Below are 56,856 nucleotides of genomic sequence, written 5' to 3'. Positions count from 1 at the left end.
CTTCACATTCGCCGATCCCGACGTACACGCCGCTGTCCAGGGCGGGTTCCATCTCACCGACAGCATCGGTGCGCAGATGGGCCTCTACGGGCTGCGCGGCGGCCGTGTCGCCGTCTTCGCGGTGCACCGCACGTCCGACCCCACGCTTCCGGTGGACGCGCGTACCGCCGTCCGCGACGCCTACGCCGGGCTGGGGTGGCTGGTGCCTCGCGCCCTACAGCTGTGCCCGCCCTCCGACGAGATCTTCTACGACCAGGTCGCCCAGAGCGTGCTGCCGTGCTGGCGCCGGGGCCGCACCGTCCTCCTCGGCGATGCCGCCAATGCCGTGTCGCTGCTGGCCGGGCAGGGCGCGTCGCTGGCCATGGGTGGTGCATTCGTGCTGGCCGAACACCTGGCCTCGGCGGCGGACGTCGAGGAGGCGCTCCAGCGCTACGAACAGGAGTGGCGCCCGGTGGCCGAGGAGCGCCAGCAGGCCGCCCGACGCTCGGCCCACTGGTTCCTCCCCGAGAACCGGGCAATGCTCCACGTCCGCCGCGCTGCCCTGCGGCTATCGGCCCTGCCCGGCGTGGACCGGCTCATCGGCAGCACGATCTCCGGCAAGCCCACTCCCGTCGTGCGGCGGCACACCGGCTTGACCCGCGACTGCCGGCCGCTGTAAAGCTGAGCCGTGGTTGCGCCCTTCCCACCCATCGAACCGTACGCTCGCGGCCTCCTGGATGTCGGTGATGGCAACCGGATCTACTGGGAGACCAGCGAGAACCCCGACGGAAAGCCGGCCCTGTTCGTCCACGGCGGCCCCGGCAGCGGCGGGCGCCGAACCAGCCGCCAGGCCTTCGACCCCGACGTGTACCGGATCGTCCTGTTCGACCAGCGCGGGTGCGGAGACAGCCGCCCCCACGCCTCCGACCCGGCCGCCAGCCTGGAACACAACACCACTGATCACCTGATCGCCGACATGGAACTGCTCCGCGAGCACCTGGGCATCGAGCGCTGGCTCCTCCTTGGCGGTTCCTGGGGGTCGACGCTGACCCTCGCCTATGCCGAGCGCTACCCGGAGCGGGTCTCCGAAATCGTCCTCGTCGGCGTCACCATGACCCGGCGCGAGGAGATCGACTGGCTCTACCACGGTGCCGGACGCTTCCTCCCCGGCCCCTGGGAGGCATTCCGCGACGCGCTTCCGGAGGACTATCGGAACGGTGACCTCGTGGCCGGGTACAACCGGCTGCTGAACGGCCCGGGTGTGAACGACGGGGTCCGGCTCGCAGCGGCGCGGGCGTGGTGTGTCTGGGAAGACGCCGTCATCGCTCACGAGGTGCTGGGGAGGCCGGGGCACTACAGTGATCGGCCCGACGCAGAGCTGCTGGCGTTCGCGCGCATCTGTGCCCACTACTTCGCCAACGGTGCCTGGCTCGATGAGGGATGTCTTCTGCGGGACGCCCACACGCTGGCCGGGATTCCGGCAGTGCTGATCCACGGCCGCCTCGACCTGGGCGGCCCGTTGGCGACGGCGTGGGAGTTGTCCAAGGCCTGGCCCGGCGCCGAACTGATCGTCATCGACGACTCCGGCCACACCGGCAGCCCCGCGATGCGCGACGCGGCCCTGGACGCCATCGCGAGTTTCGGCGCGCGCGGCCGGTGACGCGTGCCCGGGCGTCCGCCGCCCGCACAGCATGCCGCGGCCCGCACAGCATCCCGCGGGATCACGCGTCGGTATCGAGCCGGGCGTGCAGGTGCATGTCGTGCCAGCCGTCGGTATGGCGGACCTCGTCGCGCTTCGTTCCCTCAGCGGCGAAACCGGCGCGTTGGGCGACCCGGCAGGAAGCCGGATTCTTGGTCGAGTGTTCGAGTTCGACGCGGTGAAGCCCGAGGACGGTGAACGACCACGAGGTGAGGGCGGACAGGGCGCGTGAGGCGACACGGCGGCCGCGCGCGGCCGGGAGCACCCAGTACGACACTTCGGTGCGGCCCTCGTGAAAGTCGAACCACCGCAGGTTGATCTGCCCGACGACCTCGGATCCGTCGACGATGGCCCACCCCGCCCCGGTCTCGTGGTGCCACCGGTCGTCCCAGGAATCGATCCACTCGCGCGCCTCGCCGTCGGTCATCGATCGGCAGTGCCAGCGTTGAATATCGGGCTCCGCGTATCCGGCGAGGACGGCCGATCGATCCGACTGCCGCCACGGTCGGAGCAGAACGCCGGACGTGGGGATGGTCGGCTGCACGCGCCCCGCCATCCGCCCGGACGGCACAGAAGATTCCACGAGTCTTGGCACGCCCCGATTATGGCCGGTTCGGGCCGGGCCCGATAGGCGTTGCTCATCCGTGCCGGAAACACGTCGCGTCGGGGGCAGCGGTCGTTGCGGAGGGCGTGGGTCGGTCACGCCATACCCGAATTTCCGTCATCCGCTACAGAGCCAACGGACAGGTTAGGGTCGGCCGAGAAACGCTGCCGACGTGAGAGGCAAGCCGCCGATGGACTCCCTGCAGGGGTACAGCGCCATGCTCGAATCCCGCGGCGCGCGGGACGTCCCCCATCCCGGCGGAAACCTGCTCGATCATCTCGCGCGTGTCGCGCGGCTCCTGGAGTCGTGGGGCGCGGACGAAGATCTGTGCGTCGCCGGCCTGTGCCACGCCTGCTACGGGACGGGCGGATTCGCTGTATCGCTGTTCGATCCGGGGCGCCGTGATGAACTCCGCCGCATCATCGGCGAGCGCGCGGAGAAGCTGGTCTACCTCTATGCCGCGTGCGACCGCGGCCATGTCCATGCCCAATTGGGCAGGCAGGATCCGGTGGAGTTCCGCGACCGGTTCGACGGGACGACGTGGAAGATGCCAGCGGCGGACCTGGACCGATTCATGGAACTCACCGCCGCCAATGAGCTGGACATTGCCCGGGAGAACTCCGACTTCAAGGAGCGGCACGGCCAGGAGCTGCTCGATCTGTTCACCCGCAACCGCAGGTTGCTGAGCTCGGCGGCATGGCGAGAGTGCGAGGAATTACTGGGCTCGTGAGGATGAGACCGGCCCAGGCAGGCAGAGCAGGTCGGAGAAGTGTCAGGCTTTGATGCCTTCGAGGCCGGGGGCGCTGACCGGCGGCGGGCCTGCCGCGGATCCCGCTACTATCCGGCCGGAATGATGTTCGGGCGAAAGGCCCCTTCGCCGACCTTCAGGTGAGCCGCTCGGCCAAAGCGACGGTGATGCCCTCGGGGCCGCGGACGTGACAGAGCCGGTGGCTGTCCTCGCACCGTTGCAGATCGCCAACGAGCTCGGCACCGTGGGTGCGCAGACGCTCAAGGACGTCCTCGACGTCGTCGACCGCGTACATGATGCGACGGATGCCCAGCGTGTTCGCCGGTGCGTTCTCCGGCTCAGCACTGATGGCCGTCGGCGTGTGGAACTTCGTCAGCTCAATCCGACCGTGGCCGTCCGGGGTCCGCATCATGGCGATGTCGACCCGGACGCCGTTGAGCCCGACGACGCGGTCCACCCAACGTCTCTCGACCGGGGCCTCGCCCTCCGGTTCCCTACCGAGTTCGACAAAGAACGCGGTAGCGGCCACAAGGCCGTCGACCACCACACCGACGTGGTCCATCCGCTGAATCGTCATGTCCCGGAACCAGAGGTCGGGTGCGGCACCGGCGTCGTCGCCCAGCAGGCCTGACCGATGCCCCGTGACCGTTGATCGAGCTTCTGGTGCCAGAGCCGAGCTCTGGCGGGCGGCGCGAGAAGCATCCGCTGCCTCGGCATCCACCACCCGGCGAACCTCGTCGGACAGGCCCACGACCACCACAAGCACGGTCATCCTTGCAGGTCGCTCCGGAAGGCCCGCCGGTAGGCGCCCGGGGTGGTGCCCAAGGCGCGAAGAAATCGCCTGCGCAGGTTGGTGGCCGAGGAGAGACCGACGCGACGGGCGACCGCGTCCAGCGGGAGGTCGGAGGATTCCAGCAGTTGCCGGGCCGCGGCTATCCGCTGGGCGAGCAGCCACTGTCCCGGACCGACGCCGAGCTGGTCGGTGAAGCGGCGGGAGAGGGTGCGTGCTGAGACGCCCTCCTGCGCGGCCAAGTCTTCGACGCTCAATGGTTCGCCGAGCCGGCCGGTCGCCCACTCCAGCAGCGGTGCGAGCGAACCGTCGATGTGGGCGGGGTGCGGTGGCGCCGAGTACTGCAGCTGTCCACCCTCGCGATGGGGCGGCATGACCATGCTCCGTGCGACGCGCGCGGCGTATTCGGCGCCCTGGTCGGTGCGTATCAGGTGCAAGCAGAGGTCGATTCCGGCGCCTGCACCGGCGCTGGTGGCCACGTCGCCGTGGTCCACGTACAGCACGTCCGCGTCGACCTGGACGGCCGGAAAGCGGGCGGTTAACTCCTGCGCCCGAGCCCAGTGCGTGGTCGCCCGCCTCCCGTCCAGGAGACCGGTGTACGCCAGCGCGAAGGCGCCGGTGCAGATGCTCACCACCCGCGTTCCTCGGTCATGCGCGCGGCGCAGAGCCCGGTCGACCGCGGGTGAGGGTGCCTCGTCAACGGGCAGCCACCCGGGGACGACCACGGTGTCCGCCTCATCGAGCGCCTCCAGCCCGTCGGCCACCAGCATGGTGTACCCGGCGCGCGTCGTGACCTCTCCGGGGCGCTCGGCGCACACGCCGAACGTGTAGCGCGCCGGAAGTCCGTCCCGCTCGGTCCCGAAGACCTCGGCCGCGCAGCCGAGCTCAAAGGTCGACTGGGATGGGCGGGCGAGGGCCACCACTCGATGCATGGCAGAAAAGTACCGCATGATGTCATTCATGACACTCGGCGGAGATGCAGCGGTCGGGCAGGCTGACTTCCATGACGACAGAGGAACACCAATTGCCCGGCTATGTGTGGTCCAGCGTGCAGGACGCCCCGGTAAACGAGCTCTTCCCGGGGATCCGCCAGCGCCCGCTGTGGAACGGCGACAACGGCGCGCATGCACAGGTGCTGGAGATGGACCCGAACACGTGCTGGCAGGGCGTCGATGTCCACGAACCGGGTCCCGAGGAGGTCTTCGTGGTCTCCGGCGTCTTCAACGACGGCCACCGAGACTATCCCCCGGGCTCCTTCATCCACGCCCCCGCGGGTTCGTCCCATGTCCCGCAGACGACGACGGGCTGCACGCTATTCGTCTTCTACCCCGAAGGCTGACCCCCGTGATCAACGAAAGGAGCATTGCAACCGACTGTCCCCGGGAAATCCGCGCTGGCCTCTGCGCGCCATGATTTCCCGCCCGGATGACGGCAAAGGCCCCGGGCATTTCAGGGACGACCGTTGACGTCCTCCGAGGCCGGGGCGGCCCGGCCGCCGACGTCGTAAGTCCACGGCAGCCAGAACGCGAGGACGGGCGCCGGTGGTGTGGCGGTGATGTGGTCTGGGCCCAGCACACCATCGTGGCCGTCGGCGCCAATGCCTCTTCTCCCGGCGCCGCTCAAGCGGAGGCCGTGTCCGGGGTTTCTGGAAGGATGAGAGATCCATGGAGGGTCGCCCGAGCGGCGTCCCTCCTACCGTCTTCGCATATGGATCCCATGATTACGCACAGGTGATGTCGGAGTGGCAAAGTTCCAGGAACACCATGTCCGCCTCGGCGATTGGCGCTATGGCGCCCCGTCCGTGATCGTCAGGAGGGTGGACTTCAACTTCGGACAACTTTCTATTCGTGATCCTCGTGTATTGCCGTATCTCGACGTCGACCTGCCCGCCAAGGTGGATGGCGACCCGGCGGATATGATCCTGCACTGCGTGGACCACGATGTTCTCGCCAACGGAGTGAGTTGGAACAGCAGCGCATCGGCCGCTGAGAGACCCGACTCATGGTGCTCCGGATGTGCTCGCTTGAAGGCCGAGCATGCTCCGATAGACGCGGAACGGGCAGCGGCCGCGCAGGCCGCACAACGGGTCGGGACATCCTGGCCGCGATGATCGCCAGCCGGTACGGCCCTCAGGAACGCGAGACGATCGACGCGACTCTGGCGCGCCGCGAGCGCCTGGAGCGCAGGAGCCGGGCCGAGGAATGACTCTCGGCTGCTCGGTCTTCGCCCACGCGACCGGCGCCAGTCCGGACGTCTAGGTACGCGTACTCATGAGGGATGGGTAGCCCGGACGATGTCGGGCGCGGCCGGTTCACGGGACCGTTGCCATCATGAACGGTCTGTACTCCCTCAAGCCCTGGTTCGCCGCGCGGCTCGCGCTCGTGCGGCGCGGTCTGGTTGAACGAGGCGTCGGTCCCGCTGTGCTGACGTGGGCCGGTGTCGGGTTCGGTGCCGCCGCCGGCGCGGCGATCGCGCTGCTTCCGTCCGGAGCGGCCGCGGGAGTCGCGGTCGCGGCGCTTCTCGTCGCCCGGTTGGCGTGCGCGAATCTCGATGGTGGTGTCGCCAGGGAAAGCGGCCGGTCGACGCGGTTCGGTTTTGTGGTCAACGAGCTGGGTGACCGGCTCGCTGAGTTCGCGGTGCTGGCCGGGTGCCTGTTCGTGGCGCCCAGCGGTGTCGTGCTGGCGGCGGCGCTCGCGGCGACACTGCCCTCGTGGGTGGCCTTGGCGGGCGCGGCGGCCGGGGGAGAGCGTGTGCAGGGCGGTCCGGTCGGCAAGACCGAGCGGTGCGCGCTGTTCGTCGTCCTCGCCGCCACCGGAGCCGCCGTTCCGGTGCTTGTCCTCATGGCCGCTGGTTCGCTGATCACGGCGGTGGTGCGGCTGGTTCGCGTCGCTCGGGCACTCAGCGAGGCCGACGAGACGAGCGCTGAACCCGACTACGCCGTCGCGGGGGCAGTTTCATGATCGGGGCCGCTCAAGCCGCGCCGTACATCGTCGGCGTCCTCGGGGTCGGCGGGATCGCCGTCTGGGCGTCCGGGAAGCGGGAACTGGTTCGGCGCTGGCGCTCCTGGGTGATGATCGCACCTGTAGTCGGCTGCGCCCACTACCTCGGTGCGCCGGGGATCGCCGTGCTGGCGGCGGCGCTCGCGCTTGTGGCCATGGTGGAGTTCGGGCGCACGGCCCGCCTCGGGCGTCCCGAGACCATCGTCGCGGCGGTCGTCACGGCAGCGGCGCCGATCACCGCGTGGCTTGCCGCCGACTTCTTGTGGCGTCTTCTACTGCTGGGCGCGGTGGCGGTGGTGCTGGTCCCGGTCCTGGCGGGCGACGAACACGATGGTGCACGCCAGGCCGCGTTCTCCGTGTACGGTACGGCCTGGCTGGCGGGTCTGAGCGGGCTCGTACTGCTCGGCCCGGCCGCGTTCGCCCTGTGCGTGGCGGTGGCCGTGGCCGACGTGGGCGCGTGGTGCGGCGGCCGACTGCTGGGAGGCCCGCCGCTGTCGCCGCTCTCTCCGGCGAAGCGCTGGGGCGGTGTGCTGGGCGGTGCGGCCGCGGGACTGACCGTCCTGGCCCTGTTCGGAGCACTGACACCCGCCCTCGCGATCGCCGTCGTTGTCGCCGCTCCCCTCGGCGACCTACTCGAATCGATGATCAAGCGCGGCGCCGGTGCCAAAGACACCGGCGGGTGGCTGCCCGGCATGGGCGGGCTGCTCGACCGCATCGACTCCCTGTTGCTCGCTCTCCCCGTGGCGGTGGTGCTGTCATGATCGGATCTTTCCTGCGTGCCGGCCTGTGGCGGATGGCGCTCGCGAAGGCGGGCGGCTTCAGCGTGCACGGCGAGCGGCCGGACGGGCCGTGCGTCGTGGTCGCGAACCATTCCTCGCACGCCGACACTGCAGCTCTGCTCGCTGCGCTTCCCGCCCGACGTCGACCGGCGGTCGCGGCCGCCGACGACTACTGGTTCGGGAATCGGGGGCGGGCATGGACGGCCCGAGCCGTGGCCGGGGCGTTTCCCGTGCGGCGCAATGGCGGAGGCCGCGCCGACCTCCTCGCGGCCGAGCAGCTGCTGCGTCGTGGACACATCGTGGTCGTCTACCCAGAGGGCACGCGGTCGCGCGACGGTGCGCTGGCCCGATTCCGCTCCGGTGCCGCGCACCTCGCCGACCGGGCCGGAGTTCCACTTGTCCCGGTGGCCATCCACGGCACGCGGCAACTCCTCCCCCGCGACGGGCGGATCCGCCGCGCTCCTGTGACCGTACGGTTCGGAACGCCGGTGCACGACATCCACGCAGCCCAAGAGCAGGTCACAGGCATGCTCGACGACACGAGAACGCACGCTGGAGCCACCCATGTCTGACAACCCGCGCGACTCACGACTCCGCCGCCGCGCCGCTCGACTCGCCCGGTCGCGGTGGGGGACGGCGCTGGCGGCCGCGTGGGGCTTCGCCGAGGCGGTGTCCTGGCCCGTGCTCCCCGAGGTCGCCCTCGCCGGGTTCTGCGTGGCGGACCCCCGATCGGGACCGCGGCTGTCGCTAGCGGCAGCCGCGGGAAGCGTCGCCGGAGGGCTCATCACCTACACCCTGGCCGAACGCGGTGTGGTCCCGCCCAGCCCGCTGACGACGCGCCGGATGCACGACACCGTGGCGGCGCAGACGCGGGATGAAGGTGCGCGCGCCGTGCGGCACCAGCCCCTGGCCGGGATTCCCTACAAGGTGTACGCGGCCCGCGCAGGAAAGGAGCGTGTGGGGGCACTGAGCTTCGCCCAGTCGAGCGCCCGCGCCCGGGGAACTCGGATCGTGACAGCGGGCCTTGCTCTCACTGCCTTCGGCATCGCTGCTCGGTCCCAGCGACACCGGTATGCCCCGTACTTGGTGGCCACGGGGACCGGGTTCGGGGCCGCGCTCACGCTCATCGTGCGTGGATGGCGCTGACCTGCCGTCTTTCCCAGATGTGACCGTGCTACCGGCCCCTACTCGCGCCGCACGAACGACCCGAGGCCGGGCTCCGTGTATGTCAGTCCGCGATTCCGCAGCCCACTCAGCGCCTTCTGAGCTGTCGCGGACGCCACCTCGAACTCCTCTTGAATTTGCACCACAGAGGGCACCCGTGTGCCGGGCAGGTACTCGCCTTCGCGGATACGTCGTTCCAGCTCATCAGCGATTTGCCGCCATCTCGGCACGTCTTCTCTGAACTTCACCCGAGCACGCTAGAGCGGCGTCGCATGCCTGCCAATGCACAGTATACCTAGCATGCTATGTCTGTACTGGGATATTGTTTGGAAATTAAGGACCCCGGCGACGACTGGCACTCGTCCCGGGGCATGGCCCCACTCGTGCAAGGAGTGAGACATGTCCATCCTGCCATCACGGCGAAGCCGCCGTGTCCGGCCCTACATCGCTGCTCTGGAGGCCCAGCGCGCCAGCGAGGAGCGCCGTTTCCGCGAGTTCGCCGGTGTGTGCGTCCGGCGGGAGTCGGAGGTCGCCCGATGACCTCCCACATCACCCGGGTCGCATGGGGCGGCTACTCCGTCACCTACGACCCCGACCTCTCCCCCATGCTCCGCTTCACCGTGCGTGGACTTGGCGGGCGAATCGTTCGCCTGCGCGCTCCCTACGGCGAGGCCCACCGCGCGTTGGTCGACGAGTGCGGACTCACCACGGCCGAGGCGTCCCGGATCCTCGACCAGGCGAGCGGAGGCCGGTCGTGACCACCACCAACAACGACCCGCTGCTTCGCCTGTTGCGAGAGCACTACGGACACCGGTGGACCATCCGCCGCACCGAGCACCTGTGGGTCGCCACCGCCAACGACCCCGACGCCGACCACGCGCCCACGGTCATTCAGGCCGACATCAACGAATTCCTTTATGACCTCGACAACCCGCCCGGACGAGCGTGCAAGCCCCCCATGGGGTGAGTGACCGCTGACCGGTCCCCGCGGCACCATCTGCTGCGGGGACCGGAGCCTGACTGCCAGCCACACGCACATTCCAGCCACAGAACATCGATCCGAAACCCTCCGCCCACGTCCATCTCCGACGGATGCTGCGGCGTTCAACTCGGCCACCGTCAACGCGCCAAGTGATAGACACTCGTGATCCGCCTGCTTGAAAACCAACCCCCAGACCACCCCACATCGCCAACCTCCGTATGACGCTCCGACCTATCACGCGTCGCGCTTGACCCCACCCGGCCAACGCAAGGTGAAACCCCTCACGCCACAGCATTCATTACCATCTTTTCCGACTATGGGCGGTAATGTCCGCCGTGCACGCATTCCAGAGTCAGAGCGGGTGAGTAGTGAGCGAAGAGGTCGGCGTCAATGTCGTCAAGGGCAAGAGCAAAGGTGAGGCCGCCGAGATGTTGGCCGAGGCCATGGTCGGCCTGACGGATACCTTCGAGGCCATGCTTGAGGACATCCGCAGCCCTGCCGCCGAAGCCCCAGTTCGGTTGGGGTACGACAAGTTCCGAGAGGATGCCTCCGTCTTCCTAGGAGAACTGCAGAACCACGGGCTCCAACTCGCCGACAACATCCAGTCCGGCGCATCTGCTGCAGCGAAGAACGACTACGAAAGCTCCGAGGGTTTCGACGCCCCTTGGCCCGGCTTGAGCCGTGACGTCAACGGCTGACCAGTCTTCTTGTTCCCCCATATCACCCAGGAGAAGTCTGTGTCAAAGTTCGAGTTCAATGAGACGGGATGCACTTTCCTCCCGGACATGACGCTTGCAAAGGAGGGAAAACTCAGGGAGTTTGCCAGTGACTTCGAAAAATTCATGGAGCGAATCACGGGCCGATCTGGAAACTTGCACGATGGGTTCAATAGCTCCTCTCACGAATTTGATGATTTGATTGCATGGAAGATCAAAGACGAGGCCCAATACGATCAGTCCAAGTGGCAGGAATCCACTATGGCCATATCCTTCCTTATAGCAACGACGCTCGAATGGGCTGATGCAGTCGAGGAATACAAAAATAAACGCGAGATAAACATAGAAAGATGGAAAAATTCAGAGAAACAACACCTGGAGACAATCAGAAAGGCCCGCGAAAATGATCTTCCCGCAGGTTTGTACTCTGCCCCGTACACGACGAAATCGAATCCATGGATCCCCAGTCTTGACCAGGCACTCAAAGCCATGCGAAATGATTTCGACGAGCAAAGGGACGCAGCGAAGAAAGACTGGAGTAAGTTCCAGGAGAAGGCTGACGAAATCTCCGACAAACTGAAGAACGGCGCAACGGAAGAAAACGTTCGAAAGCTTCAGGAGTCGGGTTACCTGTCGTGGGCGCCATTTAACATCATGGGCGGGAAGTACGACAAACCTGAGTTGCCTACTCTGAAAGGAGGCGTGCCGAAACAAGGTAGTGACCCCAAACAGGTCAACGCTTGGTGGGGCAGCCTGACTCCGTCACAACGAAAATCAGCAATGGCGAAGCATGCCGATAAGCTGCGGATGATGGACGGCATTCCCGTCGGAGTACGTAACAAACTCAATCGTGATCATCTCGACCAAGTCCTTCCTTATGTCAAGGAAGAGTACGGCGAGGACAGCGACGAATATAGGGAGTTGAAGAAACTAAAGAATAAAACTCTAGACGCCGAGGGGACCGATAGGTATCTCCTGGGCCTGGACACCACCGATGGTCACGGGCGAGCGATCGTCGCCGACGGAAACCCGGACACTGCCGACAACGTCGCGACGCTGGTTCCCGGAACCGGGACTGAGTGGAGGGCTGTCAATGGCCAACTCGGTCGAGCAGAGGCCATTAAGAAAGAAGCGCAAACGGTGGATCCTAATTCTGAACATGCAGTAATTTCCTGGATTGGTTACGATGCGCCCGGCGTGGGAGGAGCACTACTAGAGGACGATGCAGTGACCGGCGCCACAGAGTTGCACAATTTTCAGTCGGGACTGCGAGCTACGCACCAAGGAGATCATTCGAACAATACGGTGATCGGTCATAGCTATGGATCGACAGTTATTGGCCACGCCCTACAAGGGCCTGGAATTGACGCTGACAATTATGTGTTCGTTGGCAGTCCGGGCGTCAACGCCGATCATGTGAGCGATCTGGGAGTCCCAGGAAGCAAAGTGCATGCTTCGACTGCTGAAAACGACGGAATCAGAGACTTCACCCCAGACGCCATCCACGGGCCTGAGCCAACAAGCAAGGAATTCGGCGCAACCGTGTTTGAGTCCGACACCGGAAGGGAAGGCGGAACATTTCCGTTTGGCGATGCACACAGCGACTACTTTAGAGAAGATAATGAATCGGTTGCATACATGGGGGAAGTCGTTGCCGGGAAGAGATGAAGCAAGGATGGGACATTTGGCGAGCTGGAAATCTAGGATCGCCCTCGCGTCCGCAATTTCTTCACTATCAGCATGCGGATTCGGAAATCCGGTCGCAGACCTCGATCAGGGCGAAGCTGACGAAAAAGTTGAAGAGTACATCACGGAATCACTCTCCACTCTACCGGAAGGGGCGAAGCTAGAAACAGTAGACGGCATGAGGGATTCTTCATGCGGTGACACCGAGAATGATAATTCTGGACACGTTGTGAGGTACAAGAAGTACCGAATTCTGGGGTTGCCCGCTGAAGACAAGGAGCAGAATGCTGAATCGGTACTCGAATATTGGAAACAGCGCGGGTACTCACTGATTACAGATTCCCGACCAGAGAGGTTGATGATCCGAGTGGAGACTCCTGACTCATTCGAGATTGCACTTCGGGGAGATCGGGGTGACGACTTAACCATTAGTGCGGTCTCCCCCTGCTTCTCTCCATACGAGGATGAGTAATTCCCACTACCACCTGGTTGCCGCAGTCTGCGTTCATCGGCACACCGAGCTCGTACCGGGGCCGTGGAGACTGGCCAGAACAGGGGCAAAGCGCGCATAGAGTTCCTGCGAAGTAGTTGGTGGATGGTCACAGACGCAGGGACGGCGATGGGGCAGGACGGTCAGGCGACTGCAGAGGCACTGCACAGCAACGAAGCCGCAGGGATCGACCCGGAGCGGTTGGAGATCTGTCTGAGCGTGCTCGCAGAGGCAGAGGAGCTTTCGTCCAAGCACCCCGACTCCCTCGTGCTCCAGCGGGCGACCGCGAAGCTCTTCAAGGCCCTGAAGGTGCGGCGTCGACGGGAGCGCCGAGTGGCGGAGCAAGCCGCCGATCGGGCTGTGATCGCCAAGACCGCGACCGGGGCGCCGAACCGTACGGACGATGAGACGCGCGGGATCCCGCTCGCCTCGTCCTCGGCTGACTGGACCGCGGGCGTTTTCCAGCGGGCGCGGCCCTGCTACATCTGCAAGGAGAAGTACCGCGTCGTCCACGCCCACTACCACCAGCTCTGCCCGACGTGCGCGGAGGAGAACTGGGCCCGCCGCGAAGCGCGCACGGACCTGACCGGGCGGCGGGCACTGCTCACCGGCGGCCGGGCGAAGATCGGCATGTACATCGCGCTGCGGCTACTGCGTGACGGCGCGCATACGACCATCACCACGCGCTTTCCCAAGGACGCCGTCCGCCGGTTCTCCGCCATGCCCGACAGCGCGGACTGGCTGCACCGGCTCCGGGTAGTGGGGCTGGACCTGCGCGACCCCGCGCAAGTGATCGCCCTGGCCGACTCGGTCGGTGAGCAGGGGCCGCTGGACATCCTCATCAACAACGCTGCGCAGACCGTGCGCCGCTCCCCCGGGTCCTACGCGCGCCTCATCGAGGCGGAGTCGGCCGAGCTTCCGTCGGGGCCGCTGCCCGAGATGGTCACCTTCGGGTCCGTTGGCGGGCGAGGCGCGGTCGACGCGATCGTGAGTGGTGCCGGCGAGCGTGAGCTGACCGAGGGGTCGCCGGATCACCGACAGGCCGCCGGTCCGGGCACTTCTGCCCCTCTCACGCCAGAGGCGCTTGCCGCGTTGGCGCTGACCAGCGGCTCGGCAGCGGCGGACCGCATCGCGGCGGGGAACGCGATCGACGCGGGCGGGCTCGTGCCGGACCTGGTGTCGGAGAACAGCTGGACCCAGCACGTGCACGAGGTCGATGCGCTGGAGATGCTCGAAGTCCAGCTGTGTAATGTGACCGCCCCGTTCCTGCTGGTCAGCAGGTTGCGTCCAGCGATGGCCACCTCCAGTTCCCGACGCAAGTACATCGTCAACGTGTCCGCGATGGAGGGCGTGTTCGGGCGCGGATACAAGGGCGCCGGACACCCGCATACCAACATGGCCAAGGCTTCGCTGAACATGCTGACCCGGACCAGCGCGCAGGAGATGCTGGAGTCCGACGGCATCCTGATGACGAGCGTGGACACCGGCTGGATCACCGACGAGCGCCCGCACCCGGACAAGGTCCGGCTCGCCGAGGCCGGGTTCCACGCACCCTTGGACCTGGTGGACGGGGCCGCGCGGGTGTACGACCCCATTGTCCGCGGGGAGCGGGGGGAGGATGTGTACGGCTGTTTCCTGAAGGACTATCGGCCTGCCGCGTGGTAGGCCCGCTTCCCTGGTCTGCTGGTGTCTGGCAGCGGACTGCCCGACGCTCGGCGGGCAGGCGCGCGCAGGGACACGAACCTCAGGACAATGGGTCCATGTCCAGAATCCGTACAGCGGGAGGCCGACCCTGATGAGGACTTTTGCGCGCCGCGGACTCTCGGCGCGTGGGATCGCCGCGGGTGCTCTGCTGGCCCTTTTGGCGACCGCGTGCGGCTTCGTCCAGCAGACGCGGGGAGATGCTGATGTCTCGCCCCCGCCGGTACCCGACGGATTCGCCGCACATACCAGTGACGGCCTCGGCTACGCACTGCCGGAGGACTTCGACGACGAACCGGCCGCAATCGCCATCCTCATCACGGAGGGCCCTGTCGAGCACGTGCGGGACGTTGCGCGGGACGCACTCACTGACTTCCAGCGGTCCACGCGGCTCACGTACACCGACCGCGCGTACGACTACACGGTTCCCGGCGCGGAGAACGCGCAGCGCTCTGATTACGAGTTCTTAGCGGAACGGGCACCGGAGTCGCTCCGGCGCCCCGAACCGAGTCCCTCAGGCGGGGGCACGGCGTCTCCGGGAGTCGACAGCGACGGCAGCGGGGGCTCCGGCACGATCCGCGGTGTCGACGTCGCGATGCTGCTGGATGACGGCACCGGCATTACGTTCCGTCTCCTTGCCTCCAGCGACTACCTTGACGACCGGCTGGCCGAGCGGATCCTCGGCACCTTGTATGTGATGGCGTGATCGCTTCCCCTTCCCGCTAAGGGACTGGGAGTCCCGTCCCATCCGCACGCCGAATGGTGGGTGGTTGGTGCCCGTCGGCCTGCCCGACGGCGGCGCTCCGCGCCCTGGCACCACCGATACCGGGCCCGCTTCGCTGGTGCGTGCGGGGCTGGTGTCCGTGCTTCCGCGTTGGCTTCGACGTGATGCCTCTCGGCTCGGGTAAGGCCGTCCGGGTGGTGGTCTCAGGTTTCCGTCAGCGAGCGCAGGGCCTCTTCCACGCAGTCGGCCCAGGCCCGCTCGCCGAGTTCCGTGACGCCCGTATCACCGGCGAACCCGCTGGAGATCACGATGTCCGGGGTGAGGTGGGCGAGGCCGGACAGGCTGGTGGCGAGCGCGCCGCGGTCGCTGTAGCCGGGGATATGGCCGGCGAACCACGTGCCGTCCGCATGGCGCAAGATCGTGTCACCGGTGAACAGGTAGGTCAGGCCGTGCACGGAGGGAACCAGGAAGCACGCGCTGCCCGGTGTGTGCCCCGGTGTCGGAAGTACCTCGAACCCGTCCAGTTCCACACGGCGTTCCTCGAACACGGCGTCGACGGGGCAGCTCTCCGCCACGACATCCTCCTCGGCCGCGCCGCAGTGCAGCGTCGAGCCGAACCGCTCCTTGATAGTGCGCAACGACGGCGCGATCTCATCCTGGTGGCTCAGGTACTGGCGAGCGACACCGCCGAGCTCCGCCATGGCATCGATCTCCTGCTCCAACGTCGTGTTGTAGAACAACACATTTCTGCTCGACGCGGTCCAGAGGTAGGCGTGGGTGCTCAGCCCCGGGGCCGGGAACTCCGGTTCGGTCTCCCAAAGGTCAGGCTGGATCTGTCTCATGTCGTTCCCTTCACGAGGACCAATCACCGTCGAGGCTAGAACCTCAAGTTAAGTTCAGTTCAAGTCCTCGCGCGGGGTGATATGGCGGTGCGGTGGCACCACCGCGGCCACCTCACCAGCGACCGCGTCGCGCGGCGACGGGCCGGTGGAAGCGGCCCCGCCCTGTCTAGTTCTGGAGCTTCCCCACACGGGCAGCGACCCGAGCGTGGCCTCCTTCCGGCCCCCGCGTAGCGCTGGGGATGCCGTGGCGGCGGGAACCGGTTACCTGTAGCGTGACCGCCCATGACGGTCCTTGTCGTTGGCGGTAGCGGGCTCCTTGGCGGCGAGGTCGTCCGACAGTCAGTGGCCCACGGCCACCAGGTGGCCGCGACATACTTGACCCGGCCTCCCGACATACCCATAAACGGGGTGTCGTGGTCTGCCTTGGATGTCCGCAACCGCCAGGATGTGGCTGCTCTCGTGGCCGCGGTGCGGCCGGTCGTGGTCATCAACGCCGCGTACCAGCAGTCCGACTGGGCGAGCACCGCCCATGGTGCCGCACACGTGGCCCTCGCCGCCGCTGCTGTTGGCGCGCGGTTGGTCCATGTCTCCAGCGACGCCGTGTTCTCCGGCGCCGCGGTCAGGTATGACGAGACAGCGGCCCCTGATCCGACCACCCCCTACGGCGCCGCCAAGGCCGCGGCTGAGACGGCGATCCAGGCCGTCAGTCCGGCCGCCGTGATCGCGCGCACCTCGTTGGTCATCGGCGATGGTGGCTCCCACCACGAACGCCGGGTGCACGCCCTGGTCACAGGCGAGATCACGGGAGTGTTGTTCACCGACGAGGTACGGTGTCCCGTCCACGTGTCCGACCTGGCCGCCGCGCTCCTGGAGTTCGCTTCGACCCGCCATGTCGGCATCCGCCACGTCGCCGGAGTTGACGCGGTGAGCCGGCACGAACTGGGGACCCTGATCGCCCGGCGGGACGGCCTCGACCCCGACGCACTGCCCGCCGGCCGACAAGCCGACGCCGTCCTGCCCCGCCCACTCGACGTACGCCTGGATTGCACGCGCACCCAGCGACGTCTAAGCACCACACTGCGCGGCGCCCGACAGTTTCTGCGGCGATGACGCTGAGGTCGCCCTGCTGCTACCTCGGCCGACGGCTGTTCGCGCATCGAGGCCGGTGTCGCCCACACCGGCGGCGGCCGACGAGCGGTCCACTTCGTCGCAGCGCACCCGCTCCAGGCGGCACGCGCTCAAGGTCCGGTGGCCGGGGCATACGGGGTCGCCCTGCGGAGGCGCCAGACTTCTTCGATCAGTGAGTGGTAGGCAGGGTCCACACCGATGCAGTCGAGGCTATCCAGGACCTCTCGGCCTCGATCGTCGAAGCGCTGCCACAGCCGAGCCGCGGCCTCGACCCGAACGCCTTCGTCCTTGTCGGCGAGGCATGCGGCCAGAGCGTCCGAGGACGTGGGGCTCCAGGGGTCGAGGGCGAGCGCCTCGCAGGCTGTCCGGCGGGTCACCGCGTCCTCGTCCTTGGTGCGCTCCACGACGGCGGTCCGCGCCGCGGAACTCCCTTCCCACAACGCGCTGTGCAATCCGTCAACCGCCGCCGACCGGACCCTGGCGTCGCGGTGGCGGGCGAGCCCGAGCAGCGACTGTTCAGCTCGTGGGTGGCAGGCATTGCCCAGTCCCATGGTCAGCACCCGCGTAACGCGTGGATCCGATTCTTGGGCCACCCAGGACACGAACAGGTCGACGAGCGCTTCGGTGAACGGCCGACCGTTGCCGTCATCGACGAGGTCCAAGAGGCGGAGCACTTCCGCACCGAAGCACCGCTCCAACGGGTCGGGCCGGTGCCGGAGTGAGGCGGCCGCGTCCCAGACGGCGTGACCTCCACGGTTCCAAAGGACGCCCGTCGTCTCCAACCACACCTGGTGTTCGGTATCCGGTTCGGCCACTGCACGGGACAGAAGCTCGTCGAAAGACAGCGTGATCCAGTACATCGGCTCCAGCCTCGTGAGGATCGCGGTGTGGCCGTCCCTGACCGTCAGGCCGGCCAGGGACAGTTCCCGGCAGGTCGCCCCGAACTCCCCGTGGACCGTCCGTCGCTTGACCAGCTCCGACCTCCCATTTCTGCGTCGAAGCTCGGCCACGGCGCCCATCTCGTGCCAGTACCGGGCTAGCGCCAGCGCATCGCGCCCCTCGGCATCCTTCAGCCGCGGATTCGCCCCTCGGGCGATGAGCTCGTCCGTGATATCGCACGCGCCGCGGTCGATCGCGCGCAGCAGAGCGGTGCGGCCGTCGGGGGTAACGCGGTCCAACGTGGCTGCCCCGGTCAGGGCCTCGACGACTGGCAGTGCAAAGGTGTCCACCGCTAGGCACAAGGCGGGCGTGCCGTGCTCATCGGCGGTGTCGGGGTCGGCACCCGCGTCGAGCAGTGCGGTCACCGCCTCCACGTCCCCGCTCCGAACCGCCGCGATAAATGGGGTTTCGCTCATGTCCCTCGTTCACGCCGCGCACATTGCAGTGCCGACTCCGCACAGAGCTGGAGATCAGCCGTGACAGCCTAGTCGAACGATCCTCGGCGATCTCCGCCAGCGGGGAGGCCATGGGCGGAACGTCGAGACGGGTGCTTCCTCGGAGTGCTTGTTCATGGTCGTCTCGGTTGCGTGATCGGAGGACGGGATGGCGCGCGGTGGTTGCTCGCGCCCGCGGCGGCACCCGCGAGACGACGCGTCGGTCCTCCGGCCACCACGCCCTGCACGGTGCGTCGTCCTCCGTGGGTTTCCAGACCGAGCAGGGCCCTCATCGCCTCGACGACCAACTCGATGATCTGGCGCTCCGATGTCAGCGGGCCCTCGCCGCGCCGGGTCTTCGGGTGCTTGCGCGAGGCCCGCGTCATCGCGGACCCCCACCCGCGAGGCGGGCCTCCAGCGCCCTGGACGCGCGTCCCTTGCGAAGACCAGCACGTGAGCCCTGGCGGTCGGCGAGCGGCTCGGCATGGTGCCCGATCATCTAGTGGTCGACGACGACCACGGTCTTGGCGGCCTTGTCGTTGAGCGACTGCCGGTTCGGCCGGTCCCACAGCGGCCATAGCCCGTTGATGATGGGGATCAGGTTGGCGATCGTCCCGATGAAGGGGATCCAGGCCAGGATGGCCGGTCCGTACCAGACCAGGCTGCGGATGAGCGCGGTGTTCGACGGCAGTCCGCCGCTCTGCTGTAGGGGATTGTCCAACGAGATCACGCGCAGCGAGAACGCCATCTTGCCGAGCGTGCGGCCGTAGCGCGTCAGCATGAAAACCTCGTAGGCGAGCCCGATCGCGAGCAGGACCAGCGAGAGGACGAGGGTCAGCGTCAGGTCCGCGCCGGTCCCGATCTGCAGCTCCGTTTCTCCCTCCCTGACCAGGGCGGCCGCGTAGAAGAGCCCGACGATGAAGGCGATGATGAAGAACGGCACCACGACGACGATGCCGTCGATAATGCGGGCCACCAGCCGCTGCCACCATTCGGCCAGCGGGCGGCCGTGGACGGACGGCCTTTCCGTGGGCTGGCCGTAGGGCTGCGGAGGCGGTGGCGCGCCGTATCCGCCAGGGGTCGCGTAGGGGTCCTGTGGAGTTCCGCCGTAGGGCGGCTGGCCGTAGGGCGGCTGCTGTCCTGGGTAGCCCTGCCCGCCCGGGGGTGGTTGACCATAGGGCTGCTGCGACCCGCCATAGGGCGGTTGACCCTGCGGTGGTTGGCCGTACGGCTGTTGGGGTTCGCGGTAGGGCTCGCGGGCTTCGCCGCTCTGCTCTTCTTCTCCGTCCGGCCGCTGAGGCGTTCCGCGCGACTCCCCGCCCTGCGGTGGCTGGCCGGAGGGCTGCTGTGGCTCCTGATCGCGCGGGGTGTCCCCGTTGTCGTTCGGTTGGTCAGGCGGCGGGTAGTTCATCGGAAGTCGCACCTCGTGGGTCTGGTTCACACCGGAAGGCGTCCACGGTCTATTCCATCACCGCGCCTCCCACTTCAGCTTTCGGGCGCGCCGGAACGCGCGGAATGGGTCGCCGAGAGTGAGGGAACCGTGGGTGTCGGCCTGGAACACGAACGCGCACTGCCCCCACCGGGTTTCCGGTGGGGGCAGTCGTCGCAGGTGAGGGCGGCCGCGTGGCTACTTCACGAAGCCGATGTCCTCGTAGTGGATGCTGCCGAGGCCGTTGGCGCCCCAGTTGGCGATCTCCTCCTTGACCGCGTAGGTGCCCGGACGCTGGAAGAGCGGCACCGCCATGCTCTGCTCCCAGAGGATCCGGTCGATCTTGTTGGCGAGCTCGGTGTACTTCTCCGGGTCGGTCTCCTGAGTCATTTTCTCGAAGGAGTCCCGGATCTCGTCGGTGGTGAAGAAGTGGAGGTTGTTACCCCAGTTCACGTTGCCCTCGTCGTCCTTCCCCACCGGTCCGGCGAAGTTCTCCTGGGAGTAGCCGGCGTACGGGTTGATGCTGGAGTAGACGAAGGTCGTGGCGTCGTAGTTGCCGGGAACGATGTAGTCCTCGAAGAACGCGTTGTTCGGGACGGTATCGACGTCGACCTTGATGCCGATCTCCTGGAGCTGGCCCTTCGCGATCTCGGCCTCGTCCGCGGTGTTCTGGAGGCCCGACGGGATGACCCAGTGGAGCTCCAGCTTCTTGCCGTCCTTGGTGCGGGTCTCGCCGTCGGCCTCCTGGGTCCACCCGGCCTCGTCGAGGAGCTCGGCGGCCTTCTCCGGGTCGTACTCGCCGTAGCCCTCGCTGTTGTCCTGGAAGCCGGTCTGCGTGGACCGGATCAGGCGGTTCGCCGTCGGGTCGGTGGTCCACTCGACCCCGTCCAGGGTCGCCTTAGCCATCTGGGCGCGGTCGATACCGTGCACGACGGCGTTGCGGACCTTGGTGTCCTCCAGGATCCGGCCCTTGCCGCCGTTCATGGTGAGGTGCCGGTACGCGTTGTCGATCGCGTGGGTGATCCGGATGCCGTCCTTATCCTTCAGCCGGTCGTAGGCGGCGGCGTCGTAGCCGAGGTAGAAGCCGTCGATCTCCCCGTTGTCCATAACGCCGCCAAGGGCGTCGTTGGCGTAGTGGTGGAAGACGATCGAGTCCAGCATCGCCGGCTCGCCCCACCAGTCCTCGTCCTTGTTGACGGTGACGGTCTCCTTCGTCTTGTCGAACTCGACGTCGCCGAAGGGACCCGCGGTGACCGGGAAGTCGTGCTCGTAGGCCTCGTTGAACTTTTTCGGGTCCTCCATGTACTCCTTGGGGTACAGGTTGTCGAAGAGGCGCGGCCATTCACCGAAGGGCGTGCTGAAGGTGAAAACGACCTCGAATTTGTCCTTGCCCTTCTCGGTCTTCTCGATGCGGTCGTAGCCGGTCGCGTCACCGATCTTGAACTTCGCGGCGTTCTTGCGGTGTCCCCCGATCGTCTCGGCCTGGGCCGCGTAGTCCTCCCAGGTGATCGGCTCGCCGTTGGACCATGTGGCGTCGGGGTTGAGCTCGAAGGTCAGCGTCTTACCGTCGTCGCTGATCTCGCTCTTCTTCACGTAGTTCTCGTCGGGGTGCGGGTCGCCGGCATCGTCGTAATAGTGTGCGCGGGGCAGCACGGCCGATGCGATCCGCTCGACGTTGCCCAGGTTCCCCTGGGTGTGGAAGCGCTGGTACTGGGTGGGGAACTCGTTGATCCCCCAGTGGAACGTGCCGCCCTCTTTCAGGTCGGCGCGGTCGGTCGCGTTGATGTCAGACGCGGGGATGTCGGCGAGCGTCTCGTCGTTTCCGCTGTCGCCACCACCGCCGCACGCCGCGGCCGCGAGGGCCAGGGCGAGGACGGGCGCGGCCAGCTTCGCCGCTCGTCTCACTGTCATGGGAAAAACTCCCTACTGATTCTCTGTGGGGGGCCTCGGGGTAGGCGCGAAGCGCCCGCCCGAAGGTGGTCACAGCAGCTCGCGTTCCTCCGCGTAGTGGCAGGCCGACAGCCGTGCGGCGGAGCCACCGTTGGGAGACGTGAGCGCTGGTTCCTGTGTCTTGCAGAGTTCGCGCTCGCTCTCGCCGAGGACGGCGAACTTCTGGCAGCGGGTGCGGAACCTGCATCCCGACGGCGGGGCGGCGGGGTTGGGCAGATCTCCCTGGAGCACGATGTGCGTTCGTGCCCGTTCCTTCTCCGGGTTCGGTACCGGGATCGCCGACAGCAGTGCCTGGGTGTAGGGGTGCGTGGGCGATCGGTAGATGGAGTCGACATCGCCGATCTCGACGATCTTGCCGAGATACATGACCGCCACCCGGTCTGCGATGTGGCGGACCACCGAGAGGTCGTGTGCGACGAAGAGGTAGGCCAGGCCGAGGCGGGCCTTGAGCTCGTCGAGCAGGTTGATCACGCCGGCCTGGATGGAGACGTCGAGCGCCGACACCGGCTCGTCCAGCACCAGCAGCCGCGGCTCCAGCGCCAGGGCGCGGGCGATGCCGATGCGCTGGCGCTGCCCGCCGGAGAACTCCTGCGGGTAGCGGGCTGCGTGGGCGGCGTCCAGGCCGACCAGGTCGAGCAGCTCGTGGACGCGCGCCGTCAGCCGGTCCTTGGGGTAGTTGTGGGTGCGCAGCGGCTCGGCGATGATCTCGAAGACGTGCATGCGCGGGTCCAGCGAGCTCATCGGGTCCTGGAAGACCACCTGCACGTCGCCGCGGATGGCGAAGCGCTCCTTGGCGCTGACGCGTCCGGCCTCCTTGCCCAGCACGACGACCCTGCCGCGCTGCGGCTTGTCCAGGCTGAGGATCTCCATCAGCGTGCTCGACTTGCCGCATCCGGACTCCCCGACCAGGCCCAGCGTCTCGCCCTCGCGGATGTCGAAGGTGAGCCCGTCGACGGCGTAGACGGTGCCGACGCGCCGCTTGAACACCGCGCCCTTCATCAGGGGGTGGTGTTTGATCAGGTCGTCGACCTCCAGCACGATCTCGCGGTCCTCGCGGCGGATGGAGGACTGCGGGCTTTCCGGGATCTCCGGCACGGGGTAGACGTCGCGCGCCTCCCACCCGTTGGCTTCGATCTCCTCGGCGCGGATGCAGGCCGCGGCGTGCCGCTCGGCGCCGATGGTGGCCAGGGGCGGCTCGGTCTCGGTGCACGCGTCGACGGCGATAGGGCAGCGCGGCGCGAAGGGGCAGCCCGGGGGCATGTCGGAGAGCGACGGCGGGTTGCCCCTGATGGGGATCAGCGGGGTCTTCTCCTCCTCGTCGAGCCGCGGAACCGAGCCGAGCAGGCCCATGGTGTAGGGCATCCGGGTGCGGTAGTAGACGTCGTCCACGTCGCCGGTCTCCACCAGCCGCCCGGCGTACATGACCTGCACGCGGTCGACGAACCCCGCGACGACACCGAGGTCGTGGGTGATCATCACGATGGCCGCGCCGGTCTCGCGCTGGGCGGTCTTGAGCACCTCCAGGATCTGCGCCTGGATGGTGACGTCGAGCGCGGTGGTGGGCTCGTCGCAGATGATGAGGTCGGGGTCGTTGGCGATGGCGATGGCGATCATCACGCGCTGGCGCATGCCGCCGGAGAACTCATGCGGGAACGCCCGGTAGCGCTGTTCGGCGTTGGGGATGCCGACGAGGTTGAGCAGGTCGACGGCGCGGGCGGCGGCGTCGGACTTGGACAGGCCCGGGTTATGCACGCGCACCGCCTCGGCCACCTGGTCGCCGACGGTGTAGACGGGGGTCAGGCCGGACAGCGGGTCCTGGAAGACCATGGAGATGCTCTTGCCGCGCTTGGCCGACATGGCGAGGTCGTCCAGGCCGAGCAGTTCCTCGCCGTGCAGCCGGATCGATCCGCGCACCTCGGCGTAGTCGGGCAGCAGCCCCATGGCGGCCATGGAGGACACCGACTTCCCGGAGCCGGATTCGCCGACGATGCCCAGGATTTCGCCGCGGTGCACCCGGTAGCTGACCCCGCGCACCGCGGTGACATCGGGGTTCTTGCCGCTGCCGGGGAAGGTCACCCGGAGGTTCTCGACTTCGAGGACGGGGGTGGTGTCGTCGCGTCGCTCGTTCACGCTGGTGTCCGTCTCGGTTTCGATCGTGGTACCGGTCATCTGGAGTTGACTCCCGCTCATAGCTCGGTGGGGCCGCTCACGACCTGCGCTTGGTCTGGGGGTCGAGGGCGTCGCGCAGGCCGTCGCCGATGAGGTTGACCGCCAGCACGAGGAGGACGAGCAGACCGGTGCAGAACCAGAATGTCCAGGGGAAGGCGAGTGCCTCCTTGGACCCGTCGGCGATCAGGGAGCCCAGGGAGACGTCGGGCGGCTGGACACCGAATCCGAAGTAGGAGAGCGCGGTCTCCAGGATGATCGCCGAGCTGACGTTGATGGTGGCGTCGACGATCAGCAGCGAGGACATGTTGGGGAGGATGTGGCGGAAGATGATCTTGTAGTGGGGCACGCCCATGTAGCGTGCGGCCAGCACGTACTCGCGTTCCTTCAGCGAGATCGTCATGCCGCGCACCATCTTGGCGGTGACCATCCACATGAGCCCCGCGAGCAGGATCACGAAAACCAGCCAGCCGCTGTCGCGCAGCGCCGGGTAGAGGATCGCCAGGATCAGGAAGCTGGGCAGCACCAGGAACAGGTCGGTGATCCACATCAGAACCTTGTCGGTGACGCCGAGGAAGTACCCGGCGAACGCGCCGACGACGGCCGCCAGCGCGGTCGTGATGACCGCCGCGAGCAGGCCGATGATGATGGACTTCTGCAGGCCCACCATGGTGAGGGTGAAGATATCGCGCCCCGTGCTGCCGGTGCCGAACCAGTGGTCGAGCGAGGGCGGGCTGCGGAAGGCGCCGAAGTCGCGCTGGGAGAAGTCCCATGGGCTGATCAGGGGGCCCACCCAGGCGAGGAGCACCAGGCCGATGATGATGGCGATACCGATCAGGACACGGCGGGCCCGCAGCGCCTCGTTCAGCACGGCCGACCACCGGCCGGAGACCCGTGTGGGCGTGTCGGCGCCTCCGACAGGGTCTTCGACGCGTTCGGCGGACATGCTCATGAGGTCTTCTCCAACGCTTTCCGGTGGGGACGGGAACGAGGATGCGTGCGATCGGCGGGCGGGGGGTGCGGCGGGCCCAGGCGCGCCGCCTCCCCAGGGGTCCACTGCGGCCGGGACGACGGCGTGCCGAGGCCGCCGAGGCGGGCGGGCACGCCGCGCGGGGCGAGGTCGATGGCGAGATCCATACTCAGCTCACCCGGACCCGCGGGTCCAGCCACGCGTAGAGGATGTCGGAGAGGAAGGAGGCCGCCATGACGCACACGGCCATGAAACAGGTGACCGCGGCGACTGAGTGCACGTCATTGGTGGCGATGGAGTCCACGACCCAGGCCCCCATACCGTGCCAGCCGTAGATCTTCTCGGTGAATGTCGCTCCGGCCAGCAGAATGCCGAACGTGAAGGTGAAATACGTGATCGTCGGGATCATCGCGGTGCGGAGCGCGTGCTTGAGCAGCGCGGCCTTGCGGGTGAGTCCCTTGGCCATCGCGGTGCGCACGAAGTCGGCGCTGAGCACGTCAAGCATCATATTGCGCTGGTAGCGGCTGAACGCCGCGAATAGGGTCAGCGCCAGGGTCAGGGTGGGAAGAATGGCGTGCTGGACGCGGTCGCCGAACCTGACCCAGAATCCGCCCTGCAGATCGGCGGTGTATTCGCCTCCGTACTGGAAGAACGAGAAGCCGAGCAGGTCGTTGATGTGGACGGCGAGTACCTGCAGGGTGACCGCGATGACGACGGTGGGAATCGCCAGAACGAAGAAGGCGAGGACCGTGGCGACCTTGTCGAATCCCCGGTACTGGCGGACCGCCGCGTAGGCGCCCATCGCGACGCCGACTGTGCAGCCGATGATGGTGCCGGCCACGATCAGCCGGAGCGTGACCCCGGCCTTGCGGGCGACGGCCTCGTTGACGCTGTCGCCCTGGATGGTCTGGCCGAAGTCGCCCTGAGCGAGGCCGCCGACCCAGGTGGCGTAGCGCTGGACGAGGGGGGTCCGGTCGTTCAGGTTGAGGTCGTTGAGCTCGCGTTCGATGGCCTGCTGGCTGGGCTTGGGCTGCAGCTGCTCGAAGTTGCTGCGGGGGTCGAGCGTGGTGGCCGCGAGGAGGTAGGCGAAGGAGGACGCCAGAAAGATCAACACCACATAGTTGACCAATCGCCTGACCAGGAACATCCCCAATTGGGGCCTCCCCCACTAATCGCCCTGAGCGGTTCGCCTGCCAAACGCTTGCGGTGTCCGTCCGGCGAACCTCGGCGACTGGGGCACGACGGTCTCACGCTCCTGCGCACATGAGGCCTGCGTCCCGCGCCACCGGCAAGGATCAGCTCCCGACGGCAACCGAAACGTACACAAATCGGGGTCACGGTCCGTGATCCGAATTCACCCGAGTTTGGGACATTTCTAGACACCGGACGGTCACTGAGACATCAAGAAAGCGCAACGGGAACGGAGTTCCGCCACTTCGCACGCGTCCCACAAGGGGCATTAACAGCGGGTAGATAGTTCATTGCCGAGAGTTTACCGTTCTGGTCGCAACCCCGCACGCGACCATGATTTCCGTTCCGGAATATGCGTCTAACCCGCCGTTTCAGACAAACCCGCGAGACGCGGAAAAAATCGTACTTATTCCTCGTGCACGATGACTCCGCGGATGTTCTTGCCGTCGTACATATCCTGATATCCCGTGTTGATCTCGCCCAGGGAGTACCGACGCGTGACCAGCTCATCGAGCCGGAGCCGCCCCGCCTTGTACATCTCCAGGAGGCGCGGCACCTCGGCCCCGGGATTGCCCATGCCGAACAGGACGCCCTGGATCCGCTTCTCCATCATCGACAGCTCCCAGAGGTTCACCGGGAGCCCGGCCGCGCTGGAGTCACCGATGCCGGTAACCACCACCGTGGACCGCTTGGCGATCGCCGAAAAGGCCTGCGCCACATGGTCGCCCGTGGTGACGCCCACGCAGACGATCGCGGAGTCGGCTCCCTGGCCATTGGTGACCAGCCGCGCGAAGTCGGCCGCATCGCCGATGTCGGCGAACGCGTGTGTGGCGCCGAAGAGCAGCGCCTGCTCCCGCTTGAACTCCACCGGATCGACGGCGATCACGCACGCCGCGCCGCGCGCGGCCGCGCCCTGCACCGCGTTGATGCCGACACCTCCGACCCCCATCACGATGACGGTGTCGCCATGGGTGACCTGCGCGCCGTTCTCCGCCGACCCCCAACCGGTGGCCACCCCGCAGCTCACCAGGGCGGCGACCTCGTAGGAAACGTCGTCGGGGATCTTGACCAGAGAGTACTCGGAGGCGACGGCGCGCTGGGCGAACGTGCCGACCATGGTCATCTGGGCGACGTCCTCGCCCTTGTAGGAGGCGCGGTAGGTGCCGTCGGGCATGCACCCGGCAAGTGCGTACATGCCGAGGTCGCACAGGTTCATATTGCCCGCGTAGCAGGAGGCGCAGAACCCGCAGCTCGGCACGAACTTCGTGGCCACCCTGTCGCCCACAGCGAACCGGGTGACCCCCGGGCCGACCTCCTCGACGACGCCGGCGCCCTCGTGGCCGCCGATGAAGGGGGTACGGCCGATCGGCATGTCGCCGGTGGCGGCGTGTTCGTCGGAATGGCACAGCCCGGCGGCCTTGAACCGGACTAGAACCTCCCCCACCTGGGGAGGCGCGAGATCGACCTCGATGACCTCCCAGCGTCCCGGCTGCTTGGTCAGGGCGGCGGCGTGAGTCTTCATCATCGTGAGGAGGGCCTTTCCCTACGGAAGGACGAGATGAGCAGCGTCGCGCCAGGCAAGTGCCGGTTCAGCAGGCCGGATTTCAGTGCACCACCGGGGTTCGGGGAGTGTCAACAGCCCTATTATGCGGGTGTGGATCGCGGCGATCCGCCCGTCGTGTCCGAGTGGGGACGTGGCAGCGCTGTACTGAGGCGTGGGAGGAGAGGCACGAGGGTGCGTTCGCGGATGGCGCCGCGCCACACTCCGGCGGCATAGGCTGCGTCGGCGGTCAGGCCGACCCCTGTCCAGCGTGCGGGATCCAGAGCGGGTCGGCACCGCCGCCACTCCACGACGTGCGGAAGGGCCAGCGCGCCGCCGGCCAGCGCGGCAGCACGCGGCGAGCGGACGGCGGTCAGGACGACCGCCGCCAGAACCGCTGGAGTCCAGACGCGTCCCATCGCGAAGAGCATCCCCCGCGCCGAGCCGAGCGTGCCGAGGCCGACCATCCGTGCCGCTTCCGGCACCGGCGACCGGATCCCGGACAACCTGCGAGCCAGCAGGCCGATCGCCGTGACCGTCAGGGCGGCGGCCGCAGCTGGCCGTCCGGCCAGCATCAGACCGAGGATGGCGGCGCTCCACGGCGAGATGACGGCGGGTGCCACCCGGTCGCCGTGCCGAGCGGCCAGCGGCCCGGCCGAGGTGCCGTAGTCGAAGCGGCGGGCGAGCAGTGCCCCGAGCCGCAGCCGGTGGTCGTGCCGGACGGTCGCGGTGGGCTCATAGCGCACCGCCCATCCCGCGTCGGTGAGCCGCCAGACCAGGTCGACGTCCTCTCCCACCGGCATGTCCGCATCGAACCCACCGGGGCAGGCCTCGCGGCGGACGACCAAGGCGGCGGAGGGGACATAGGAGACCGGGCCACCGGGGCCGACGCTCGCCGGGTCCGGCCCCATGTCCAGGGGCGAACGGGCGGCCTCAAAGCGGGCGAGCGCTCCGTCGTCACCGCTGTCGAGCGCCAGAATCCGGGGGGCGGCCGCCGCGACCACGGGGTCGGCGAGGTGCGCGAGCGTCCGGTCCAGCCAGCCCGGCTCGGGTACGCAGTCGGAATCGATGAAAGCGACGAACGCCGTGTCGCACCGCTCCAGCCCGGTGTTGCGTGCCGCCGCGGCACCTCCCCGCTCGGTCCGGTAGACGACCTCGGCGCCGAAGCGCTGGCTGATGTTCCCGGTCGCCTCAGGCGCGGCCGAGGCGTCGTCCACCACGATGACCGGCGTACCTGGGTCGGTCGCGTCGAGAGCGGCCAGCAACCGCCTCAGTTCCCGTTGTCGGTCTCGGACCGGGATGACGACAGTGACACCGCCCGGCGGCCGCGTCAGGGGATCGACGCAGGGGTGGGCCACTCCCGCGGCCACCAGCCGCCGTGCGAGGACCCGTTCCGCCCACCCGCGGGGAAGGTCACCCTTCCGCCACCGCCCCACCGCCCGCGCCCCCGCCGCTGATAGCCGGATCACCCGCGTGGGCGAACCACCGATCAGCACCCGCCCCGACTCGATGACCCGGATTCCGCGATCAAGGAAGACTCCGACACTTTCCGGCAGAGGCACGGACGCGGGCGACGGCACCGGGCCCTCAGTTCTTACCGTAGCGGGGGAACTCTGCGCTGCTCAGCACGGTCGAGTCCAGCGACGTTGGCAGCCTGACCTGCTCGCCGAACGTGAAGCGTTCCCTGTGGACATAAGTACCGTTCTCCGGCCCGGTGAAGACAGTGATCTCTCCGGTCCGCGGATCGACGAGCAGGTAGACGGGGATTCCCCACTCGGCGTAGATCCCAGGAAGCAGCAGGGTGTCCCTGCGCGCGTTTTGCGGGGAGACGACCTCCGCCACAAGATCTACGGCGGACGCGGAAACCAGCTCCGTGTCCTCGTACAACCGAGCGGTGGGGACCACCGTCAGGTCGGGAATCGCGTAGTCGCCGTGTTCCACGTCGGGGGCGATCCCGGGTCCGTACGGCGTTGCGCGGCGTGGACCCTTGAGTTGCCGGTTCACCTGGTCATAGATCCGATTCCCGATGAGATGGTGCCTGGGCGGCGGTAACGGCGACACCATGGCGGCCCCGCCGAGGACCTCCACCCGCAGGCCCTCGGCGACATCGAGCCGCCACGCCAGCTGGCGCATATCGTCCTTCTCACCGACTGTCGGCAACTCTCGCGGTTCCACAGGCATGGCCTTCCCTCCCTAACGGAAGACCACGCTAGGACGGAAAGGCGGCTGGCCGACGGGACTTCGCATGTTTCGGCCGTCATCCAGGGACACCGTCCGCGCCACCGTTCAGCTGTCGCTTGAGCGCTGCCAGATGTTGACGCCGAGGTCGACCGCGTACTTGTCGATCTCGGTCAGCTCGTCCTCCGTGAGGCGCGGGCCGCGGACCGCTGCGACGTTGGCTTCCAGTTGTTCGACGCTGCTGGCGCCGATGAGGGCCGATGTCACTCGGTTATCGCGGAGTGCCCAGCTGATGGCGAGTTGAGCCAGGGACTGGCCGCGGCGGTGGGCGATGTCGTTGAGGGCGCGGACGCGGTTCAGGGTCTCGTCGGTCAGCCAGTCCGGCTTGAAGGCCTTGCCGGTGCGCAGGCGGGAGTCCTCGGGGACGCCGTGCAGGTAGCGGTCGGTCAGCAGGCCTTGGGCCAGCGGGGAGAAGACGATGCAGCCGACGCCCTCGCGTTCCAGGACATCGAGGAGGTTCTGGTCCTCGATCCACCGGTTGACCATCGAGTAGGAGGGCTGGTGGATCAGCAGCGGGGTGCCCATCTCGCGGAGGATCGCCGCGGCCTCGGCGGTGCGCTCGGCGGAGTAGGAGGAGATGCCCGCGTACAGCGCCTTGCCCGACTTCACGGCGGTGTCCAGGGCCGACATCGTCTCTTCGAGCGGGGTCGTGGGGTCGGCGCAGTGGCTGTAGAAGATGTCGACGTGGTCGAGGCCCATCCGCGCCAGCGACTGGTCGAGGCTGGCGAGCAGGTACTTGCGGGAACCGCCGCCGCTGCCGTAAGGGCCGGGCCACATCTGGTACCCGGCCTTGGTGGAGATGACCAGCTCGTCGCGGTAGGCGCGGAAGTCCTCGCGGAGGATCCGGCCGAAGTTGAGCTCGGCCGAGCCGGGCGGCGGGCCGTAGTTGTTGGCCAGGTCGAAGTGGGTGACCCCGAGGTCGAACGCGCGGCGCAGCACCGCCCGCTGCGTGGCCAGCGGCTTGTTGTCACCGAAGTTCTGCCACAGCCCCAGGGAGATCTCGGGCAGGTCCAGCCCGCTCCGACCGCTGCGGCGGTAGGCCATCCGGCCGTCGTAGCGATCGGCCTCGGCCTGGAAGACGCCCGCGCTCGGAACGTCGATTCGGGGAACGTCTGCTTCTCGCACCATGCCCACCATCCTCCCACCAGGCCCCATACGCCCGCACAGTGCTCCCACCCCTCCCGTCCTCCGTTGATCTTGGCGATATCGACCGAATACCGGCGAGCCGGCGAGTATGAGGTCCATATCGCCAAGATCAACGAAAAAGGGCGGGGCGCCCCAGCGCCCCGCCCCCGGTGCCGACCGGGTCACCGCGGTCCTGCTGCCGTCCCAGCGGCCGGTGGAGCGGTTAGTGGCCGACCCTCTTGCCGCGGGTGTGCCAGATCGAGATGACCGAGGGGCGCGGGTAGCCCTGGTGGTCGGGCCAGGTGCTCTGCGGCGACCCGACCGTGCCGTCCTCACCAGGGTGCTGCGGCGCCATGAACACCGTCAGGTTGTCCTCAGTGATGAAGGGGCCGCAAGTCTCGGCCCCCACCGGCGAGGTGGCGAAGGTCCGCAGCTCCCCGCGGAAACGCCCCTCCACCGGCACGGCGCACAGCTGGTCGTTGGTGCCGAATTTCGAGCCCTGGCCGTCCGTGGCGATCCACAAGTTGCCCTGGTCGTCAAAGGTGAGGTTGTCCGGCGCCGAGATCGCCGCGACCTTGGACTTGTCGAACCCGGCGTAGTAGGTGCTCTCGTCCTCGGGGTCGCCGCAGACGAGAGGGACGTTCCAGGCGAACGTCTCCGCGCCCGCGTCGTCGCCGTTCTCGATGATCTCCAGAACGTGCCCGAACTTGTTGGGTCCCCGCGGGTTGGGCTCGTCGGCCTGGCCGGGCTCGCGCGAGGTGTTGTTGGTCAGCGCCACGTACACCTTGCCGGTGACCGGGCTGGGCTCGATGTCCTCGGGGCGGTCCATCTTGGTGGCCCCGGCGGCGTCGGCCGCCAGTCGGGTGTGCACCAGGACCTCGGCGACGGTGAAGCCCTCGACGAAGCTCTCGCTGGCGTTGCAGAGTGCGATCCACTCGCCGGACCCGTCGAACGCGCCGTCGGAGGGGAGCTGCCCGGAGCCGTCGATCTCGTCGGCGGGGCTGTTGCCGGTCAGCTTGGCCACGTAGAGCGTGCCGGAGTCCAGCAGCGTGCTGTTGTGCCGCCGGGAGCCCTTCCGGTACTCCTTGTCGCTGACGAACTTGTAGATGTAGTCGAACCGCTCGTCGTCACCCATGTAGACGGCCACGCGGCCGTCCCGGGTGAGCCGGGTGTTGGCGGCCTCGTGCTTGACGCGGCCGAGCATGGTGCGCTTGCGCGGCGTGGAGGTGGGGTCGGTCGGGTCGATCTCGACGACGTAGCCGAACCGGTTGGCTTCGTTGGGGTGCCGAGAGAGGTCGAAGCGCTGCTCGGCGCGGTCGAAGCGGCGGTTGCCCTTGCGGGTGTCGCCGGAGACCTTGATGCCGTAGCGCTTGAGCGCCGGCTTGGCCTCGGCCGGGGCGTCCTCACCGCCCACGAAGTACTGGTTGAAGTTCTCCTCGCAGGTGAGGATGGTGCCCCAGGGCGTCATCCCACCGGAGCAGTTGTTGAGCATCCCGAAGACCTCGGTGCCCGTGGGGTCGCCCTCGGTGCGCAGCAGCGCGTCCCCGGCGGCCGGGCCGGTGAGCTCCATGCGGGTCTTCGCGGTGATGCGGCGGTTGAAGGGGCGCTCGCCGGTGGCGAGCCGCCAGGCGCCGGTGCCCTTGATCCGCTCGATCTCGACGATGGAACCCCCATGGGCGGCCATGGAGACCAGGATCTGCTCCAGGTCGGCGTCGTTGCCGTCGGTGTACCCGGCGAACATCAGCGTCTCGTTGGTGTACTCGTGGTTCACCCAGAGCAGGCCGCGGTCGGCGTCCAGCTGGCGGAAGCCGACGTAGTCGCAGTTGTACCCGAACTGCTTCTCCTGGGCCGCCGCGGTCTGGTTCTCGAAGTCGAACTCGGGTGCGTCGGGCAGGACCGGGTCGCCCCACCGGACGACGACGTTGTGGTCGTAGCCGTGGGGAACGGTGACCTTGTCGTCGGTGTTGGGCGCGACGCTCTTGAACCGGAGCCGGGGGTTCTTGCTTCCCCGTTCGCGCTTCGGGTCGGCGTAGGCGGGGCCGAGGCCCCCCAGCCCCAGGGCCGAGGCACCGGCGCCGACCGCGCCCGCCCGAAGCGCGTTCCGACGCGAGAGCGCCGCGGTGAAGATGTCGCCGAAATACGCGTTACCGCTGGTGTTGGGAGCTTCGTGGAAGCACGCGTCACCGCAGCGGAATCGACAGGTCGCCCGAGATCTCCCGCCGCCGACCTGGCCGAGGAGAGGCAGCAGGCGACGACGAGGCGCGGATTCTGGCACGGGTCCTCCTAGACACACGTACGGGGATGGCGATCCGACCGACGCGGGGGACGGCGGCATCGGCGGGACAGGTGGTCGGACATGTGGTCGGACGGGCGGGGGCCGTCCGGACTATCGGGTCGAATGGGGACAATCCCCGCACAACCCGCTCATGACATTGGCGGACAAGCCACTCGGGACGATGAATCCGGGGTGAATGCGCTGCCAATTCCCTCCGCACGCATCCACCTCCCGCTGCAGGCCGTCGGCCGAAGAGCCGCGCCTTTGGGGGCCTCCTCTGGGGCCGATCATCACGCATCCGATCGGTCGGCCGAATCCGGCCACGCCGCGGCGGTCGAATATCAGCGCTCGGCAACTGACCATATCCATTCAGCAACAACAGCCGAAAGTCCCTTGCGGGACATACCACCCCCACCTGGATCACCAGAAGTCAACCCGCGTATTCTGTGCGTGGACCGGATGTTTCCGTTCGCGGGAACCATCGGCCACGCCCATCCACGTACACCGCCTTCCGACCGCGACCCTCCCCCGGTCCCCGCATGCCGGGACCGGACGTACCGGCCCGGACACGTGGAGGGGGACCGCACCGACAACACGTCTTCGTGGTACGTCCCCGGCCTGATATCGCAGCGCACCGCCGCGGAGTGGATGCGTGACGGCTCCCTAGGCGGGCCGACGTCAGGACCGACGTGCCCGACCGCCGCCCCTCCCCCGGGTGGCATTTCCACCCATCCGTATCTACGTCCGGCGAAATCCATGGAAGAGCGCCCCATTCCGTACGAGGGCACGGCCCCTCCCACCCGCCGCACGCCCCCGCCCGACCCGGAGGCGTCGCCCGACGCGGCCTTACTCACCCGGCGCCGGTTCCCAGGACTGGCTAACCAGATCAAACACGCCCGCCGCTTCGTCGAACGGCTCCTGGCGCCGTGCCCGGAGCTGACCACCGCGACCCTGCTCACCAGTGAGCTCGCCACCAACGCCCTCACCCATAGCGCGTCCGGCGCGGCCGGGGGAAAGTTCGAGATCACGGTCCACCGGGCGCCTGGCTGGGCACGGGTGGAGGTGCGCGACTTGGGGAGCGCGGAGCAGCCCCGCGCGCAGCACTCCGATCCCTACGACACCAGTGAGCACGGGCGCGGCCTGGACCTGGTCGAGGCGCTGGCGGCCAAGTGGGGCACCGAGCCCCGACGCGACGGGCTGGGGCGGATGGTGTGGTTTGAGTTGGTGTGGGACAGCTGTGAGCTCACGGAAGTGCGAGCCGCCGAGTGAGCGCAGCCGCCGCTGCCAAGGGCCGAAGGCCGAACCGCTGGGGCGGCGGAGCCGAACGAGAAGGCGAGCACGACCACCAACCCCAGGTGCGAGCCGCCGAGTGAGCGCAGCCGCCGCTGCCAAGGGCCGACGGAGAGCGGGCCTGGCACACGTCCGTGGTGTCGTAGGCCAGGCCCGGTCTCCCGAGGTCAGCGGCGGAATTTGACGATGATGTGGCTGGTGTGGGGGCGGCGCGTCGGCGCCTACGGGGCGGTGAGGCGTAAAGACGTAGCGGGGCCTCCGGGTGCGGAACGACCCCGCTGTCAGTGATGTCTTCGGTGCGACACCGTCGACGTGAATCCGGGCGAGCGCCCGAGCACTATGTGTCCTCCTCCTCGGACGGTTCCGCGGGCTGTGGCAGCCGGTACTTCTCGTACAGCTCGCGTGCGTAGTCCTTGGCCTCTTGTGACGGTTCCTCGCCGAGTTCCTCGCGGACGAGCTCGTCGAGTTCCGGTTCCAGGTTCTCCCTCTGCATAAGGGCAGCTTGCCGCCTATGCGGGGCCGATCACAAATCTGCGCGACAGCGTTGCGTGTCGCGCAACGGGTAGTCTTCGCGGGAACCAAGAAAAGGGAAAAAACGGAGGTCGGGGCGCGGTGTTCACCCGCGTCCCGACCTCCGCCGCGTTGAGGCGCGCCCGATGGGCGCGCCTCAGCGGTGTGCGTCTCAGGCCTGGCCGCTCACATCGGCCTGGGCCTCGGCGGCCTCCTTCTCCTGTCGCTCAGCGGACGCGGCGCGCTGGGCGGCGAGTTCCGCCTCCCGCTTGGCCTGCTTGCGCTGGACGCGCCGCTCCTTGCGGCCCTCGGCCATGGTGTAGAGCACCGGGACGAGGATCAGCGTGAGCAGCGTGGAGGTGACCAGGCCACCGATGACCACGATCGCCAGCGGCTGTGAGACGAACGCCCCGCCGCCGGTGATGCCGAGCGCCATCGGGGTGAGGGCGCCGATGGTGGCCAGCGCCGTCATCAGGATCGGGCGCAGCCGGTGCCGGGAACCCTCGACGACCGCCTCGCGCAGTTCCATGCCCTCGTCTCGGTACTGGTTGATCAGGTCGATCAGGACGATCGCGTTGGTGACCACGACACCGATGAGCATCAGCAGACCGATCAGCGCGGGGAGCCCCAGCGCGGTCCCGGTGAGCACCAGCAGGCCGAGGGAGCCGGTCGCCGCGAACGGGATCGACACGAGCAGGATGACCGGCTGGATCAGGCTCTTGAAGGTCGCGACCATGATCAGGAAGACGATCACGATGGCGGCCAGCATGGCGATGCCGAGCTGGGCGAACGCCTCGGCCTGGTCGGAGCTGACGCCGCCGATGGAGGCGGTGGCGCCGTCAGGCAGGTCGAGGTCGTCCACGGCCTTGGTCAGCTTCTGGGTGACCTTGCCGAGGTCGTCGGCGGTCGGCGAGGCGGAGATGGTCGCGCTGCGCACGCCGTCCGTACGGGACAGCTCGGGCGCCTGCTTGACCTCTTCCACCTTGGCGACGTCGGAGAGGTCGATCTCACCGCCGGTGGGCGTCGCGATCTTGAGCTTCTCCAGGTCGCTGACGCTGCTGGGCGCTTCCTCGACGCGCACGACCAGGTCGCGCTGCACGTCGTCGATGGTCGCGGTGCCGACCTTGGAACCCCGGAAAGCGTCCGAGACGGCCTGTCCGACCTGGCCCTCGGTCAGACCCTTGTCGGCGGCCTTCTCACCGTCGACCTTGACCTCCAGCGCGGGCTGCGCAGCGGCGATGCTGTTCTCGACGTCGTCGGCGCCGGGAATGTCGCGGACGGCGTCCTCGACCATCCCCGCGGCTTTCTCCAGCGTCGCCCGGTCGTCGGCCTTGACCTGGACCTCCAGTGCCGAGCTGCCCCCGCCGGTGCTGTCGGCGAGCACGACGTCGGAGTCGGTGTCGATGTCGTCCAGCGCGGTGCGCAGCTTCTCCTTGTACTCGGCCTGGTCGCCGTCGGGGTCGGTGGTGATGGTGTACTGCGTGGTTCCGGCACCGCCGCCCATCATCGGGCCCATGCCGCCACCGCCGCCGATGGACACCTGGTAGGACTCGACGTACGAGAGGCCCTTGAGCGTGCGCTCGACCTTCTCGGCCTCCTTGTCGGCCTCGCCGAGCGAGGTGCCCTGGGGCAGGTCCTGGGTGGCGTTGTAGGTGTTCTGGCCGTCGTCGCCGAGGAAGTCGGTCTTCAGCAGCGGGCTGAAGGCCAGACCGAACGTGCCCACCAGGATGAGCAGCGAGGCGGCCAGGGTGAGGATGCGGTGCCGGGTCGACCAGCGGATGACCGGCAGGTAGGCGCGCTGCAGCGGGGAGCGCAGCTCGCGCTGGTGCTCCTCGGCCTTGATCCGCTCCAGCTCCTCCGGCGGCACGGTGCGCGGCCGCATGAACCAGTAGGCGAGCACCGGGACGATGGTCAGCGACACCAGCAGGGATGCCGCGAGGGCGAGGCTGACGGTGAGGGCGAACGGCCGGAACAGTTCGCCGACCATGCCGCCGACGAAGCCGATCGGCAGGAACACGGCGATCGTCGTGAGCGTGGAGGAGGTGATCGCGGTCGCGACCTCCCGCACGCCGTTGAACACCGCGGTGTGCTTCTCCTCGCCGTAGCCGATGTGCCGTTTGATGTTCTCCAGCACCACGATGGAGTCGTCCACGACGCGGCCGATGGAGACCGTCAGGGCGCCCAGGGTGAGGATGTTCAGCGAGAAGCCGAACGCCTGCATGCCGATCATCGCGACGAGCAGCGAGACCGGGATGGACACCGCCGACACCAGGGTGGAGCGGACGGAGAGCAGGAAGGCCAGGATGATGACGATCGCGAAGGCCAGGCCGAGCATGCCCTCCTCGGCCATCGCCAGGATCGACTGGTTGATGTAGGGCGCCTGGTCCCACACGACGCTGATGTCGGCGTCGTCGCCGAGCAGCGGAGTGAGGTCGTCGAGCTTGTTCTTGACGGCGTCGGAGATCTCGACGGTGTTGCCCTCGGGCGTCTTGGTGATCATGACGCCGAGGCTGGGCTTGCCGTCAGTGCGGGTGATGCTGGTGGCCTCGTCGGCTACGAGCTTGACGTCGGCGACGTCCTTCAGCTGGACCGGCTCGGCCTGCGCCGCGGACGCTCCGGCCGCGGGCGCGGCTGCCGCCGCGGCGGGTGCCCCGCCGGTCCCGGGCATCAGCCAGATGTTCTCGACGTCCTTGAGCGACTCCAGCTTGCCGCCGGTGGTGACGGTCAGCGTGCGGTCGCCCTCGGTGATGTTCCCGCCGGGCGTGAGCAGGCCGCTGGTCTTCAGGGCGTTGGTGAGGTCGCCGGCCGACAGGCCCGCGTCCTTCAGCTCGTCCTCGTCCGGGGTGACGGTGACCGTGGAGTCGCGCACCCCCGTGACGGTGGCGGCGCGCACGCCGTCGATCGATTCCAGTTCGGGGACGACCTGCTCCTGCAGTGGCTCGGCGAGTGCCTGCTCGTCGCCGTCGCCCGCTCCCGCCGCCAGCATCACCACGGGGAAGTCGTCGAAGCTGAACGACCGGACGGCCGGTTCGACACCGTCCGGCAGCGCCGACTTGACCTGGTCAACCGCCTGCTGGGTGGACCGGATGACGTCCTGGCTGTCGTCTCCGTAGTCGAACTCGGCGACGACCTGCGCGGAACCGTTACTGGAGGTCGAGGTGTACTTGGTGATGCCGCTGACACCCTTGACGGCCTGCTCCAGCGGGGTGGCGACCTCGTTCTCCACCACCTGGGGCGAGGCGCCCTCGTACTGCGCGCTCACCACCACCATGGGCAGTTCCATGGACGGCATCAGCTCGCGCTTGGTGGACACCGTGGCGATCGCTCCGAACACCATCGCCGACAGCGTGATGAGGAGGATGAGTGCCCGGTTGCGCAGAGAGAGCTTCGCTAGGCGGTTCATGAGCATCCCCCGCTCATCGGCCGTGCGCCGACCAGATAACAGGTCGAAGCGCGCTCGCCGGGATGGCGCCGGAACAGAGTTGACATGGGTGCTGACGCTCCTCGGAAGGGTTCTCGCATTGCGTTCGGCATCGCTGCGACGAGCGATGGATGTTCGTGGGTCCCGGCGGCCATCGACGGTGATCGGCGCACGCGGGACAGGCCGGGCACGCGAGTCACACGTTACTTGGCGGTATGTCCCAGGAATATGTCGCGAAGCACGACATCAGGCACATCTCAGGGATTTGTCAGTGTTGGGTCAGGGGATTCCCCTGACGGATCCCTGAGCGGGGCGCAGAAAGCCGGGGAGAGGAGAGCGCGCGGATGGCCGTCGCGGACGAAAGGGCGGGGCCGACGCGGGGGCCGCACCGACTGTCCACAGGCGCGGAGGATCGGGTGGCCCCGGCCCGGTACTTCCGTCCATGGTGGAAACGGCGGGGATAACGCGGGGAACCGCGGCTCCGGGCACCGCCGATGCGGGCACAGCGCGGGTCGCGGGGGGCGAGACGCCGGGTCAACCAACCTCGATGGGCACGTCCTCGCCCGGAGGTACGTGCTCCTCGGCCACCCCCCACACCACGCTCAGCAGGTCGTTGAGCGCGTGCGCGAGAGCAGCGTCGATGAGTTCGTAGCTCACCTGGCGACCGCGGGCGGTGGTCGAGACCAACCCGCATTCCCGCAGGCAGGCGAGGTGGTTGGAGACATTCTGCCGGGTAAGACCCAGGTGCTCGGCGAGCTGCGCCGGGTAGCCGGGACCATCCAGCAGGGCCAGCAGGAGCCGACAGCGGGTGGGGTCGGCCAGGGCGCGGCCCAGGCGCTGAATTGCGGAGAGTCGCTGCTCGGGGGTCAACATGAAAACCATTTTACAGCACTTGCTGTATTGACAGTCTAGACTGTATAAACAGTTTCGACTGAATAGTTACGTATGGGCGTGTCGCCGGGATTATGGGGCGACGCGGCCGCGCCTGGTGTAGGAGGAGTTCCGTATGGGCCACGGGCACGGCCACGGGCACGGGCAGGTCACCGCAGGAGCCGCCAACCGCGGTCGACTGAGCATCGTTCTGGTGATGATGCTGTTCGTCGCCGTCATCCAGGTCATCGGGGCGCTGACCACCGGGAGCCTGGCACTGCTCGCCGACGCGGGCCACACCGTCGCCGACTCCTTCGGCGTCTCGCTGGCACTGGTGGCGGTCTGGATCGCCGCCCGCCCGCCGTCCCTGAAGCGCACGTTCGGCTTCCAGCGGGCCGAGGTCCTGGCCGCAGCCATCAACGCCCTGGTGCTGATGGGCCTGTGCACGTTCATCGTCATCGAGGCGATCGACCGGCTGGCCAACCCGCGCCCGGTGGCCGGTCTCGGCGTCATGGCCGTCGCCGCGTTCAGCCTGGTCATGAACATCATCGCGCTGTTCATGCTGCGCTCCGGCCAGAAGGAGAGCCTCAACGTCCGCGGCGCCTATCTGGAGGTCATGGGCGACGCCCTGGCCTCCGTCGGGGTCATCGCCGCCGGTGCCATCATCTGGCTCACCGGGTGGGAGCGCACCGACTCCATCGTGTCGCTGCTCATCGCGCTGGTCATCGTCCCGCGCGCGTGGAACCTGATGAGAGAGGCCGTCCATGTGCTCTTGGAGGCGACACCCCGTGGCATGGACCTCACCGAGGTCCGCGAGCACCTGCTGCGCCAGCCCGGCGTCCTCGACGTCCACGACCTGCACGCCTGGACCATCACCTCGGGTATCCCGGTGCTGTCGGCGCACGTGGTGGTGGAGGAGGAGCGGCTCGCCGACTCCGGCCGGATCCTCGACGACCTGCACAACTGCCTGTCCGGCCATTTCGACGTGGACCACTCGACCCTCCAGTTGGAACCCGAGGGCCATTACGATCACGAGGGCGCCACACACGTGTGAGCCCACCGGAGGGGCCACCGACGAACGGTCCTCCCCGACCCCCGAATCCCGGTGTCCGGGGAGGACCGAACGCGACGGAATCGGGAAGGCGCGCCGAAACTCCCCGCAACCTGCCATGAACAGGTAACAGATCGACATACCGGTCGGGCGAGTGGCATAGTCTCCCATTGGGCTCGTGTGAGCCTGTGACGAGGCCCCCCTTTTTCATTTCCGCCGGCGCGCTGAAGCGTGCCGGGACGCCGGCCGGGACGACCGGCCCCGACTGCTGCCTGGGGGAAGCGCGGATGACCGAACGCCGCCATATCGTCGATCTGCTTCGATCCGATGTCGTCAGCGGTTTCCTGCTCATAGCGGGAGCGGTCGTCGCCCTCTTGTGGGCCAACTCCCCATGGCGCGACGGCTACGAGGCCGTCCGCACCTTCACCTTCGGGCCCGAGCCCCTCCATCTCCGCCTGTCGGTCGAGGCATGGGCCTCCGACGCCCTGCTGGCGATCTTCTTCTTCATCGTCGGAAACGAGCTCAAGCAGGAGTTCATCCACGGCGAGCTGCGCAATCCCCGGCGCGCGATGCTGCCCATCGTCGCGGCCATCTGCGGCATGGTGGTTCCGGCGCTGATCTACGCGGCCGTCAACATCGGCCAGGGCCCGGCGATCAAGGGCTGGGGCATCCCCATGGCCACCGACATCGCCTTCGCCGTCGCGATCCTCGCGGTGGTGGGCCGGTACCTGCCCCCGGCGCTGCGCACCTTCCTGTTGACGCTCGCCATCGTCGACGACCTCGGCGCCATCGTCGTCATCGCCATCTTCTACACCAGCGACATTTCGTTCGTGCCCCTGGTGGCCGCCTTCGTCCTGCTCGCCGTCTTCGGCTACCTGCAGAACGGCCGCGGGCTCGCCCGCGCCCTGGACCGCTCACCCGTCCCCAACTGGCTCATCTACGTCCCGCTCGCGGCCGCGATCTGGACGCTCATGCACGCCAGCGGCGTGCACGCCACCATCGCGGGTGTCGCCATGGGCCTGCTCATGCGCACCTCGCCACTTCCGCACGAGTCGACCTCCCCCAGCGAGCGCGTGGAGCACATCATCCGCCCCTGGTCCTCCAGCCTGGTGCTGCCGTTCTTCGCGCTGATGTCGGCCGGTGTCGTCTTCACCGGGTTCGGCACGCTGTTCTCCGACTCCGCCGCGCTCGGCGTCGTCCTGGGTCTGGTCGTGGGAAAGCTGGTCGGCATCTCCGGCGGCGCCTGGGTCACCACCAAGCTCACCCGCGCCGAACTCAACCCGTCGCTGAGGTGGATCGACATCATCGGGATGTCCATGCTCGCCGGGATCGGGTTCACCGTCTCCCTGCTCATCAGCGAGCTGTCGTTCCCCGGCGCCCCGCAGATGATGAGCGACGCCAAGGGCGGCGTACTGTTCGCGTCGCTCACCGCCACGGTCCTCGCCTCCATCGTGCTCTCGGTGCGCAACGTCCACTACCGGAAGACCGGTCCGGCAAGCGCCGAGGCGGAGGCGCCCAACGGGCAGACCACCGGGTAGCGCCCCATGGACGCGGGTGCTCGGCGCGCCGTAGTGCCCTCGGCCGCGCCCACTCATGGGATTATCGCCTTTGATCACCGTTGACGACGACATAGCGGACGAACCATGCGCATGAGCCCCCTGGCCGCCCTTGGCAGCATGCTTCCGCGCCTCCGCCCGCGGCTCCGGAGGGAGGACGCCGCGCAGGACATCCCCCGGGCCCCGTGGGGCCGCCCCGCTCGGATCTTCGTAACGCTTTTCGTCATCGTCGACCTGACCGGGGCCGGGCTGCTCCTGCTCCCCGCCGCCCACGCCGACGGCGTGCGGCTGACCGTCGTCGAGGCGCTGTTCACCTCCACGACGGCGCTGGCGGTCTGCGGTCTGTCGGTCATCTCCCTGGGGTCGGACCTCTCCCTGTTCGGCCAGCTCGTGGTTTTGGTGCTGATCCAGATCGGCGGTATCGGCATCATGGTCCTGGCGTCCATGCTGGGAGCGGTGGTGATCCGCCGGTTCGGGCTGCGCATGCAGCTCAGCGCCCAAGCCGAGACGCGCAGCCTCAGCGTCGGCGACGTGCGCGGAATCGTCACCCGGATCGTGGCGGCGAGTCTCTTCTGCGAGGGTGTGGTCGCCGTGATCATCGTCCCGCGGATCTGGTTCACCCAGGACGTCTCCGCCGCCGGGGCCCTTTACCACGGTGTTTTCCACGCGGTGTCGGGCTTCAACAACGCGGGCCTCTCCCTCTTAGACGACAGCCTGACCCGCTACTCCGGCGACCCCTTCATTCTCTTCCCCATCGCCCTGGCGACCATCCTGGGCGGGCTGGGATTTCCCGTGCTACTGGAGTTGCGACGCCACTTCCGCACGCCGCGCACCTGGACCCTGCACGCCAAGCTCACCATCGTCACCACGTTGCTCCTCTTCGCCGCGGGCGCCATCGTCGTGACCGCGCTGGAGTGGACGAACCCCGCGACGCTGGGTCCGATGGGCTGGGAGACCAAGCTCGTCAACGGCACATTCCACGGGATCATGCCGCGCAGTGGCGGGTTCAACGTCACCGACGTCGGCGCCATGGACCAGGCCACACTGCTGGTCATCATCATGCTGATGTTCGTCGGCGGCGGGAGCGCCGGCACGGCCGGCGGAATCAAGGTGGCCACGCTCGCGGTGCTGTTCCTGGTGGTCTGGACGGAGGTCCGCGGCCACCCCCAGGTCCACGTCTTCGGGCGGCGCCTGTCCAGCGCGGCGATCAGCCAGGCGCTGAGCCTGACGTTCCTCTCGATGACCGTGGTGGTCGTCTCCACCGTTGTCCTGCTTGTCACCACCCCGTTCGAGCTCACCGAGACACTTTTCGAGGTAGTGTCCGCTTCCGGGGTGGTCGGATTGTCCACGGGGATCACCCCCGAGTTGCATCCGGCGGCACAGACGCTGCTGATCGTGCTGATGATCGCCGGCCGGATCGGGCCCGTCACGTTCGCCTCGGCCCTGGCGCTGCGCGAGCGGACCCGCCGCTACGACCTGGCCGAATCGCGGCCGGTCATTGGTTGAGACGACCCTGAGGAGTAAGCAAGTGCAGCGGAGCAAGACCAATGACAAGCGGGTGCTCGTCATCGGATTGGGCCGGTTCGGCAGTTCCCTGGCCCTGGAGCTGGTGGCGCACGGCTGGGAGGTCCTCGGTATGGACTCCAGCCCGCGGCTGGTCCAGGCTTACGCCGACTCCCTGACCCACACCGTGGTCGCCGACGCCACCGACGACGAGGCTCTGCGCCAGATCGGCGCGCAGGAGTTCACCCGGGCCGTGGTCGCGATCGGTACCCACCTGGAGGAGAGCATTCTGGCCACCTCGCTCCTGGTCGACATGGGCGTGCCGCACATCTGGGCCAAAGCGGTCAGCCGTCGGCACGGGCGCATCCTGCAGCAAATCGGCGCCCACCACGTGGTGTTGCCCGAGCACGACATGGGTGAGCGCGTCGCCCACCTGGTGTCCGGGCGCATGCTGGACTTCGTGGAGTTGGAGGAGGACTTCGCGCTCGGCAAGACGCGCGCCCCTCGGGAGCTGATCGGGATCAGGTTGGGGGAGTCCGGGATCCGGTCCAAGCACGGCATCACCGTGGTCTGCATCAAGCGGCACGGGGAGCAGTTCACCTACGCGACCGCCGACACCGTCCCGCAGAAGGGCGACGTCATCGTGATCGCAGGTAAGACCAACGACGTGGAGCGGTTCGCCGAGATCAGCTGAGCCCCGCGGGCGTCCGATGTCCGGTCGGGGATCCGGCCATGCCGCCTTACCGCCTGAGATGTCCGTTACGCCCGGATAAATTGACAATCATTTTCATTTTCCTCATCATAGAGGACATGCGATCAGGGAGAGTGGCCGCGCGTGTCGCGGCGGGCGTTGCGATCAGTGCGATCGCTGCCGGATGCGGCACCGCGTCCGGCGGCGGGAACGGCGGAGACGGGGACGCGGTCAGTGTGATCACCGGCGTCTACCCGCTGGAGTGGCTGGCCACCCAGGTCGGCGGCGACCGCGTCGAGGTCACCAACCTGACCGAGCCCGGCACAGAGCCGCACGATCTGGAGCTGAGCCCGCCGCAGATCCGCGAGATCAACGACGCGGATATCAGCTTCTACGTCCACGGACTGCAGCCCGCGATCGACGACGCTCTAGAGCAGCAGCCCAGTGAGCGCCTGTTGGACGTCGGCGACCTGGTCAAGCTCCTCCCCGCCGATGTCGCGGCCGGTGCGGACGAGGGCCACGACCACGAGCATGACGACGGGCACGAGGGCGGCGAGGAGCACGGCCACGGTGAGGAGTCGGGCGACGGTCACGACCACGGCGACACCGACCCGCACATGTGGCAGGACCCCCAGCTGATGGCCGAGGCCGCCACCGGCTTGGCCAAGCGGTTGGCCGAGGTCGACCCGGACCACGCCGACGCCTACACGGCCAACGCCGAGAAGGTCGGCTCGGAACTCGACGCTATCGACGACGAGTACTCCGCCGGCCTCGCCGAGTGCGAGAGCCGCGATCTACTGACCAACCACACCGCGTTCGGCTACCTGGCCCACCGCTACGACCTCCGCCAGGTCGGCATCAGCGGGCTCGACCCGGAGACCGAGCCGTCCCCGGCCCGGATCGCCGAGGTCGCCGACCTGGTGCAGGACAAGGGGATCACCACGGTCTTCACCGAGACCCTGGCCAGCCCCGCCGTCGCCGAGACCATCGCCTCCGAGACGGGCGCGACGACCGCCGTGCTCGACCCCATCGAGGGCATCACCGACCAGTCGCCTGGGGACGACTATCCGTCGGTCATGCGCGCCAACCTGAAGGCGATTTCGAAGGGACTCGGCTGCTCCTGAGCCCCCACCAGCCCCCGCGCCTCCCAGGCCCCGTCGCTTCCGCGACGGGGCCTGCTCTGTGCACTACCAACTACGCAATTGCAGACGCTTGCATCATGCCTACAAACCACGAAAGACACCGGCGCGGTGGGTGCACGTTCGCTATCATGTTCAAAGTACGGTGCTAATGCACGTGCATAATCCAATGCATTCTCAGGCATTGGACTGCTGTCGCACATACGAAGAGTGAAGGAGCTGTACCCCCGTGACTGCTTACAACGGCATCAAGGCGTCCGAACTCACCAACGTCTCCTGGCAGAAGAGCCAGCGCAGCAACTCGCGCGGCACGTGTGTCGAGATGGCCCGGCTGGCCGACGGCCGCATCGCGATGCGCAACTCCAACTTCCCCGAGGGGCCGGCTCTGGTCTACACCCAGGCCGAGATCGACGCCTTGATCCTGGGTGCCAAGGACGGTGACTTCGACAACCTGCTGGCCTGATGTCCTGACTGGGATCAGTAGCCCAGGGATCGCGCCGCACCGGTCACGGCGCGAGGGAGGGGTTCCCACCTGATGTCGGGGGGTGGGCCCCTCCCGTTTCTCATGGGCTCCACACACACGCGAGCGGCCCCGATCGAGACCCACCTGAACTCAGCCACCCCGGCTAAAGATCGTCGATCATGCCCTTGATCAGGTCCTGGGTCTGGGAGGGAGGTTCGGCGATGACGCTCAGTCGTTCCATTGCCATCGTGTAGGCGTCGATCTCACTGCGCCGGTCCAGGCACATCGAGCCGGTGAGCTGTTCGAGGTAGATGATGTCCGACAGCTCGAAGTCGGGGTAGCGCAGAATCGTGAAGGAGCCCGCTTCGGCCGCGACGGCGCCCGCCGCGAAGGGGATCACCTGCAACGTGATGTTCGGGTGGTCACAGGCGTGAAGCAGGTGTTGGAGCTGTCTTCGCATGATGTCCACGGGACCGACCGGACGGCGAAGCGCGGCTTCGTCGAGGATCGCCCACAGGCGCACGTCCGAGCCCTCGTAGATGTGGCGCTGCCGCTTCATGCGCACCTCGACGCGGTGCTCGACCTCCAGGCTGGGGGTCAGTACACCGGACGAGATCACGGAGCGGGCGTAGTCTTCGGTCTGCAGCAGACCGTGAACGAACTGCGCCTCATAGACGCGAATGCGGCTGGCGGCCTCTTCCAGGCCGACGTAGGACTGGAACCAGTTGGGCAGCGACTCGCCATAGTGCTGCCACCATCCCGGCTTCTTGGTGTCGCGGGCGAGGTCGGTCAGTGTCCGAACGACCTGCTTGTCGGTCACCCCGTAGAGCTTGAGCAGGTCCTCGACATCCCGCTCCTTGAACCCGACCCGGCCCAGCTCCATACGGCTGATCTTGGATTCCGAGCCCCGGATGTGGTGCCCCGCCGCCGCTCGCGAGATGTCGCGTGCCTCTCGGTACTTGCGCAGTTCCGATCCGAGCAGCATGCGCCGCACCGTCGGACCGCTGCCTTTCTTGAGGCGAGCGATATCCGCGGCCGCCGTTTTCCTACCCGTCGGCGCCAAGCCAGGCCCCTTCCTTTCCGCCAGGGTCCTTGCTTACGCCCTGAAGCCCCTGCACATCGTCGTTACACGATATCGCTGACACGGTCACACACCACCGAGTTTCGTCTGTGACACCGGTGCCAGGTTATACATGGGACGCGACAGACGCCCGTTTGGGGGACAGAGGGACGGGAGCGGTTCGATCGGACGCCGATCAGGCGAACAGCGCCCAGACATATTTACCGCTGGGGAAGGTGGGCAATACACCCCAGCGTCGAGCGAACGACGCGACGAGGTGCAGGCCGCGGCCACTCTCCAACATAAAATCGGGCTCGCGCCGGGCCGGCAGTCGATCGCTTTCATCCCTGACAGCACAGATCAGTTCGCCTCCCCAACGCACCATGCCGAGCTGGACGTCGGCGCCGCAGGCGCCGACCGCCGTGGCGGACGAACACCGGCACCCGTGCCGAAGAGCATTGGTGATGAGTTCGGACACCACCAGCTGTACGTCGCCGGTGAGGCCCGCCATACCCCACTCCCGCAGCACCCCGCCGCAGATCTCGCGGCCGATGGCGGGTGCTCCGGATTGCGCCACCAAGCTCCAGCACAGAATGTCGAGCCCGCGGCGGTCCGAGTGTCCGTCGAGCCGACCGCGCACGCCGTTCCGCAGGATCGGTACCCACCACGGCCCGTTCGGGTCACCGACCTCCGCCGCCACTTCCTCGCCGGCGGTCCTCCCTAGCGATTCCTGGGCTGGTTGTCCGGTCACCGCGATCCCCTTGCACTCGTCTCGATCGCCACCAGTACCGGACTGCGCGATGACCGGCACCCTTGAAGGACTACGCATGCGCAAGGCCCAGATGCACGTGCATCCTCCTCTTGCAGGAATCCTAGGACAAGCTCGCCGGGGGTTCAGGAAAAGCTGAGAGTTCGTGAAGAAGACTTGCCATCGGTTGCTACGACGAAACGCCGGGAACGCCGTGGACCAGGGAGTCCTCGGATGAATCCGCGACCGTCGCGTCAGGCCGCGAGTGTCCGGTAGTCGGCCACACGGTCCGGATAATCGGTGATTATCCCGTCGACACCGTCCCGGATCATCCGCTGGATCGCGTGGTCGTTATTGACAGTCCATCCGAAAAGGGTCAGTCCCTGGGCGTGAGCGCGGCGGACATAGGGAGCGGTGACCCGAAGATGATGCGGGTTGATCTGGCGCGCGTAGCGGGCGATCCGGCGAAGCCCGAAACGGCCGTATGTCTTGCCCAGAACCGCCGTGTGCAACCCCGGCACGTCCTCGGCGACCCGGCGCAGGGTGACCCAGTCGAAGCTCTGCAGGATGAGCCGACCGTCGGCGCCCGCCGCGCGCCAGTACCGGTCGGCGCAGAGGAACGCGGCGAGGTCACGGCACATCTCCGGGTCGCGCCGGTGGACCTTGAGCTCGACCAGCGCTCCCAGGTCATCCGCGCGCAGCGCGTCCAGCGCTTCCGTCAGCGTCGGCACGCGCTCTCCGGTGAAGCGTTCGCCGAACCACGAACCGGCGTCGAGGCGTTGGATCTCGGCGAGGGTGAAGTCGGAGACGCGCCACGACCGGCGGTCGGGGTACAGCTCGGCGACGTTGGTGGTGCGACGCAGGTCAAGGTCGTGGATGACGACGAACTGGCCGTCGGCGGTCCGCCGCACGTCAATTTCGGCCATGTCGGCGTGGTGAATTCGAGCCAGCCGAAGCGCGGACAACGTGTTCTCCGGCGCGTAGGCGGAGGCACCGCGGTGCGCGACGACGACCATCGGGCGCCGATACGATCCGGCTCCGACGACGCGCCGCTGCCGCCGCGCGAGGCCCCTGGAACCATTGCTGCCCGGCATACCACGGCCTTTCTCGGTCTGAACCGGCGGAGCTCTCTCCACCATCCTCACCGGCCCTGGCCACTCCCCGATGGCGAGCGGGTGAGCATCCGGTGGAAATATCGCGCCGATGCCACCCGCCTGGTTCTCTCATACCCGTCTACCCCGCGGGCTGGTCTCGTCGCGTAACGATACCCCGCCAGACGCCGAATTTTCGTAACTGTGTGTATTGACCAGTCCGCCCTACCGGAGGCGTGGTGCCCCCACCACCCTGGTCACCGCACCGCGCGCCCCTTGGCCCCGCAACGCCTGAAATGGGATCCTGAAGTCATCAGCGGATGACCTCGGGGAGTCACGATGACCGAGCCGCGTGCCGCCCGCCCGTTCATGCCCGGCTACGGCGTCTTGGGCCCCGATGAAGGGGGCGGGCTGCTGCCGTGGTCGTGGGCCGAGGAGCGGCTGCGCGAATCCCACGACTACTGGGTGTGCAGTGTATGGCCGGACGGCCGCCCGCACACGATGCCGGTCTGGGGGGTCTGGGACGCCCAGGAGCTCTGGTTCCGCAGCGCCCGGAGGTCGCGCAAGGTGCGCAATCTCCGCCTCAACCCGCGGATCTCCGTGTCCACCTGCGACGCGCGGCGCCCGGTCGTGCTGGAGGGGCGAGCCGGATTCGTGACCGAGGAGGCCGTGCTCGACTACCTCACCGCCCTGTTCAACGCCAAGTATCGGACACGGGCCACCCCGAACTTTCTGGACCCGGCCGTCTGCTCGACGGTGCGCGTGCGTCCGCACTGGGTGTTCGCCCTCGACATGAACGACTTCGACGGCTCGCCGACGCGCTGGCAGTTCGACACTGACTGAGCCTCATCCGCACCGCGTGCACGCCCGCTCGTGATCCGGGGCAGCGCCAACCACCCCACCCACATACCACCTGGTCGGTATGGAGTGGATAGGATCGGCCCCAGTGTGCCCTGGACCACTCCATCGGAGGTAGAACCATGTCAGAAGCAGCGCGCGTCGCGATCGTGACCGGTGCCGCCCGCGGCATTGGAGCGGCCACCGCCCGCCGGCTGGCCGCCGACGGCCGCTCCGTCGCGGTCATCGACCTCAAGGAGTCCGACGCCCAGCGGACCGCCGACGAGATCACCGCCGATGGCGGCACCGCCATCGGCGTCGGCGCCGACGTCAGCGACGCCGACCAGGTGGCCACCGCCGTCGGCCAGGTCGCCGAACGGCTCGGCCCGCCCACGATCCTGGTCAACAACGCCGGTGTCCTCCGTGACAACCTCCTCTTCAAGATGTCCGAGGAGGACTGGGACACAGTCATGAACGTGCACCTGCGCGGCTCGTTCCTGATGGCCCGCGCCGCCCAGCAGCACATGGTCGCCGAGAACTGGGGCCGCATCGTCAACCTTTCCAGCAGCTCCGCTCAGGGCAACCGGGGCCAGGCCAACTACTCGACCGCCAAGGCCGGGCTGCAGGGATTCACCAAGACGCTCGCCATCGAGCTTGGCAAGTTCGGCGTCACCTGCAACGCCGTCGCCCCCGGCTTCATCGTCACCGACATGACCAAGGCCACCGCAGCACGCGTGGGCATGGACTACGAGGACTTCAAGAAGGCCGCCGCCGAGAGCATCCCGGTCCGCCGGGTCGGCCAGCCGGAGGACATCGCCAACACCATCTCCTTTCTGACCAGCGAAGGGTCCGGATTCGTGTCCGGCCAGGTGATCTACGTCGCGGGTGGTCCCCTCGACTGACGCGCCAGGCGTCGCTGCCGGGGCCGCCGCCCGCACGGCGGCCCACCCGCCCTGCCGGGTCCCCCACAGGCCCCCACTCCCCCTCCGATCCCCAGTCCCTCAGTCGCGCACCGGAGGTGCCATGACAACGGCTCCCGCGGGGGCGTCGCTCGACGCGACCGCACTACGCCAACGGGTCGCGGCCGTCGTCGCCGCCCACGATCCCACCACCACCGATCCCACCGAGTTCCTGGCCGCCCGTTTCGACGCGGGGCTGGCGTGGGTCCACTTCCCCGAGGGCGAGGGCGGGCTGGGCGCCCCGCGCGTCCTGCAGACCGTCGTCGACGAGGAGTTCGAGCGGCTCGGTGCCGTCCCCGCCGGGCGCGACAAGCTCATCATCGGCCTCGGCATGGCCGCTCCGACCATCGTCGCGTTCGGCACGCCCGAACAGCGCCGCCGCTACCTCAAGCCGCTGTATGTCGGAGAGGAGGTCTGGTGCCAGCTGTTCAGCGAGCCCGGCGCCGGGTCCGACCTCGCCGCCCTCGGCACCCGCGCCGTGCGCGACGGCGACACGTGGGTGGTCAACGGGCAGAAGGTGTGGACGTCACACGCACACAACGCACGGTGGGCGATCCTGGTGACCCGCACGGACCCCGATGTCCCCAAGCACCGGGGCATGACCTACTTCATCTGCGACATGCACGCGCCGGGCGTCGACGTCCGTCCGCTGCGCCAGCTGACCGGTGAGGCCGCGTTCAACGAGGTCTACCTGACCGACGTCCGCATCCCCGACTCCCACCGGCTGGGTGAGGTCGGAGACGGCTGGCGGGTCGCGCAGACCACCCTGATGAACGAGCGCGTGTCCATCGGGGGCCGACCGGAGCCGCGCGAGGGCGGACTCATCCGGTTCGCCACGGAGGCCTGGCGCTCCGCACCGCCGGAACTGCGCACACCGGGGCTGCACGACACGCTGATGCGGCTGTGGGTGGAGGCCGAGGCCGCTCGGCTGACCCAGGAGCGGCTGCGCCAGCAGCTCGCGATCGGCCAGCCCGGGCCGGAAGGATCGGCCACGAAGCTCGCGTTCGCCCGCCTCAACCAGGAGATCTCCGGCCTGGAGGTGGAGCTGCGCGGCGCCGAGGGACTGACCTACGACGACTGGACATTCCACCGCCCCGACGGCCACGGGATGGCCACGCGCGGCGCCGGGTACCGCTACCTGCGCAGCCGGGGCAACTCGATCGAGGGCGGGACCTCGGAGATCCTGCGCAACATCATCGCCGAGCGCGTCCTGGGCCTGCCCGGGGAGATCCGGGTCGACAAGGACGTCGCGTGGAAGGACCTGCCGAAGTGAGCACGACCGAAACGGACCTGCTGTACAGCGAGGTCGAGGAAGAGCTGCGCGACAGTGTCCGCGGACTGCTGGCGGTCAAGTGCCCGGCCTCGGGCGTCCTCGCGCGGGTGGAGAGCGACGCACCCACCGACACCGCCCTGTGGCAGGAGCTGTGCCGGCTTGGGGTGGCTGGCCTGCCGATTCCCGAAGCCCAGGGCGGGGCCGGTGCGAGCTGGCGGGAGGCGGCGGTGGTGGCCGAGGAGCTGGGCCGGGCGGCCGCCCCGGTACCGTTCCTCGGCAGCGCGGTGCTGTCCACCGCGGCGCTGCTGAACCTCGGCGACTCCCCCAGCGTGACCGCGACCCTCGGCCGCATGGCCTCGGGCGAGTTGACCGTGGCGCTCGCCGTTCCTCTGGCGACGGTGCCCGGAGGGGCCTTCCCTGGGGCGGTGCGGGAGGAGAACGGCGAGCTTACGGGAACGGTCACCAAGGCGGCCGACGTGACGGCCGCCGACACCCTGCTGGTCCCCGCCCTCGCCCGAAGCGGCCCCGGCCTGTACCTGGTGGAGGCGACCGACACGGTGCGGACACCGCTGGTCGGGCTGGACCTGACGCGGCCGCTGGTCGACGTCGGACTGGACCGGGCCGCCGCCCGGTGCGTGGCCACGGGTCCGGTCGCCGAGCGGGCGCTGCGCACGGCGCTGGTGACCGGAGCGGCCATACTCGCGTCCGAACAGCTGGGCGTGGCCCAGTGGGCGCTCGACACGACCGTCGACTACGTGAAGACCCGCACCCAGTTCGGCCGCGCCGTGGGGTCGTTCCAGGCGGTCAAGCACCGGCTGGCGGACGTGTGGGTGGCGGTCTCTCAGGCGCGGGCCGTCGCCAGGAACGCGGCGAGCGCGGTGGCGCACGCGCCGGACAGCTCCGAGGCCGAGCTGGGCGCCGCGCTGGCCCAGGCGTTCGTGTCCCGTGTCGCGGTGACCGCGGCTGAGGAGGCGGTGCAGCTGCACGGCGGCATCGGCTTCACCTGGGAGCACCCGGCCCACCTCTACCTGAAGCGGGCCAAGAGCGACGCGATCGCCCTGGGCACCGCCGACCGCCACCGCATGGCCGTGGCCGGGCTCGTCGACTTGCCCGTCGGAACGGAGGACTGACTCGACCTCGGCACCGCCACGGGTCTCCTGAGCCCCTCCGGGTCTGCTGGACGGCCTTGTCGGCGGTCGCCTCATCCGGTGTTCTTGGGCGAAAAGCAGCACCGACGACGGCAGGGGGCTGGGCACGTCGGCTCCCTGCCCGAAGCGGGGGTGGTGGCTGCGAGGGGAGCAGGGGCGGGGCACCCCTGGTCGGCTCCGGGGAGGGCCGTGCGGGCGGCCCGAAACTCGACGTGCGAACCTTCGGGCGCCGGTTATGCCCGTTTTGCCCCACCTTCCCCGCGATGATCATGGGATCTGTCCCGGTTCTGTCCGGTTTGCCGGGAGATTTCCCATGATCATCGCGAGGCAGAGGACAGGGGCCGGGCCGGGCGACTGGCGGCGCCTGCCCCCTGGCGGATATGGCTGGGCGGCGACTCGCGACGCGAGGACGGCCCTTTCGCCTCACGTGAAGGCCATTCGGCGATGCGGGAGCCGTCGGCTGCCACAGGCCCCGCTGGCGATGATCATGGGAATAGTCCCGACAAACCGGACAAAACAGGGACAGATCCCATGATCATCGCGGGGAACGTGGGGCACAACGGGCATAACTGTTAGCTACCGCCCCTGTTCCACCGGGCGGAGACCGGCGGGGCGGGCCGCCGCAAGTGGACCCAGCTGACGGCACCCCGCACACAACCGGCGCCCCAGCCCCCTGCCGCCGTCGGTGCCGCTTTTCACCCAAGAACACCGGATCAGCCAACCGCCGACAAGGCCGCCCAGCAGACCCGTGGCGGTGCCGAGGTCGAGTCAGTCGATCCCGCGCGCTGCCATGGCCTCGCCGGTCGCCTCGGCCGAGCGGATCAGGCCGACGATCACCGGCACCACCATGAGGTGCGGGCGGCCGCGCAGTCCACGGGCCGCGTAGGCCTCGCGGGACGCCCGCAGGGCGGCGTCGACCATGGGGATGGACCGGATGGTGAGTGCCAGGACGAGGGCGACCCGGTCCGGGCGGACCCCGGCGAAGCGCAGGGGGCGGGCCAGGCGTTCGAAGAGGGCGAGCATCTCGCTCACCCGGGTGGTCAGCGTGACGAGCCCGGCGAGCAGGACCGCGGTGGTGAGCTGGGCACAGACGCGGGCGGCGGTCGGCCAGTCGGCCGCGAATCCCTGGAAGACGGCGATCAGCACGAGGAACGGGAGAACGGGGCGCACCACTCGCCAGACATAGCGCGGGGGCAGTCCCCCCAGCGGGTAGGCCAGGGCGGCGGTGCACGCGGCCCCCAGAGCGACCCAGAGGTTCCCGAGGGCGATCACCGTCGTGACCACCACCAGCAGGACCAGCAGCTTGGCCCCGGACGGGGCGCGGTAGAGCACCGAGTCGCCCGGGACGTAGAGCCCGATGATGTTCACCGGCCGGGCTCCCGGAGCGCGGAGGCGTCGGCCGACGGCCGGTCGGCCTCGACCGCACCCGCCTGCGCTCGCTCTCTGGCGCGCCGGTCCATCAAGCCGCTGTAGTGTGCGACCGCCTCCCCCGGCTCCCCGTCGAACACAATGCGGCCGTCGTCCATGACCAGGACGCGGTCGAAGTCGGCGAGGGAGTCCAGGTGGTGGGTGAGCAGGACGATCTGCTGCGAGAGTTCGCGCAGGGTCCGTTCGATGACCTTGACGTTATGCAGGTCAAGCAGTGTTGTGGGTTCGTCGCAGACAAGGATCTCCGGTTCGGTGACCAGCACCGACGCCAGCGCCAGCATCTGCTTCTGGCCGCCGGAGAGCAGGTGGGCCGGGTGGTCGCGGTGGTCGGCGAGTCCATGGCGGTCCAGGATGGCGTCGACCTTGGCGTCGATCTCGGCGGCCGACAGCCCGCTGCCGCGCAGCCCGATGGCCACGTCCTCGGCGACCGTGGGCATGAGGATCTGGGTCGTGGCGTCGGAAAAGACGAACCCTACCCGCCGCCGGATCTCCCGGGCGTGCTTGCGGGTGTCGCGGCCGTCCACGAGGACGCGGCCGGAGTCGGGCACGATGAGCCCGTTGAGCATCCGCGCGAGCGTGGACTTGCCCGAGCCGTTCGCGCCGATCAGCCCGATACGGTGCTCGGTGAGCCGCAGCGAGACATCGCTGAGCACGACGCGCCCGTCGTAGGCGTGTGTCACGTTCTCCAGCTGCAGCATGGGCGCGGGCTCCTTGTGAGGTGGTGACCGGCGGCGGGTGGAGGGCTCATGCGGGTCAGGCGCCGTTGCCTGCCTCGACGGTGCCCCTGGTGCCCGCCGGCGGGATGGGGTAAGCGCGGTAGACAGCGCTGGCGATCGCCGCCGCGAGCGCGGCCTTGACCAGGTCGCCTGGGAGGAAGACGACGGCGGCGTAGGCCGTGGCAAGCAGGCCGTCACCGACGACGACGGCGGTCCACGGAATCCCGATGAGGTAGATGACGGCCATGCCGCCGAGGATGTTGGCGCCGAACCCGGCCCAGAAGCGGTAGCGGGGCATCATGCGCTGGGCGAGCAGGCCGATCACCAGGGCGCCGACGACCCAGCCGAGCAGGTAGCCGCCGGTGGGGCCGAGGAAGGGCGCTACGCCACCGCGTCCGCCGGGCAGCAGCGGGAGGCCGGCGAGTGTCAGGGCGAGGAAGGTGAGGATGGCAAGCGTGCCGCGCTTGGCTCCCAGCAGGCTCGGGGCCAGCATGACGCCGAGCGTCTGCAGGGTGACGGGCACCGGCCCGACCGGGATAGAGAACGGCATGCTCAGAACGGCGAGCAGTGCGGCGAACATGCCGATGAGGGCGATGTCGCGGGCGGTCAGGCCGCGGTACCGCACGCGGGGGGCGGGGGCGTCGGGCATGGGTCTTCCTGTCCTGGTCGTGGTTGAGCTGCGCACCCCGGTGACCGGGGCATTCGTTATTGATTGTCGCCTATGACCACGTCGGGACAGTTTGTCGGGGTGTGACGGTATTGTCCGGCGGATCCTTGTGGGGGCGTGTCAGTACGGGTCCAACCGCGAGGCCGGTGAGGCTGCCCGTCCGGCGCTCGTTAACCGCGCGGAGCCGGACGCCGCAGGGGTGGCCGCCCAGGAACGACGGCCCGGCGTCCGTGCCGCAAGGCCGGTGAGGCCGCCCGCCCAGCGCTCGTTAACCGCGCGGAGCCGGACGCCGCAGGGGTGGCCGCCCAGGAACGACGGCCCGGCGTCCGTGCCGCAAGGCCGCCGGTAACCTCCCCCGTGGCGCGGTCGTGTCAGACCCGGCGCGTCCCCCGAGGGAGGGATTAGGGGGTGGAGGTTTCGATCCACCTGGCCCGCCGATCGGCGGCTCCCAGCGCGCCCTCCTTTCCGCCCGGATCCCCTGGACCTCCGCCGCAGGTCGCGGGGGATCGGCCACTTCCCCGCGGGGACGTGGCCGACCTTCCCGGGATCACCACCGGGATGGGCGGCCTTGGTGGGTGTCCGCGCGGAGTTCCGTGAGGATCGCTTCCTGCCCCGGGGGGCCGGGGAAATGGCCGCCGGGGATCGTGGCCATGGAGAACCGCCGGGTCGTGTACCGCTTCCATTCGCGAACCCCTGCCTCGGTGACCATGGGGTCGTCGGTCCCCGCGAACGCGGTGATCGGGATGTCGAGCGGTGCCGCCGAACGCCAGCGGTAACCGGCGTAGATCCTGTAGTCGCGCATCAGCTCCTCCCCGACGACACGCAGCGTGTCGGGGTCATCAAGCAGCTCGGCCGGGATCCCTCCGTAGCGGTCGGCGGCGCGCCGTGCCAGCTCCACCGGGTCGTCCGGAACCACCAGACTGTGCCCGATGTGCGGCGCTTCCCGCCCGCTGACGACCAGGCGGCGCACGGCACGCCCGTCGGCGCGCAGGGCCCGGGCGGTCTCGTAGGCGAGCAGGGCGCCCATGCTGTGGCCGTACAGGGTGAGCTCGCCCGGCAGGCATCCCAGCTCCGCCACGTACGCGTCGACCGTTCCGGTCCACTGGTCGGTTGGCGGGCCGCCGTTCCGGCGGCGGATGGCCACCCA

At 68.3% G+C, this 56,856-nt stretch carries 55 protein-coding genes (2 of these 55 running past the window's edge); 29 read left to right on the top strand and 26 right to left on the bottom strand.

What is annotated here, in order from left to right; translation table 11 throughout:
• A protein-coding gene (locus tag ABD259_RS15130; protein ID WP_344163070.1) for an FAD-dependent monooxygenase crosses the window boundary here: on the top strand, positions 1 to 658 show its 3' portion. Its footprint begins 545 nt before the window's first position; the window shows 658 of its 1,203 coding nt (coding positions 546-1,203); the start codon falls outside the window, past its left edge; its stop codon occupies positions 656 to 658.
• A 9-nt stretch (positions 659 to 667) separates the two neighbouring features.
• Complete coding sequence (pip, locus tag ABD259_RS15125) at positions 668 to 1,639, top strand: prolyl aminopeptidase (protein ID WP_344163067.1); 972 nt, start codon at positions 668 to 670, stop codon at positions 1,637 to 1,639.
• 61 nt (positions 1,640 to 1,700) lie between these two features.
• Here the strand turns inward: pip and ABD259_RS15120 are convergent, their stop codons facing one another.
• A complete protein-coding gene (locus tag ABD259_RS15120) occupies positions 1,701 to 2,222 on the bottom strand; it encodes a GNAT family N-acetyltransferase (protein ID WP_344163064.1) in 522 nt (173 codons plus the stop codon).
• Between the two features lie 232 nt (positions 2,223 to 2,454).
• Here ABD259_RS15120 and ABD259_RS15115 point away from each other — a divergent pair, with 232 nt between their 5' ends.
• Complete coding sequence (locus ABD259_RS15115; protein ID WP_344163062.1) at positions 2,455 to 3,012, top strand: DUF6817 domain-containing protein; 558 nt, start codon at positions 2,455 to 2,457, stop codon at positions 3,010 to 3,012.
• A 154-nt stretch (positions 3,013 to 3,166) separates the two neighbouring features.
• Here ABD259_RS15115 and ABD259_RS15110 read toward each other — a convergent pair whose 3' ends face one another.
• Entirely contained in the window at positions 3,167 to 3,592 is a 426-nt protein-coding gene (locus tag ABD259_RS15110) for a VOC family protein (RefSeq protein WP_344163191.1), read from the bottom strand.
• 206 nt (positions 3,593 to 3,798) lie between these two features.
• Entirely contained in the window at positions 3,799 to 4,770 is a 972-nt protein-coding gene (locus ABD259_RS15105) for a helix-turn-helix domain-containing protein (protein WP_344163059.1), read from the bottom strand.
• A gap of 53 nt (positions 4,771 to 4,823) precedes the next feature.
• Here ABD259_RS15105 and ABD259_RS15100 point away from each other — a divergent pair, with 53 nt between their 5' ends.
• The 6 genes from ABD259_RS15100 (at position 4,824) to ABD259_RS15075 (ending at position 8,744) form a co-directional block, all read left to right on the top strand.
• The gene (locus ABD259_RS15100) at positions 4,824 to 5,159 is read left to right on the top strand and encodes a cupin domain-containing protein (protein ID WP_344163056.1); all 336 of its coding nucleotides are present in this window, start codon (positions 4,824 to 4,826) and stop codon (positions 5,157 to 5,159) included.
• 402 nt (positions 5,160 to 5,561) lie between these two features.
• Complete coding sequence (locus ABD259_RS15095) at positions 5,562 to 5,930, top strand: hypothetical protein (protein WP_344163053.1); 369 nt, start codon at positions 5,562 to 5,564, stop codon at positions 5,928 to 5,930.
• Between the two features lie 220 nt (positions 5,931 to 6,150).
• Positions 6,151 to 6,780, top strand: coding sequence for a CDP-alcohol phosphatidyltransferase family protein (locus ABD259_RS15090; RefSeq protein WP_344163050.1), 630 nt, complete (start codon positions 6,151 to 6,153; stop codon positions 6,778 to 6,780).
• Entirely contained in the window at positions 6,777 to 7,580 is an 804-nt protein-coding gene (locus ABD259_RS15085; protein WP_344163047.1) for a phosphatidate cytidylyltransferase, read from the top strand. The genes ABD259_RS15090 and ABD259_RS15085 overlap by 4 nt, the downstream gene beginning before the upstream one ends.
• A complete protein-coding gene (locus tag ABD259_RS15080; protein ID WP_344163044.1) occupies positions 7,577 to 8,170 on the top strand; it encodes a lysophospholipid acyltransferase family protein in 594 nt (197 codons plus the stop codon). The genes ABD259_RS15085 and ABD259_RS15080 overlap by 4 nt, the downstream gene beginning before the upstream one ends.
• A complete protein-coding gene (locus ABD259_RS15075) occupies positions 8,163 to 8,744 on the top strand; it encodes a hypothetical protein (RefSeq protein ID WP_344163041.1) in 582 nt (193 codons plus the stop codon). The genes ABD259_RS15080 and ABD259_RS15075 overlap by 8 nt, the downstream gene beginning before the upstream one ends.
• A 38-nt stretch (positions 8,745 to 8,782) precedes the next feature.
• Here ABD259_RS15075 and ABD259_RS15070 read toward each other — a convergent pair whose 3' ends face one another.
• Positions 8,783 to 9,010, bottom strand: a complete 228-nt coding sequence (locus ABD259_RS15070; RefSeq protein WP_344163038.1) for a GntR family transcriptional regulator — start codon at positions 9,008 to 9,010, stop codon at positions 8,783 to 8,785.
• Between the two features lie 151 nt (positions 9,011 to 9,161).
• On the opposite strand from ABD259_RS15070, the gene ABD259_RS15065 reads away from it, so the two are divergent.
• The 8 genes from ABD259_RS15065 to ABD259_RS15030 all read left to right on the top strand — a co-directional run bounded on the left by ABD259_RS15065 (position 9,162) and on the right by ABD259_RS15030 (position 15,043).
• Positions 9,162 to 9,302: a hypothetical protein gene (locus tag ABD259_RS15065; RefSeq protein ID WP_344163035.1), complete on the top strand. Its 141-nt coding sequence runs from the start codon at positions 9,162 to 9,164 to the stop codon at positions 9,300 to 9,302.
• Positions 9,299 to 9,520, top strand: a complete 222-nt coding sequence (locus ABD259_RS15060; protein ID WP_344163032.1) for a hypothetical protein — start codon at positions 9,299 to 9,301, stop codon at positions 9,518 to 9,520. The genes ABD259_RS15065 and ABD259_RS15060 overlap by 4 nt, the downstream gene beginning before the upstream one ends.
• Positions 9,517 to 9,729, top strand: coding sequence for a hypothetical protein (locus ABD259_RS15055; protein ID WP_344163029.1), 213 nt, complete (start codon positions 9,517 to 9,519; stop codon positions 9,727 to 9,729). Before ABD259_RS15060 ends, ABD259_RS15055 begins: the two co-directional genes overlap by 4 nt.
• A gap of 383 nt (positions 9,730 to 10,112) precedes the next feature.
• Positions 10,113 to 10,442, top strand: coding sequence for a hypothetical protein (locus tag ABD259_RS15050; RefSeq protein WP_344163026.1), 330 nt, complete (start codon positions 10,113 to 10,115; stop codon positions 10,440 to 10,442).
• Between the two features lie 39 nt (positions 10,443 to 10,481).
• Complete coding sequence (locus ABD259_RS15045; RefSeq protein WP_344163023.1) at positions 10,482 to 12,128, top strand: alpha/beta hydrolase; 1,647 nt, start codon at positions 10,482 to 10,484, stop codon at positions 12,126 to 12,128.
• Positions 12,129 to 12,144: 16 nt separating this feature from the next.
• A complete protein-coding gene (locus ABD259_RS15040) occupies positions 12,145 to 12,618 on the top strand; it encodes a hypothetical protein (RefSeq protein ID WP_344163020.1) in 474 nt (157 codons plus the stop codon).
• A 147-nt stretch (positions 12,619 to 12,765) separates the two neighbouring features.
• Positions 12,766 to 14,301 (top strand): SDR family NAD(P)-dependent oxidoreductase, encoded by a 1,536-nt coding sequence (locus tag ABD259_RS15035; protein WP_344163188.1) that lies wholly within the window; start codon positions 12,766 to 12,768, stop codon positions 14,299 to 14,301.
• Between the two features lie 130 nt (positions 14,302 to 14,431).
• Complete coding sequence (locus ABD259_RS15030) at positions 14,432 to 15,043, top strand: hypothetical protein (RefSeq protein ID WP_344163017.1); 612 nt, start codon at positions 14,432 to 14,434, stop codon at positions 15,041 to 15,043.
• A gap of 221 nt (positions 15,044 to 15,264) precedes the next feature.
• On the opposite strand, the gene ABD259_RS15025 is transcribed toward ABD259_RS15030, so the two are convergent.
• Positions 15,265 to 15,903: an MBL fold metallo-hydrolase gene (locus tag ABD259_RS15025; protein ID WP_344163014.1), complete on the bottom strand. Its 639-nt coding sequence runs from the start codon at positions 15,901 to 15,903 to the stop codon at positions 15,265 to 15,267.
• 282 nt (positions 15,904 to 16,185) lie between these two features.
• Here ABD259_RS15025 and ABD259_RS15020 point away from each other — a divergent pair, with 282 nt between their 5' ends.
• Positions 16,186 to 17,013 carry an SDR family oxidoreductase gene (locus ABD259_RS15020; protein WP_344163011.1) on the top strand — a complete coding sequence of 276 codons (828 nt, stop codon included), beginning with the start codon at positions 16,186 to 16,188 and terminating at the stop codon, positions 17,011 to 17,013.
• Positions 17,014 to 17,141: 128 nt separating this feature from the next.
• On the opposite strand, the gene ABD259_RS15015 is transcribed toward ABD259_RS15020, so the two are convergent.
• The 11 genes from ABD259_RS15015 to ABD259_RS14965 form a co-directional block, all read right to left on the bottom strand.
• On the bottom strand, positions 17,142 to 18,386 hold the full coding sequence (locus ABD259_RS15015; RefSeq protein ID WP_344163008.1) for a HEAT repeat domain-containing protein: 1,245 nt from the start codon (positions 18,384 to 18,386) through the stop codon (positions 17,142 to 17,144).
• A gap of 517 nt (positions 18,387 to 18,903) precedes the next feature.
• Positions 18,904 to 19,845, bottom strand: coding sequence for an RDD family protein (locus ABD259_RS15010; RefSeq protein ID WP_344163005.1), 942 nt, complete (start codon positions 19,843 to 19,845; stop codon positions 18,904 to 18,906).
• Between the two features lie 186 nt (positions 19,846 to 20,031).
• Entirely contained in the window at positions 20,032 to 21,744 is a 1,713-nt protein-coding gene (locus ABD259_RS15005) for an ABC transporter family substrate-binding protein (protein WP_344163002.1), read from the bottom strand.
• Between the two features lie 69 nt (positions 21,745 to 21,813).
• Positions 21,814 to 23,952, bottom strand: coding sequence for a dipeptide ABC transporter ATP-binding protein (locus ABD259_RS15000; protein WP_344102969.1), 2,139 nt, complete (start codon positions 23,950 to 23,952; stop codon positions 21,814 to 21,816).
• A 37-nt stretch (positions 23,953 to 23,989) separates the two neighbouring features.
• Entirely contained in the window at positions 23,990 to 24,901 is a 912-nt protein-coding gene (locus tag ABD259_RS14995) for an ABC transporter permease (protein ID WP_425573527.1), read from the bottom strand.
• Positions 24,902 to 25,088: 187 nt separating this feature from the next.
• Positions 25,089 to 26,072 carry an ABC transporter permease gene (locus ABD259_RS14990; protein ID WP_344102963.1) on the bottom strand — a complete coding sequence of 328 codons (984 nt, stop codon included), beginning with the start codon at positions 26,070 to 26,072 and terminating at the stop codon, positions 25,089 to 25,091.
• Positions 26,073 to 26,516: 444 nt separating this feature from the next.
• Positions 26,517 to 27,635, bottom strand: coding sequence for an NDMA-dependent alcohol dehydrogenase (locus ABD259_RS14985; RefSeq protein ID WP_344102961.1), 1,119 nt, complete (start codon positions 27,633 to 27,635; stop codon positions 26,517 to 26,519).
• 119 nt (positions 27,636 to 27,754) lie between these two features.
• Positions 27,755 to 29,212: a mycofactocin biosynthesis glycosyltransferase MftF gene (mftF, locus tag ABD259_RS14980; protein WP_344102959.1), complete on the bottom strand. Its 1,458-nt coding sequence runs from the start codon at positions 29,210 to 29,212 to the stop codon at positions 27,755 to 27,757.
• 25 nt (positions 29,213 to 29,237) lie between these two features.
• On the bottom strand, positions 29,238 to 29,831 hold the full coding sequence (locus ABD259_RS14975) for a Uma2 family endonuclease (RefSeq protein ID WP_344162999.1): 594 nt from the start codon (positions 29,829 to 29,831) through the stop codon (positions 29,238 to 29,240).
• A 105-nt stretch (positions 29,832 to 29,936) separates the two neighbouring features.
• Positions 29,937 to 31,016 carry an L-glyceraldehyde 3-phosphate reductase gene (mgrA, locus tag ABD259_RS14970; protein WP_344102955.1) on the bottom strand — a complete coding sequence of 360 codons (1,080 nt, stop codon included), beginning with the start codon at positions 31,014 to 31,016 and terminating at the stop codon, positions 29,937 to 29,939.
• Between the two features lie 220 nt (positions 31,017 to 31,236).
• Positions 31,237 to 33,288: a PhoX family protein gene (locus ABD259_RS14965; protein WP_344162996.1), complete on the bottom strand. Its 2,052-nt coding sequence runs from the start codon at positions 33,286 to 33,288 to the stop codon at positions 31,237 to 31,239.
• A gap of 756 nt (positions 33,289 to 34,044) precedes the next feature.
• On the opposite strand from ABD259_RS14965, the gene ABD259_RS14960 reads away from it, so the two are divergent.
• Positions 34,045 to 34,557 (top strand): ATP-binding protein, encoded by a 513-nt coding sequence (locus tag ABD259_RS14960; RefSeq protein WP_344102950.1) that lies wholly within the window; start codon positions 34,045 to 34,047, stop codon positions 34,555 to 34,557.
• Positions 34,558 to 34,915: 358 nt separating this feature from the next.
• Here ABD259_RS14960 and ABD259_RS14955 read toward each other — a convergent pair whose 3' ends face one another.
• The 3 genes from ABD259_RS14955 to cmtR all read right to left on the bottom strand — a co-directional run bounded on the left by ABD259_RS14955 (position 34,916) and on the right by cmtR (position 39,391).
• Positions 34,916 to 35,071 carry a hypothetical protein gene (locus ABD259_RS14955; protein WP_344102948.1) on the bottom strand — a complete coding sequence of 52 codons (156 nt, stop codon included), beginning with the start codon at positions 35,069 to 35,071 and terminating at the stop codon, positions 34,916 to 34,918.
• Positions 35,072 to 35,260: 189 nt separating this feature from the next.
• Positions 35,261 to 38,491, bottom strand: coding sequence for an efflux RND transporter permease subunit (locus tag ABD259_RS14950; RefSeq protein ID WP_344162993.1), 3,231 nt, complete (start codon positions 38,489 to 38,491; stop codon positions 35,261 to 35,263).
• A 552-nt stretch (positions 38,492 to 39,043) separates the two neighbouring features.
• Positions 39,044 to 39,391: a Cd(II)/Pb(II)-sensing metalloregulatory transcriptional regulator CmtR gene (cmtR, locus tag ABD259_RS14945; RefSeq protein ID WP_344102944.1), complete on the bottom strand. Its 348-nt coding sequence runs from the start codon at positions 39,389 to 39,391 to the stop codon at positions 39,044 to 39,046.
• A 124-nt stretch (positions 39,392 to 39,515) separates the two neighbouring features.
• Here cmtR and ABD259_RS14940 point away from each other — a divergent pair, with 124 nt between their 5' ends.
• From ABD259_RS14940 to ABD259_RS14915, 6 genes are all read left to right on the top strand, one after another.
• Positions 39,516 to 40,433 (top strand): cation diffusion facilitator family transporter, encoded by a 918-nt coding sequence (locus ABD259_RS14940; protein ID WP_344102942.1) that lies wholly within the window; start codon positions 39,516 to 39,518, stop codon positions 40,431 to 40,433.
• A gap of 284 nt (positions 40,434 to 40,717) precedes the next feature.
• Positions 40,718 to 41,968 (top strand): Na+/H+ antiporter NhaA, encoded by a 1,251-nt coding sequence (nhaA, locus tag ABD259_RS14935; protein WP_344102940.1) that lies wholly within the window; start codon positions 40,718 to 40,720, stop codon positions 41,966 to 41,968.
• 105 nt (positions 41,969 to 42,073) lie between these two features.
• The gene (locus ABD259_RS14930; RefSeq protein WP_344102938.1) at positions 42,074 to 43,492 is read left to right on the top strand and encodes a TrkH family potassium uptake protein; all 1,419 of its coding nucleotides are present in this window, start codon (positions 42,074 to 42,076) and stop codon (positions 43,490 to 43,492) included.
• A 22-nt stretch (positions 43,493 to 43,514) separates the two neighbouring features.
• On the top strand, positions 43,515 to 44,183 hold the full coding sequence (locus tag ABD259_RS14925; RefSeq protein WP_344102936.1) for a potassium channel family protein: 669 nt from the start codon (positions 43,515 to 43,517) through the stop codon (positions 44,181 to 44,183).
• A 116-nt stretch (positions 44,184 to 44,299) separates the two neighbouring features.
• A complete protein-coding gene (locus tag ABD259_RS14920) occupies positions 44,300 to 45,304 on the top strand; it encodes a metal ABC transporter substrate-binding protein (protein ID WP_344102934.1) in 1,005 nt (334 codons plus the stop codon).
• A 244-nt stretch (positions 45,305 to 45,548) separates the two neighbouring features.
• Positions 45,549 to 45,782: a DUF397 domain-containing protein gene (locus ABD259_RS14915; protein ID WP_344102931.1), complete on the top strand. Its 234-nt coding sequence runs from the start codon at positions 45,549 to 45,551 to the stop codon at positions 45,780 to 45,782.
• 163 nt (positions 45,783 to 45,945) lie between these two features.
• Here ABD259_RS14915 and ABD259_RS14910 read toward each other — a convergent pair whose 3' ends face one another.
• From ABD259_RS14910 to ABD259_RS14900, 3 genes are all read right to left on the bottom strand, one after another.
• Entirely contained in the window at positions 45,946 to 46,767 is an 822-nt protein-coding gene (locus ABD259_RS14910; protein ID WP_344102929.1) for a helix-turn-helix domain-containing protein, read from the bottom strand.
• 271 nt (positions 46,768 to 47,038) lie between these two features.
• Entirely contained in the window at positions 47,039 to 47,653 is a 615-nt protein-coding gene (locus ABD259_RS14905) for an ATP-binding protein (RefSeq protein ID WP_344102927.1), read from the bottom strand.
• A gap of 191 nt (positions 47,654 to 47,844) precedes the next feature.
• Entirely contained in the window at positions 47,845 to 48,684 is an 840-nt protein-coding gene (locus ABD259_RS14900; RefSeq protein ID WP_344102925.1) for a glycerophosphodiester phosphodiesterase, read from the bottom strand.
• A 336-nt stretch (positions 48,685 to 49,020) separates the two neighbouring features.
• Here ABD259_RS14900 and ABD259_RS14895 point away from each other — a divergent pair, with 336 nt between their 5' ends.
• The 4 genes from ABD259_RS14895 to ABD259_RS14880 all read left to right on the top strand — a co-directional run bounded on the left by ABD259_RS14895 (position 49,021) and on the right by ABD259_RS14880 (position 52,880).
• On the top strand, positions 49,021 to 49,524 hold the full coding sequence (locus ABD259_RS14895) for a pyridoxamine 5'-phosphate oxidase family protein (RefSeq protein WP_344102923.1): 504 nt from the start codon (positions 49,021 to 49,023) through the stop codon (positions 49,522 to 49,524).
• Between the two features lie 137 nt (positions 49,525 to 49,661).
• Positions 49,662 to 50,420: a 3-oxoacyl-ACP reductase FabG gene (gene fabG, locus ABD259_RS14890; protein WP_344102921.1), complete on the top strand. Its 759-nt coding sequence runs from the start codon at positions 49,662 to 49,664 to the stop codon at positions 50,418 to 50,420.
• A gap of 121 nt (positions 50,421 to 50,541) precedes the next feature.
• Complete coding sequence (locus ABD259_RS14885; protein WP_344102919.1) at positions 50,542 to 51,750, top strand: acyl-CoA dehydrogenase family protein; 1,209 nt, start codon at positions 50,542 to 50,544, stop codon at positions 51,748 to 51,750.
• A complete protein-coding gene (locus ABD259_RS14880) occupies positions 51,747 to 52,880 on the top strand; it encodes an acyl-CoA dehydrogenase family protein (RefSeq protein WP_344162990.1) in 1,134 nt (377 codons plus the stop codon). The genes ABD259_RS14885 and ABD259_RS14880 overlap by 4 nt, the downstream gene beginning before the upstream one ends.
• 786 nt (positions 52,881 to 53,666) lie before the next feature.
• Here ABD259_RS14880 and ABD259_RS14875 read toward each other — a convergent pair.
• The 4 genes from ABD259_RS14875 to ABD259_RS14860 all read right to left on the bottom strand — a co-directional run.
• Entirely contained in the window at positions 53,667 to 54,266 is a 600-nt protein-coding gene (locus ABD259_RS14875; RefSeq protein WP_344102915.1) for an energy-coupling factor transporter transmembrane component T family protein, read from the bottom strand.
• Positions 54,263 to 55,024: an energy-coupling factor ABC transporter ATP-binding protein gene (locus tag ABD259_RS14870; RefSeq protein ID WP_344102913.1), complete on the bottom strand. Its 762-nt coding sequence runs from the start codon at positions 55,022 to 55,024 to the stop codon at positions 54,263 to 54,265. The genes ABD259_RS14875 and ABD259_RS14870 overlap by 4 nt, the downstream gene beginning before the upstream one ends.
• A gap of 55 nt (positions 55,025 to 55,079) precedes the next feature.
• The gene (locus tag ABD259_RS14865; protein WP_344102910.1) at positions 55,080 to 55,691 is read right to left on the bottom strand and encodes a biotin transporter BioY; all 612 of its coding nucleotides are present in this window, start codon (positions 55,689 to 55,691) and stop codon (positions 55,080 to 55,082) included.
• Between the two features lie 565 nt (positions 55,692 to 56,256).
• Positions 56,257 to 56,856: the 3' portion of a thioesterase II family protein gene (locus ABD259_RS14860; RefSeq protein WP_344102908.1), read on the bottom strand. 192 nt of this gene lie beyond the right edge of the window; the window shows 600 of its 792 coding nt (coding positions 193-792); its start codon lies off the right edge, out of view; the stop codon is at positions 56,257 to 56,259.

The organism is Nocardiopsis rhodophaea (assembly GCF_039530945.1).
In the GTDB taxonomy this organism is placed as follows: Bacteria; Actinomycetota; Actinomycetes; order Streptosporangiales; family Streptosporangiaceae; genus Nocardiopsis_C; species Nocardiopsis_C rhodophaea.
Note: the sequence above shows the minus strand (reverse complement) of the source record. Positions and strands in the feature narration are given on the sequence as shown.

Bases quoted from the DNA above. Each gene is read 5' to 3' on its own strand.
- ABD259_RS15110 (WP_344163191.1), bottom strand. From the start codon at position 3,592: ATGGACCACGTCGGTGTGGTGGTCGACGGCCTTGTGGCCGCTACCGCG.
- ABD259_RS15105 (WP_344163059.1), bottom strand. From the start codon at position 4,770: ATGCGGTACTTTTCTGCCATGCATCGAGTGGTGGCCCTCGCCCGCCCA.
- ABD259_RS15100 (WP_344163056.1), top strand. From the start codon at position 4,824: ATGACGACAGAGGAACACCAATTGCCCGGCTATGTGTGGTCCAGCGTG.
- ABD259_RS15090 (WP_344163050.1), top strand. From the start codon at position 6,151: ATGAACGGTCTGTACTCCCTCAAGCCCTGGTTCGCCGCGCGGCTCGCG.
- ABD259_RS15085 (WP_344163047.1), top strand. From the start codon at position 6,777: ATGATCGGGGCCGCTCAAGCCGCGCCGTACATCGTCGGCGTCCTCGGG.
- ABD259_RS15080 (WP_344163044.1), top strand. From the start codon at position 7,577: ATGATCGGATCTTTCCTGCGTGCCGGCCTGTGGCGGATGGCGCTCGCG.
- ABD259_RS15075 (WP_344163041.1), top strand. From the start codon at position 8,163: ATGTCTGACAACCCGCGCGACTCACGACTCCGCCGCCGCGCCGCTCGA.
- ABD259_RS15065 (WP_344163035.1), top strand. From the start codon at position 9,162: ATGTCCATCCTGCCATCACGGCGAAGCCGCCGTGTCCGGCCCTACATC.
- ABD259_RS15060 (WP_344163032.1), top strand. From the start codon at position 9,299: ATGACCTCCCACATCACCCGGGTCGCATGGGGCGGCTACTCCGTCACC.
- ABD259_RS15035 (WP_344163188.1), top strand. From the start codon at position 12,766: ATGGGGCAGGACGGTCAGGCGACTGCAGAGGCACTGCACAGCAACGAA.
- ABD259_RS15030 (WP_344163017.1), top strand. From the start codon at position 14,432: ATGAGGACTTTTGCGCGCCGCGGACTCTCGGCGCGTGGGATCGCCGCG.
- ABD259_RS15025 (WP_344163014.1), bottom strand. From the start codon at position 15,903: ATGAGACAGATCCAGCCTGACCTTTGGGAGACCGAACCGGAGTTCCCG.
- ABD259_RS15020 (WP_344163011.1), top strand. From the start codon at position 16,186: ATGACGGTCCTTGTCGTTGGCGGTAGCGGGCTCCTTGGCGGCGAGGTC.
- ABD259_RS15015 (WP_344163008.1), bottom strand. From the start codon at position 18,386: ATGAGCGAAACCCCATTTATCGCGGCGGTTCGGAGCGGGGACGTGGAG.
- ABD259_RS15005 (WP_344163002.1), bottom strand. From the start codon at position 21,744: ATGACAGTGAGACGAGCGGCGAAGCTGGCCGCGCCCGTCCTCGCCCTG.
- ABD259_RS15000 (WP_344102969.1), bottom strand. From the start codon at position 23,952: ATGACCGGTACCACGATCGAAACCGAGACGGACACCAGCGTGAACGAG.
- ABD259_RS14995 (WP_425573527.1), bottom strand. From the start codon at position 24,901: ATGAGCATGTCCGCCGAACGCGTCGAAGACCCTGTCGGAGGCGCCGAC.
- ABD259_RS14985 (WP_344102961.1), bottom strand. From the start codon at position 27,635: ATGATGAAGACTCACGCCGCCGCCCTGACCAAGCAGCCGGGACGCTGG.
- ABD259_RS14975 (WP_344162999.1), bottom strand. From the start codon at position 29,831: ATGCCTGTGGAACCGCGAGAGTTGCCGACAGTCGGTGAGAAGGACGAT.
- mgrA (WP_344102955.1), bottom strand. From the start codon at position 31,016: ATGGTGCGAGAAGCAGACGTTCCCCGAATCGACGTTCCGAGCGCGGGC.
- ABD259_RS14960 (WP_344102950.1), top strand. From the start codon at position 34,045: ATGGAAGAGCGCCCCATTCCGTACGAGGGCACGGCCCCTCCCACCCGC.
- ABD259_RS14955 (WP_344102948.1), bottom strand. From the start codon at position 35,071: ATGCAGAGGGAGAACCTGGAACCGGAACTCGACGAGCTCGTCCGCGAG.
- ABD259_RS14950 (WP_344162993.1), bottom strand. From the start codon at position 38,491: ATGAACCGCCTAGCGAAGCTCTCTCTGCGCAACCGGGCACTCATCCTC.
- cmtR (WP_344102944.1), bottom strand. From the start codon at position 39,391: ATGGTTTTCATGTTGACCCCCGAGCAGCGACTCTCCGCAATTCAGCGC.
- ABD259_RS14940 (WP_344102942.1), top strand. From the start codon at position 39,516: ATGGGCCACGGGCACGGCCACGGGCACGGGCAGGTCACCGCAGGAGCC.
- nhaA (WP_344102940.1), top strand. From the start codon at position 40,718: ATGACCGAACGCCGCCATATCGTCGATCTGCTTCGATCCGATGTCGTC.
- ABD259_RS14930 (WP_344102938.1), top strand. From the start codon at position 42,074: ATGCGCATGAGCCCCCTGGCCGCCCTTGGCAGCATGCTTCCGCGCCTC.
- ABD259_RS14920 (WP_344102934.1), top strand. From the start codon at position 44,300: ATGCGATCAGGGAGAGTGGCCGCGCGTGTCGCGGCGGGCGTTGCGATC.
- ABD259_RS14910 (WP_344102929.1), bottom strand. From the start codon at position 46,767: ATGCTGCTCGGATCGGAACTGCGCAAGTACCGAGAGGCACGCGACATC.
- ABD259_RS14900 (WP_344102925.1), bottom strand. From the start codon at position 48,684: ATGCCGGGCAGCAATGGTTCCAGGGGCCTCGCGCGGCGGCAGCGGCGC.
- ABD259_RS14895 (WP_344102923.1), top strand. From the start codon at position 49,021: ATGACCGAGCCGCGTGCCGCCCGCCCGTTCATGCCCGGCTACGGCGTC.
- fabG (WP_344102921.1), top strand. From the start codon at position 49,662: ATGTCAGAAGCAGCGCGCGTCGCGATCGTGACCGGTGCCGCCCGCGGC.
- ABD259_RS14885 (WP_344102919.1), top strand. From the start codon at position 50,542: ATGACAACGGCTCCCGCGGGGGCGTCGCTCGACGCGACCGCACTACGC.
- ABD259_RS14870 (WP_344102913.1), bottom strand. From the start codon at position 55,024: ATGCTGCAGCTGGAGAACGTGACACACGCCTACGACGGGCGCGTCGTG.
- ABD259_RS14865 (WP_344102910.1), bottom strand. From the start codon at position 55,691: ATGCCCGACGCCCCCGCCCCCCGCGTGCGGTACCGCGGCCTGACCGCC.